Annotated in this window: 55 protein-coding genes; 32 read left to right on the forward strand and 23 right to left on the reverse strand. The window is 71.9% G+C overall.

What is annotated here, in order from left to right; translation table 11 throughout:
- Nucleotides 1-480: 480 nt before the first annotated feature.
- The 7 genes from ABD056_RS08760 (at nucleotide 481) to ABD056_RS08790 (ending at nucleotide 8,118) form a co-directional block, all read left to right on the forward strand.
- Nucleotides 481-975: a (2Fe-2S)-binding protein gene (locus tag ABD056_RS08760; RefSeq protein WP_343866177.1), complete on the forward strand. Its 495-nt coding sequence runs from the start codon at nucleotides 481-483 to the stop codon at nucleotides 973-975.
- Nucleotides 976-988: 13 nt separating this feature from the next.
- Entirely contained in the window at nucleotides 989-3,388 is a 2,400-nt protein-coding gene (locus ABD056_RS08765) for a xanthine dehydrogenase family protein molybdopterin-binding subunit (protein WP_343866178.1), read from the forward strand.
- Between the two features lie 20 nt (nucleotides 3,389-3,408).
- Nucleotides 3,409-4,206, forward strand: a complete 798-nt coding sequence (locus tag ABD056_RS08770) for an FAD binding domain-containing protein (RefSeq protein WP_343866179.1) — start codon at nucleotides 3,409-3,411, stop codon at nucleotides 4,204-4,206.
- An 89-nt stretch (nucleotides 4,207-4,295) separates the two neighbouring features.
- Nucleotides 4,296-5,219, forward strand: a complete 924-nt coding sequence (locus ABD056_RS08775) for an AAA family ATPase (protein WP_343866180.1) — start codon at nucleotides 4,296-4,298, stop codon at nucleotides 5,217-5,219.
- A gap of 6 nt (nucleotides 5,220-5,225) precedes the next feature.
- Nucleotides 5,226-6,404, forward strand: coding sequence for a vWA domain-containing protein (locus tag ABD056_RS08780; protein WP_343866181.1), 1,179 nt, complete (start codon nucleotides 5,226-5,228; stop codon nucleotides 6,402-6,404).
- Nucleotides 6,401-7,105: an XdhC family protein gene (locus tag ABD056_RS08785; protein ID WP_343866182.1), complete on the forward strand. Its 705-nt coding sequence runs from the start codon at nucleotides 6,401-6,403 to the stop codon at nucleotides 7,103-7,105. Before ABD056_RS08780 ends, ABD056_RS08785 begins: the two co-directional genes overlap by 4 nt.
- Before the next feature lie 11 nt (nucleotides 7,106-7,116).
- Nucleotides 7,117-8,118 (forward strand): molybdopterin-binding protein, encoded by a 1,002-nt coding sequence (locus ABD056_RS08790; protein WP_343866183.1) that lies wholly within the window; start codon nucleotides 7,117-7,119, stop codon nucleotides 8,116-8,118.
- A 7-nt stretch (nucleotides 8,119-8,125) separates the two neighbouring features.
- On the opposite strand, the gene ABD056_RS08795 is transcribed toward ABD056_RS08790, so the two are convergent.
- The 6 genes from ABD056_RS08795 to ABD056_RS08820 form a co-directional block, all read right to left on the reverse strand.
- A complete protein-coding gene (locus ABD056_RS08795; RefSeq protein ID WP_343866184.1) occupies nucleotides 8,126-9,052 on the reverse strand; it encodes a DMT family transporter in 927 nt (308 codons plus the stop codon).
- Nucleotides 9,053-9,294: 242 nt separating this feature from the next.
- Nucleotides 9,295-10,197: a phytanoyl-CoA dioxygenase family protein gene (locus ABD056_RS08800; protein WP_343866185.1), complete on the reverse strand. Its 903-nt coding sequence runs from the start codon at nucleotides 10,195-10,197 to the stop codon at nucleotides 9,295-9,297.
- Between the two features lie 308 nt (nucleotides 10,198-10,505).
- Nucleotides 10,506-10,706 carry a hypothetical protein gene (locus ABD056_RS08805; RefSeq protein WP_343866186.1) on the reverse strand — a complete coding sequence of 67 codons (201 nt, stop codon included), beginning with the start codon at nucleotides 10,704-10,706 and terminating at the stop codon, nucleotides 10,506-10,508.
- A complete protein-coding gene (locus ABD056_RS08810) occupies nucleotides 10,703-10,885 on the reverse strand; it encodes a hypothetical protein (RefSeq protein WP_343866187.1) in 183 nt (60 codons plus the stop codon). Before ABD056_RS08810 ends, ABD056_RS08805 begins: the two co-directional genes overlap by 4 nt.
- The gene (locus tag ABD056_RS08815; RefSeq protein ID WP_343866188.1) at nucleotides 10,882-11,514 is read right to left on the reverse strand and encodes an acyl-homoserine-lactone synthase; all 633 of its coding nucleotides are present in this window, start codon (nucleotides 11,512-11,514) and stop codon (nucleotides 10,882-10,884) included. The genes ABD056_RS08810 and ABD056_RS08815 overlap by 4 nt, the downstream gene beginning before the upstream one ends.
- A gap of 426 nt (nucleotides 11,515-11,940) precedes the next feature.
- A complete protein-coding gene (locus ABD056_RS08820) occupies nucleotides 11,941-12,663 on the reverse strand; it encodes a helix-turn-helix transcriptional regulator (RefSeq protein ID WP_343866189.1) in 723 nt (240 codons plus the stop codon).
- 234 nt (nucleotides 12,664-12,897) lie between these two features.
- Between ABD056_RS08820 and ABD056_RS08825 the strand changes: the two genes are divergently transcribed.
- From ABD056_RS08825 to ABD056_RS08845, 5 genes are all read left to right on the forward strand, one after another.
- Nucleotides 12,898-13,302, forward strand: a complete 405-nt coding sequence (locus tag ABD056_RS08825; protein WP_343866190.1) for a helix-turn-helix domain-containing protein — start codon at nucleotides 12,898-12,900, stop codon at nucleotides 13,300-13,302.
- A 422-nt stretch (nucleotides 13,303-13,724) separates the two neighbouring features.
- Entirely contained in the window at nucleotides 13,725-14,012 is a 288-nt protein-coding gene (locus tag ABD056_RS08830) for a hypothetical protein (RefSeq protein WP_343866191.1), read from the forward strand.
- A 5-nt stretch (nucleotides 14,013-14,017) separates the two neighbouring features.
- On the forward strand, nucleotides 14,018-14,464 hold the full coding sequence (locus tag ABD056_RS08835) for a bacteriohemerythrin (RefSeq protein WP_343866192.1): 447 nt from the start codon (nucleotides 14,018-14,020) through the stop codon (nucleotides 14,462-14,464).
- A gap of 252 nt (nucleotides 14,465-14,716) precedes the next feature.
- Nucleotides 14,717-15,256: a putative pterin-binding protein gene (locus tag ABD056_RS08840; RefSeq protein ID WP_343866193.1), complete on the forward strand. Its 540-nt coding sequence runs from the start codon at nucleotides 14,717-14,719 to the stop codon at nucleotides 15,254-15,256.
- Nucleotides 15,257-17,125, forward strand: coding sequence for a hybrid sensor histidine kinase/response regulator (locus ABD056_RS08845; protein WP_343866194.1), 1,869 nt, complete (start codon nucleotides 15,257-15,259; stop codon nucleotides 17,123-17,125).
- A gap of 4 nt (nucleotides 17,126-17,129) precedes the next feature.
- Here the strand turns inward: ABD056_RS08845 and ABD056_RS08850 are convergent, their stop codons facing one another.
- The 4 genes from ABD056_RS08850 to ABD056_RS08865 form a co-directional block, all read right to left on the reverse strand.
- Nucleotides 17,130-17,525: a cupin domain-containing protein gene (locus ABD056_RS08850; RefSeq protein WP_343866195.1), complete on the reverse strand. Its 396-nt coding sequence runs from the start codon at nucleotides 17,523-17,525 to the stop codon at nucleotides 17,130-17,132.
- 130 nt (nucleotides 17,526-17,655) lie between these two features.
- Nucleotides 17,656-18,852: a DUF3618 domain-containing protein gene (locus ABD056_RS08855; RefSeq protein ID WP_343866196.1), complete on the reverse strand. Its 1,197-nt coding sequence runs from the start codon at nucleotides 18,850-18,852 to the stop codon at nucleotides 17,656-17,658.
- Nucleotides 18,849-19,244 carry a phage holin family protein gene (locus ABD056_RS08860; RefSeq protein ID WP_343866197.1) on the reverse strand — a complete coding sequence of 132 codons (396 nt, stop codon included), beginning with the start codon at nucleotides 19,242-19,244 and terminating at the stop codon, nucleotides 18,849-18,851. The genes ABD056_RS08855 and ABD056_RS08860 overlap by 4 nt, the downstream gene beginning before the upstream one ends.
- A 26-nt stretch (nucleotides 19,245-19,270) precedes the next feature.
- Nucleotides 19,271-19,900, reverse strand: coding sequence for a hypothetical protein (locus tag ABD056_RS08865; RefSeq protein WP_343866198.1), 630 nt, complete (start codon nucleotides 19,898-19,900; stop codon nucleotides 19,271-19,273).
- A 299-nt stretch (nucleotides 19,901-20,199) separates the two neighbouring features.
- Between ABD056_RS08865 and ABD056_RS08870 the strand changes: the two genes are divergently transcribed.
- The 4 genes from ABD056_RS08870 to ABD056_RS08885 all read left to right on the forward strand — a co-directional run bounded on the left by ABD056_RS08870 (nucleotide 20,200) and on the right by ABD056_RS08885 (nucleotide 22,632).
- Nucleotides 20,200-20,352, forward strand: coding sequence for a hypothetical protein (locus ABD056_RS08870; RefSeq protein WP_343866199.1), 153 nt, complete (start codon nucleotides 20,200-20,202; stop codon nucleotides 20,350-20,352).
- Between the two features lie 59 nt (nucleotides 20,353-20,411).
- A complete protein-coding gene (locus ABD056_RS08875) occupies nucleotides 20,412-21,098 on the forward strand; it encodes a DUF599 domain-containing protein (RefSeq protein WP_343866200.1) in 687 nt (228 codons plus the stop codon).
- Nucleotides 21,099-21,176: 78 nt separating this feature from the next.
- A complete protein-coding gene (locus tag ABD056_RS08880; protein ID WP_343866201.1) occupies nucleotides 21,177-21,629 on the forward strand; it encodes a hemerythrin domain-containing protein in 453 nt (150 codons plus the stop codon).
- Nucleotides 21,630-21,777: 148 nt separating this feature from the next.
- On the forward strand, nucleotides 21,778-22,632 hold the full coding sequence (locus ABD056_RS08885; RefSeq protein ID WP_343866202.1) for an SDR family oxidoreductase: 855 nt from the start codon (nucleotides 21,778-21,780) through the stop codon (nucleotides 22,630-22,632).
- 55 nt (nucleotides 22,633-22,687) lie between these two features.
- Here the strand turns inward: ABD056_RS08885 and ABD056_RS08890 are convergent, their stop codons facing one another.
- A complete protein-coding gene (locus tag ABD056_RS08890) occupies nucleotides 22,688-24,739 on the reverse strand; it encodes an elongation factor G (RefSeq protein WP_343866203.1) in 2,052 nt (683 codons plus the stop codon).
- A gap of 269 nt (nucleotides 24,740-25,008) precedes the next feature.
- Between ABD056_RS08890 and ABD056_RS08895 the strand changes: the two genes are divergently transcribed.
- Nucleotides 25,009-25,821: an AraC family transcriptional regulator gene (locus ABD056_RS08895; RefSeq protein ID WP_343866204.1), complete on the forward strand. Its 813-nt coding sequence runs from the start codon at nucleotides 25,009-25,011 to the stop codon at nucleotides 25,819-25,821.
- On the opposite strand, the gene ABD056_RS08900 is transcribed toward ABD056_RS08895, so the two are convergent.
- Nucleotides 25,799-26,095, reverse strand: a complete 297-nt coding sequence (locus tag ABD056_RS08900; protein ID WP_343866205.1) for a Dabb family protein — start codon at nucleotides 26,093-26,095, stop codon at nucleotides 25,799-25,801. The genes ABD056_RS08895 and ABD056_RS08900 overlap by 23 nt on opposite strands.
- A 128-nt stretch (nucleotides 26,096-26,223) precedes the next feature.
- On the opposite strand from ABD056_RS08900, the gene ABD056_RS08905 reads away from it, so the two are divergent.
- The gene (locus tag ABD056_RS08905) at nucleotides 26,224-26,850 is read left to right on the forward strand and encodes a LysE family transporter (protein ID WP_343866206.1); all 627 of its coding nucleotides are present in this window, start codon (nucleotides 26,224-26,226) and stop codon (nucleotides 26,848-26,850) included.
- Nucleotides 26,851-26,869: 19 nt separating this feature from the next.
- On the opposite strand, the gene ABD056_RS08910 is transcribed toward ABD056_RS08905, so the two are convergent.
- Nucleotides 26,870-27,736, reverse strand: coding sequence for a transglycosylase SLT domain-containing protein (locus ABD056_RS08910; RefSeq protein WP_343866207.1), 867 nt, complete (start codon nucleotides 27,734-27,736; stop codon nucleotides 26,870-26,872).
- A gap of 365 nt (nucleotides 27,737-28,101) precedes the next feature.
- On the opposite strand from ABD056_RS08910, the gene ABD056_RS08915 reads away from it, so the two are divergent.
- Nucleotides 28,102-29,280 (forward strand): GGDEF domain-containing protein, encoded by a 1,179-nt coding sequence (locus ABD056_RS08915; protein WP_343866208.1) that lies wholly within the window; start codon nucleotides 28,102-28,104, stop codon nucleotides 29,278-29,280.
- Here ABD056_RS08915 and ABD056_RS08920 read toward each other — a convergent pair.
- Entirely contained in the window at nucleotides 29,277-30,455 is a 1,179-nt protein-coding gene (locus ABD056_RS08920; RefSeq protein WP_343866209.1) for a cyclic nucleotide-binding domain-containing protein, read from the reverse strand. The genes ABD056_RS08915 and ABD056_RS08920 overlap by 4 nt on opposite strands.
- A 196-nt stretch (nucleotides 30,456-30,651) precedes the next feature.
- On the opposite strand from ABD056_RS08920, the gene ABD056_RS08925 reads away from it, so the two are divergent.
- Nucleotides 30,652-31,536, forward strand: coding sequence for a class I SAM-dependent methyltransferase (locus tag ABD056_RS08925; RefSeq protein ID WP_343866210.1), 885 nt, complete (start codon nucleotides 30,652-30,654; stop codon nucleotides 31,534-31,536).
- 14 nt (nucleotides 31,537-31,550) lie between these two features.
- Here ABD056_RS08925 and ABD056_RS08930 read toward each other — a convergent pair whose 3' ends face one another.
- Together ABD056_RS08930 and ABD056_RS08935 are read right to left on the reverse strand one after the other, a co-directional pair.
- Complete coding sequence (locus tag ABD056_RS08930) at nucleotides 31,551-32,312, reverse strand: ABC transporter permease (RefSeq protein WP_343866211.1); 762 nt, start codon at nucleotides 32,310-32,312, stop codon at nucleotides 31,551-31,553.
- Nucleotides 32,309-33,307: an ABC transporter ATP-binding protein gene (locus ABD056_RS08935; RefSeq protein ID WP_343866212.1), complete on the reverse strand. Its 999-nt coding sequence runs from the start codon at nucleotides 33,305-33,307 to the stop codon at nucleotides 32,309-32,311. Before ABD056_RS08935 ends, ABD056_RS08930 begins: the two co-directional genes overlap by 4 nt.
- A 189-nt stretch (nucleotides 33,308-33,496) precedes the next feature.
- On the opposite strand from ABD056_RS08935, the gene ABD056_RS08940 reads away from it, so the two are divergent.
- The gene (locus ABD056_RS08940) at nucleotides 33,497-34,366 is read left to right on the forward strand and encodes an isocitrate lyase/PEP mutase family protein (protein WP_343866213.1); all 870 of its coding nucleotides are present in this window, start codon (nucleotides 33,497-33,499) and stop codon (nucleotides 34,364-34,366) included.
- A gap of 72 nt (nucleotides 34,367-34,438) precedes the next feature.
- Nucleotides 34,439-35,188, forward strand: coding sequence for an SDR family oxidoreductase (locus ABD056_RS08945; protein ID WP_343866214.1), 750 nt, complete (start codon nucleotides 34,439-34,441; stop codon nucleotides 35,186-35,188).
- A 638-nt stretch (nucleotides 35,189-35,826) separates the two neighbouring features.
- Here ABD056_RS08945 and ABD056_RS08950 read toward each other — a convergent pair.
- Nucleotides 35,827-36,447, reverse strand: a complete 621-nt coding sequence (locus ABD056_RS08950) for a hypothetical protein (RefSeq protein WP_343866215.1) — start codon at nucleotides 36,445-36,447, stop codon at nucleotides 35,827-35,829.
- 206 nt (nucleotides 36,448-36,653) lie between these two features.
- On the opposite strand from ABD056_RS08950, the gene ABD056_RS08955 reads away from it, so the two are divergent.
- The 5 genes from ABD056_RS08955 to ABD056_RS08975 all read left to right on the forward strand — a co-directional run bounded on the left by ABD056_RS08955 (nucleotide 36,654) and on the right by ABD056_RS08975 (nucleotide 39,611).
- On the forward strand, nucleotides 36,654-37,016 hold the full coding sequence (locus tag ABD056_RS08955) for an ArsR/SmtB family transcription factor (RefSeq protein WP_343866216.1): 363 nt from the start codon (nucleotides 36,654-36,656) through the stop codon (nucleotides 37,014-37,016).
- Nucleotides 37,017-37,109: 93 nt separating this feature from the next.
- A complete protein-coding gene (locus ABD056_RS08960; RefSeq protein ID WP_343866217.1) occupies nucleotides 37,110-37,715 on the forward strand; it encodes a nucleotidyltransferase family protein in 606 nt (201 codons plus the stop codon).
- 79 nt (nucleotides 37,716-37,794) lie between these two features.
- Entirely contained in the window at nucleotides 37,795-38,112 is a 318-nt protein-coding gene (locus ABD056_RS08965; RefSeq protein ID WP_343866218.1) for a DUF1244 domain-containing protein, read from the forward strand.
- Between the two features lie 14 nt (nucleotides 38,113-38,126).
- A complete protein-coding gene (gene moaA, locus ABD056_RS08970; RefSeq protein ID WP_343866219.1) occupies nucleotides 38,127-39,119 on the forward strand; it encodes a GTP 3',8-cyclase MoaA in 993 nt (330 codons plus the stop codon).
- A 39-nt stretch (nucleotides 39,120-39,158) separates the two neighbouring features.
- The gene (locus ABD056_RS08975; RefSeq protein WP_343866220.1) at nucleotides 39,159-39,611 is read left to right on the forward strand and encodes an AraC family transcriptional regulator; all 453 of its coding nucleotides are present in this window, start codon (nucleotides 39,159-39,161) and stop codon (nucleotides 39,609-39,611) included.
- 1 nt (nucleotide 39,612) lies between these two features.
- On the opposite strand, the gene ABD056_RS08980 is transcribed toward ABD056_RS08975, so the two are convergent.
- Complete coding sequence (locus ABD056_RS08980; RefSeq protein WP_343866221.1) at nucleotides 39,613-41,982, reverse strand: ATP-binding protein; 2,370 nt, start codon at nucleotides 41,980-41,982, stop codon at nucleotides 39,613-39,615.
- A gap of 119 nt (nucleotides 41,983-42,101) precedes the next feature.
- Between ABD056_RS08980 and ABD056_RS08985 the strand changes: the two genes are divergently transcribed.
- Nucleotides 42,102-43,163, forward strand: coding sequence for a transporter substrate-binding domain-containing protein (locus ABD056_RS08985; RefSeq protein WP_343866222.1), 1,062 nt, complete (start codon nucleotides 42,102-42,104; stop codon nucleotides 43,161-43,163).
- A 25-nt stretch (nucleotides 43,164-43,188) separates the two neighbouring features.
- Here ABD056_RS08985 and ABD056_RS08990 read toward each other — a convergent pair whose 3' ends face one another.
- Both ABD056_RS08990 and ABD056_RS08995 read right to left on the reverse strand, forming a co-directional pair.
- Nucleotides 43,189-44,124, reverse strand: a complete 936-nt coding sequence (locus tag ABD056_RS08990) for a 2-hydroxyacid dehydrogenase (RefSeq protein ID WP_343866223.1) — start codon at nucleotides 44,122-44,124, stop codon at nucleotides 43,189-43,191.
- On the reverse strand, nucleotides 44,121-44,567 hold the full coding sequence (locus tag ABD056_RS08995; protein WP_343866224.1) for an acyl-CoA thioesterase: 447 nt from the start codon (nucleotides 44,565-44,567) through the stop codon (nucleotides 44,121-44,123). Before ABD056_RS08995 ends, ABD056_RS08990 begins: the two co-directional genes overlap by 4 nt.
- 197 nt (nucleotides 44,568-44,764) lie before the next feature.
- Between ABD056_RS08995 and ABD056_RS09000 the strand changes: the two genes are divergently transcribed.
- The gene (locus ABD056_RS09000; protein WP_343866225.1) at nucleotides 44,765-45,118 is read left to right on the forward strand and encodes a RidA family protein; all 354 of its coding nucleotides are present in this window, start codon (nucleotides 44,765-44,767) and stop codon (nucleotides 45,116-45,118) included.
- 123 nt (nucleotides 45,119-45,241) lie between these two features.
- Here the strand turns inward: ABD056_RS09000 and ABD056_RS09005 are convergent, their stop codons facing one another.
- The gene (locus ABD056_RS09005; RefSeq protein ID WP_343866226.1) at nucleotides 45,242-45,481 is read right to left on the reverse strand and encodes a hypothetical protein; all 240 of its coding nucleotides are present in this window, start codon (nucleotides 45,479-45,481) and stop codon (nucleotides 45,242-45,244) included.
- A 149-nt stretch (nucleotides 45,482-45,630) separates the two neighbouring features.
- The gene (locus ABD056_RS09010) at nucleotides 45,631-45,789 is read right to left on the reverse strand and encodes a hypothetical protein (protein ID WP_343866228.1); all 159 of its coding nucleotides are present in this window, start codon (nucleotides 45,787-45,789) and stop codon (nucleotides 45,631-45,633) included.
- Nucleotides 45,790-45,906: 117 nt separating this feature from the next.
- Here ABD056_RS09010 and gcvA point away from each other — a divergent pair, with 117 nt between their 5' ends.
- Nucleotides 45,907-46,827 carry a transcriptional regulator GcvA gene (gcvA, locus tag ABD056_RS09015; RefSeq protein ID WP_343866229.1) on the forward strand — a complete coding sequence of 307 codons (921 nt, stop codon included), beginning with the start codon at nucleotides 45,907-45,909 and terminating at the stop codon, nucleotides 46,825-46,827.
- Here the strand turns inward: gcvA and ABD056_RS09020 are convergent.
- Nucleotides 46,808-47,350 carry a superoxide dismutase family protein gene (locus ABD056_RS09020; protein ID WP_343866230.1) on the reverse strand — a complete coding sequence of 181 codons (543 nt, stop codon included), beginning with the start codon at nucleotides 47,348-47,350 and terminating at the stop codon, nucleotides 46,808-46,810. The two genes, gcvA and ABD056_RS09020, sit on opposite strands and share 20 nt — an antisense overlap.
- A gap of 101 nt (nucleotides 47,351-47,451) precedes the next feature.
- On the opposite strand from ABD056_RS09020, the gene hrpB reads away from it, so the two are divergent.
- Together hrpB and ABD056_RS09030 are read left to right on the forward strand one after the other, a co-directional pair.
- Complete coding sequence (hrpB, locus tag ABD056_RS09025) at nucleotides 47,452-49,947, forward strand: ATP-dependent helicase HrpB (RefSeq protein ID WP_343866231.1); 2,496 nt, start codon at nucleotides 47,452-47,454, stop codon at nucleotides 49,945-49,947.
- Between the two features lie 68 nt (nucleotides 49,948-50,015).
- A partial coding sequence (locus tag ABD056_RS09030) for an SPFH domain-containing protein (RefSeq protein ID WP_343866232.1) occupies nucleotides 50,016-50,979 on the forward strand: 964 nt, incomplete at its 3' end.

Consider the following 50,979-nt stretch of genomic DNA (forward strand, 5'->3'; position numbering starts at 1 on the left):
CCGGCGCGCGGGTGGTCCCGCCGGCTCCCGGCGCCTCCATGCCGGCCGCCGAACTGGCCGCCGCCACCGGCGCCAGCCCGGCCGACGTCATCCCGGCCGCCGCGGCGGAACGCACCGGCGCCGAGGCCGCCACCGCCCATCCCCAGGAACCGGCGGCCGCCCCCCCCCCCCCCCCCCCCCCCCCCCCCCCCCCCGCCCCGCCCGCCCCCCCCCCCCCCCCCCCCCCCCCCCCCCCCCGCCCCCCCCCCCCCCCCCCCCCCCCCCGCCCGCAGCGCCGGCCCTGCCTCCGCTCCTGCCTCTGCCTCCGGCGGCAGCACCTGGATGTGGTGGGCCGGCGGCGCGGTGGTGGTGATCGTCCTCATCGTCCTGCTGGCAGGAGGCTGACCCGCCGGGATCGTCCGCCTGCCCCAGCCCAGTCCGAGCCGCGAGCAATCACAACAACCAATCGGGCGCCCCGGCGCCACAGGGAGGAAATCACAGATGGCTCTCAGCGTTTCGATGACCGTGAATGGAAAACCCGTGACGGTGGCCGTGGAGGCCAACGCCCTGCTGGCCGACGTGCTGCGCCAGACCCTCGGCCTCACCGGCACCCATGTCGGTTGCGACACCAGCCAGTGCGGCGCCTGCACGGTGCACGTCAACGGCCGGTCGGTGAAAAGCTGCACCCTGCTGGCGGCCCAGGCGGAGGGCGCCGAGATCACCACCATCGAGGGCCTGGCCGCCGCCGACGGCACCCTGCACCCCATGCAGGCGGCCTTCAAGGAACACCACGGCCTGCAGTGCGGCTTCTGTACCCCCGGCATGGTCATGAGCGCCGCCGACCTGGCGCGCGTCAACCCGGCCGCCGACGAGGACGAGATCCGCGAGTGGCTGGAGGGCAACATGTGCCGCTGCACCGGCTACCACAACATCGTCAAGGCGGTGAAGACCGGCCTCGCCACCATGCAGTCCCCCGCCCAGCACGCCGCCGAGTAAGGGAGCCGCCGCCATGACCGTGCTTCAGAACCCCGCCAAGTCCACCGGCATCGGCGCCCCGGTCAAGCGCGTCGAGGATTACCGCTTCCTCACCGGCCGCGGCCGCTATACCGACGACATGAACAAGCAGGGCCAGCTGTACGCCTACATCCTGCGCAGCCCCCACGCCCACGCCCGCATCCTGTCCATCGACACCACCGAGGCCGAGCAGGCGCCGGGCGTCCACGCCGTCATCACCGGCGCCGAGATGAAGGCGGCCGGCATCGGCTCGCTGCCCTGCGGCTGGCTCATCAAGAGCCGCGACGGCATGGCCATGAAGGAACCGCCCCACCTGCCGCTGGCGGTGGACAAGGTGCGCTATGTCGGCGACCAGGTGGCGGTGGTGGTGGCGGAAACGCTCAACCAGGCCAAGGATGCCGCCGAGCTGATCGCCGTCGACTACGACGAACTGCCGGCCACCGTCGCCACCGGCACGGCCGCCGGCGCAACCGGGGCCCCGGTGCATGACGAGGCGCCGGACAACGTCTGCTACGACTGGGAATGGGGGGACAAGGCCAAGACCGACGAAGCCTTCGCCCGCGCCGCCCACGTGGCCCGGCTGGACCTCATCAACAACCGGCTGGTGCCCAACGCCATGGAGCCGCGCGCCGCCATCGGCGAGTACGACCGCGGCAGCGAGGAATACACCCTCACCACCACCAGCCAGAACCCGCAGCTGATCCGCCTGCTGCTGTGCGGCTTCACCATGGGCCTGCCGGAGCACAAGGTACGGGTGGTGGCGCCCGATGTCGGCGGCGGCTTCGGCTCGAAGATCTATCACTACGCCGAGGAAGTGATCGTCGTCTTCGCCGCCCGCAAGCTCGGCCGGCCGGTCAAGTGGACGGCGGAGCGGGGCGAGAGCTTCCAGTCCGACGCCCACGGCCGCGACCATGTGACCCATGTGGAACTGGCGCTGGACGAGCAGGGCATCTTCCTCGGCCTGCGGGTGAACACCATCGCCAACATGGGCGCCTATCTGTCCACCTTCTCGTCGTGCATCCCGACCATCCTCTACGCCACCCTGCTGTCAGGGCAGTACAAGACGCCAGCGATCTATGCCGAGGTGAAGGCGGTGTTCACCAACACCGTGCCGGTGGATGCCTATCGCGGCGCCGGGCGGCCGGAAGCCTGCTACCTGATCGAGCGCATCGTCGACGTGGCGGCGCGCGAGATGGGCATCGACCGGGCGGAGCTGCGCAGCCGCAACTTCATCACCCCGGACATGATGCCCTACGACACCCCCGTCGGCCTGCAGTACGACAGCGGCGACTTCCAGCGCAATCTGGTGGATGCGCTGGAGATGATCGACTACGCCGGCTTCCCCGCCCGCCGCGCCGAATCGGCGGCCCGCGGCAAGCTGCGCGGCATCGGCTTCGCCAGCTACATCGAGGCCTGCGGCATCGCCCCGTCCAACGTCGCCGGCGCCCTGGGCGCCCGTGCCGGCCTCTATGATTCGGCGGAGGTGCGGTTCCACCCCACCGGCTCGGTCTCGGTCATGGTCGGCGTCCACAGCCACGGCCAGGGCCACGAGACCACCTTCGCCCAGATCGTCTCCGAACGCCTGGGCGTGCCCATGGACAAGGTGGAGATCGTCCACGGCGACAGCGCCCGCACGCCCTTCGGCATGGGCACCTACGGCTCGCGGTCGCTGGCGGTGGGCGGCATGGCGATGATGAAGGCCATCGACAAGGTGATCGCCAAGTCGAAGAAGATCGCCGCCCACCTGCTGGAGGCCAGCGCCGACGACATCGAGTTCGCCGACGGCACCTTCCGCGTCGCCGGCACCGACAAGACCATCGGCATCGCGGAAATCGCCGGTGCCGCCTACGTGCCCCACAACTATCCGCTGGACGAGCTGGAGCCGGGCCTGGACGAGCAGGCCTTCTACGACCCCAAGAACTTCACCTTCCCCAACGGCACGCAGATCTGCGAGGTGGAGGTCGACCCCGAAACGGGCGTGACAAAGATCCTGCGCTTCGTGGCGGTGGACGACTTCGGGCGGGTCATCAACCCGATGATCGTCGAAGGCCAGGTCCACGGCGGGCTGGTGCAGGGCATCGGCCAGGCGCTGCTGGAGAACTGCGTCTATGACGAGGACTCCGGCCAGCTGCTGACCGGATCGTTCATGGATTACGCCATGCCGCGCGCCGACGACGTGCCGAGCTTCGAGGTCAAGACCAACGAAGTGCTCTGCACCACCAACGCCCTTGGCGTGAAGGGCTGCGGCGAGGCGGGCACCATCGGCGGCGCCGCCTGCGTCATGAACGCGGTCTGCGACGCCCTCGACATCGCGCACATGGACATGCCGGCCTCGCCCGAACGGGTGTGGCGGACCCTGCGCGACAAACAGGCTGCCCCTCTGGCGGCCGAATAACAAAGGGGAGGACTTGAACCATGTACAGCTTCGAGTACCAGCACCCGACGTCCGTCTCCGCCGTCGCCGCGGCGCTGGCGGCCGACCCCGATGCCAAGGTGGTGGCCGGCGGCATGACGCTGATCCCCACCCTCAAACAGCGCCTGGCCATGCCGAGCACCCTGGTGGACCTGCGCGACATCCCCGAGCTGCAAGGCGTGCGGGCGGAGGGCGACAGCATCGTCGTCGGCGCCATGACGCCCCATGCCGACGTCGCCTATGACACCACGGTGCGCGACCGCATCCCGGCGCTGGCCTACCTCGCCCGCCACATCGGCGATGCCCAGGTGCGCAACCGCGGCACCCTCGGCGGCTCCATCGCCAACGCCGATCCGGCGGCGGACTACCCCGCCGCCGTGGTCGGGCTGAACGCCACCGTCGTCACCAGCAGCCGCGAGATCGCCGCCGACGACTTCTTCACCGGCATGTTCGAAACCGCCCTGGAGCCGGGCGAGATCGTCACCGCCGTGCGCTTCCCGGTGCCGCAGCGGGCCGGCTACGCCAAGTTCCGCCATCCCGCCTCGCGCTATGCGGTGGTGGGGGTGATGGTGGCGCAGACCGCCGCCGGGGTGCGCGTCGCCGTCACCGGCGCCGGGCCGTCGGTGTTCCGGGTGGCGGAGATGGAACAGGCGCTGGCGGGCACCTTCAGCCCCGACGCGCTGGCCGGCATCACCGTCTCGCCGGACGGCCTGAACGCCGACATCCACGCCGGCGCCGACTACCGCGCCCATCTGGTGACGCTGATGGCCAAGCGGGCGGTGGTGATGGCCACCGGCTGAGGGTCCGGCGGCGGGCGCCCCGGCGACGGGCGCCCGCCGCCGCCTCTCCCGTCCCTCGACCGCCTGACCTCCCCTGCCCACGAGGCCCCATGACGCCCCTGCCCGCCTCCGTCGACGCCACCGCCGAGCTGCTGCGCGCCGGCAGCTATGTCGCCGACCGTTCCCTCGCCACCGTGCTGTATCTGGCGCTGAAGCTGGGGCGGCCGCTGTTCCTGGAGGGCGAGGCCGGCGTCGGCAAGACCGAGATCGCCAAGGTGCTGGCCGCCACCCTAGGCCGCCGGCTGGTGCGGCTGCAATGCTATGAAGGGCTGGACGTCGCCGCCGCCGTCTACGAATGGAACTACGCCCGCCAGATGCTCGAAATCCGCCTCGGCGAGGCGGCCGGCGACCGGGACCGGGCGGCGCTGGGGGAAGACCTGTTCTCCGACCGCTTCCTCATCCGCCGCCCCATCCTGCAGGCGCTGGAACCCGACGTCGCCGGCCCGCCGGTGCTGCTCATCGACGAGCTGGACCGCACCGACGAACCCTTCGAGGCCTATCTGCTGGAGGTGCTGTCGGACTTCCAGGTGACCATCCCGGAAATCGGCACCATCCGCGCCGAGCGGCCGCCCATCGTCATCCTGACCAGCAACCGCACCCGCGAAATCCACGATGCCCTGAAGCGCCGCTGCTTCTATCACTGGGTCGACTATCCCGACTTCGAGCGTGAACTGGCCATCCTGTCGGCCCGGCTGCCGCAGGTGCCGGACGACCTCAGCCGGCAGGTGGTGGCCTTCGTGCAGGCCCTGCGCCGGCAGGATCTGTTCAAGGCGCCGGGGGTGGCGGAAAGCCTGGACTGGGCGACCACCCTGGTGGAACTGGACCAGATCGAGCTGACTCAGGCCGGCATCGACGGCACCCTCGGCGTGCTGCTCAAGTACCAGGACGACATCGCCCGCATCCAGGGCGACGAATCCGCCCGCCTGCTCATGCAGGTGCGGGCCGACCTGTCCGCCCGCGCCGCCGGGGAGTGACCGGCCATGACCGGCGCGCTGGCCGCCAACGTGGTGGCGTTCACCCGCACCCTGCGCGCCGCCGGCCTGCCGGTCGGGCCGCAGAAGGCGCTGCGGGCGCTGGAGGCGGTGGCGGCCGTCGGCCTTGAGCGGCGCGAGGATGTCTACTGGGCGCTGCACGCCACCCTCACCGACCGCCACGACCAGCATGAGCTGTTCGACCAGGCCTTCCACCTGTTCTGGCGCAACCCCGACCTGCTGAAGAAGGCCATGGGCCTGCTGCTGCCGGCCATGCGGGCCGACCTCGGCAAGGACGGGACGGAACTGTCGCGCCGCCTGCAGGACACCCTCGCCAAGCCGCCGCCGCCCGACCTCGACGCCCGCGAGGAGAAGAAGCAGGAAATCCGCATCGACGGCCGGCTGGTGTTCTCCGCCGAGGAAATCCTGCGCAGCAAGGATTTCGAGCAGATGACGGCGGCCGAACTGGCGGAGGCGAAGCGGATCATCGCCGGCATGCGCCTCAGCCGCCTCGCCCTGCCCACCCGCCGCTTCCGCCCCGCCGCCCGCGGCCCGCGCATCGACCTGCGGCGGACGCTGCGCGACACCGCCCGCGCCGGCGGCGGCGACGTCATCGAACTGGCCCGCGCCACCCGCCGCGAACGTCCGCCGCCCCTGGTGGTGCTGTGCGACATCTCCGGCAGCATGGGGCAGTACGCGCGGCTGCTGCTGCGCTTCCTGCACGCCCTGACCAACGACCGCGACCGCGTCCACGTCTTCCTGTTCGGCACCCGGCTGACCAACGTCACCCGGTCGCTGAAGCGGCGCGACATCGACGCGGCGGTGGAACGGGTGAGCCGCGAGGTGCCGGACTGGGACGGCGGCACCCGCATCGGCCAGTGCCTGGATACCTTCAACCGCCGCTGGGGCCGGCGGGTGCTCGGCCAGGGGGCGGTGGTGCTGCTGATCACCGACGGGCTCGACCGCGACGCCGGCGCCGGGCTGGAGGACCAGATGGGCCGCCTGCGCCGCAGCTGCCGCCGCCTCATCTGGCTCAACCCGCTGCTGCGGTGGGACGGCTACGAACCGCGCGCCAAGGGGGCGGCGGCCATGGTATCGTTCGTACACGAACACCGTCCGGTGCATAACCTGAACAGCCTGAGCGCCCTGGCCGAGGCGCTGGGCGACAGCGGAGGACCCCGGCGATGAAGCGCGCCCTGCTCGACGCCCTGCTGGCCGCCAAGGCCCTGCGCGTGCCGGCGGCGGTGGTGACCGACACCGCCAGCGGCGCCCAGGCGCTGGTGGAGCCGGAGGGCGAAAGCGGCGACCTCGCGCTGACGGGGGCCGAGCGGCAGGCGGTGCGCGCCCGGCTGCACGACGACACCGGCGGCATGCTCGACGCGGCCGAGGACGTGCGGCCGCTGTTCGTCGATGTCCACGCGCCGCCGCCGCGGCTGGTGATCGTCGGCGCCGTCCACATCGCCCAGAGCCTGATCCCCATGGCGGTGATGACCGGCTACGACGTGGTGGTGGTGGACCCGCGCGAGGCCTTTGCCACGCCGGAGCGCTTCGCCGGCGTCACCCTCACCCACGACTGGCCGGACGAGGCGCTGGAGGCGCTGCGGCCCGATGCCCGCACCGCCATCGTCACCCTCACCCACGATCCCAAGCTGGACGACCCCGCCCTGCGCATCGCCCTGCGGTCGCCGGCCTTCTACGTCGGCGCCCTCGGCAGCCGCAAGACCCACGCGAAACGGGTGGAGCGGCTGGAGGCGGCGGGCCTGTCGGCGGGGGAGATCGGCCGCCTGCATGCGCCGGTCGGGCTCGCCATCGGGGCGCGGTCGCCGGCGGAAATCGCCGTCTCCATCCTGGCGCAGATCACCGCCGTGCGGCGCGGGGCGCAGCCATGAGGTTCGGCGACATGCCCGTGGCCGAGGCGGCCGGCTGCGTGCTCGCCCACTCGATGCTGGTGGCCGGCCGCAAGTGGCCCAAGGGCCGGGTGCTGACCGCCGACGACGTGGCCGCCCTGCGGGCCGAGGGGCTGGCGACGGTGATCGCCGCCCGGCTGGAGGCCGACGACATCGGCGAGGACGCCGCCGCCACCCGCATCGCCGCCGCCGTCGCCGGGCCGGGAGTGGAGGCGAGCGCCGCCGCCACCGGCCGGGTCAACCTGCACGCCACCGCCGCCGGGCTGTTCCGGGTCGACCGCGACGCCGTCGACCGCATCAACGGCGTGACCGAGGCGGTCACCCTCGCCACCCTGCCCGACTGCGATCCGGTGGAGCCGGGCAAGATGGTGGCGACGGTTAAGATCATCCCGTTTGCCGTGCCGGCCGACACCGTGGCCCTGTGCGAACTGGTGGCCGGCCGCGCCGCCGTCACCGTCGCGCCCTGGCGGCCGCTGCGCGCGGCGCTGGTGCAGACACGGGTGGCCGGCACCAAGGAAAGCATGCTCGACAAGACCGCCGTCACCACCGCCGCCCGCCTTGCCGCCTGCGGCGCCGCGCTGGTGCGGGAGGTGCGCTGCCGCCACGACGAGGCCGCCGTCGCCGGAGCCCTGCGCGAGGTGCGGGCGGCCGGTTGCGACCTGCTGCTGCTGATCGGCGCCTCCGCCATCACCGACCGCGCCGACGTGCTGCCGGCGGCGGTGGAGCGGGTGGGCGGCACGGTGGAGCACTTCGGCATGCCGGTGGACCCCGGCAACCTGCTGCTGCTGGCGCAGTGGGAGACGGTGCCGGTGCTCGGCCTGCCCGGCTGCGCCCGCTCCCCCAAGCTCAACGGCGCCGACTGGGTGCTGTGGCGGCTGGCGGCCGGGGTGCCGGTGGGGCCGCGGGAAATCATGGGCCTGGGCGTCGGCGGCCTGGTCATGGACGTGCCGGAACGCCCCCTGCCCCGCGCCCAGGCGGTGCCGCCGCCGGAGTGACCCTTCCCTACCTCACCTTCCGCTTGTGCAGGAAGGGCAGCACCTCGACGGCGATGATGCTGACCAGGATGATGGCGGCGCCGGCGTACTGGTCGGGGGCCAGCCGCTCGCCCAGCACGATGGCGCCGGCCAGGGCGGCGAACACCATTTCGGAGCTGAGGATGATCGCCGCGTCGGCCGGATGGGCGCCGCGCTGGCCGATCACCTGCAGGGTGAAGGCGATGCCGACCGACAGGCAGCCGGCCCAGGCGATTTCGAACCACGCCGCCGAAATGGACTGCCAGCTCGGCTGTTCCAGCAGCAGGGCGGCGATCAGGCCGACGGTGCCGACGGTCACGAACTGGCTGCAGGCCAGCGTCAGCGGCCGGCCGGAACGGGTGACGAAGGTGCCGACGCAGATGACGTGCAGGGCCCAGAACACGGTGCCGGCGGTCACCCACAGGTCGCCTTGCGACATGCCGGTGAGGTCGCCGCCGTTGAGGAACCAGGTGCCGAGGGTGCAGCCCGCCACCCCCGGCCACACCGCCCAATGGGGACGGCGGCGCAGCAGGAACAGACCGAGCAGCGGCACCAGCGGCACATACAGCGCCGTCAGGAAGCCGGCATTGGTGACCGAGGTGCCGATGATGCCCACCTGCTGGGTGATGGAGCCGGTGAACAGCAGCACGCCGCACAGCACGAAGCCCAGGCGGTCCAGCGGCCGCGCCGGCGCCTCCGCCCGCGCCGTCTCGCGCAGGGCCAGCGGCAGCACCACCAGGGCGCCGAGCAGGAAGCGGATGCCGGTGAAGGCCAGCGGCCCGAGGGCGCCATCCTCCGGCACCGCCGCCGTCGCCTCGCCGGCCTCGTCCAGGAAGGCGAGCTTCTGCACGACGAAGGTGGAGCCCCAGATCATGGCGGCCAGAAGCAGGATCAGGTCGGCGCGCAGTCTCGACACCGTGGGGGCTCCGTGCGGAAGGGGGGCAATGGCCGCTGTTTAGCGGTGCCGCACGGGGCCGGAAAGGGCCACTCTGGGCCCGCCGCAACGCCCGTGCGCCCGCACCGGAGGCTCCGGTGCGGGCGGCGGGCGCTGGGGCGGGCCGGTGGCGTCGGTCCGCCGTCGGTGCTTGCGGTGGCGCCTGGATCAGGCGGCGCGTCTGGCAGCGTCGATGTCAGGCAGCGCGCTTGGCAGCGTCGTTGTCAAGCGGCGCGCTTGGCAGCGTCGCGGGCAGCGCAGTACTCGGCCAGCAGGGCGGCGGCCCATTCCGGCATGAAGTCCTGGAAGGCCAGCACGTCCGGCCGCTCGCCCATCTCCAGCAGCACCTTGGGGTCCTGGCCCTCGAAGGCGCCCAGGTTGGGGCTGTGGACGTTGTAGCCGATCAGTTCCTGCAGTTCGCGGCTGTAGGTGCGGGCGATTTCCGGCGGGTTGGCGAGGTAGTGGTTCTCCGCCTGCCGCAGCCAGCCGAGGCAGTAGGCCAGCGACAGGCCGGTGCGCGGGGCGTTGGACTGGTTGGCGCCGCCGCCGTGGATGGTGGAGCCGAGCCACACCGCCACCGCGCCGCGCGGCATCTCGGCATAGACGATCTCCGACTCATCGGGCAGGCGCTCGATGGCGTCGCGGGTGTGGCTGCCGGGCACGATGCGGGTGGCGCCGTTTTCCTTGGTGAAGTCGGTCAGCGCCCAGACGGTGTTGACCTGGTACTGCATGCGGCCACGCTCCGCCGGCCACAGTTCCTCGTCGGCGTGCAGCAGCTGCTCCGGCTCGCCGGGATGGATCTGGATGGCCTGGGTGCCGGACAGCTGGATGCTTTCGCAGAACGGCAGCAGCATGCCCTTCACCACGTCGGTGACATAGGGGTTGGCCGCCATCTGGTGCGAGGCCCGCGACTTCACCAGGATGGAGGCGCAGCGCTTGGTGCGCCAGCCGAAGAAGTTGCCCTGGCTGAACGGCACGCGGTCGAGGTAGGGCGCCAGTTCGGCATCCACCTCGTCGATGACGCCGGCCGGCAGGGCGTCGGTGATGATGATGGCGCCGTCGCGGCGAAGGATTTCCTGGGCCTGCTCCACGCTGGTGGTCAGGGCGCTGATGGTCTGCACGGACATGCTCGGACTCCCTTGGGTCGGACAAGGCGGGGGCGTCACCGGGACGCCTGGATCGCCGGTCGGGTGAATTCACGCAGGTGATGATCGGGGGGAGCCCGCCACGCAGCGGGGGCTCCGTCAGCCGGCGCAGGGGCGCCGTCACGCACCGCATCGGTGCGCGTTACGGGCAGCCGCCACGGGGGCGGTGCCGGGTGCGGTGTGGCCGCCCGCCGCGCGGCGGCAAGCCGGCGGCATCACCGCCGGCCACAGGGCCGGGCGGTCGTCGGGCGGCGGGCCCGCTCAGGTCTGTCGGGGAAGGTCGCGCCGGGTCAGCGCACCGCCACCAGCATGTCGCGATCCAGCGCCTGCAGCGCCGCGGCGATCATGTCGGTGGTGCCGGCCAGGCCGCTCTCCTGCGTTTCGCGCTGGAGGTAGCGGAGCATGGCGCGGATGGCCTGGACCTGGTCCTCGTCCGGCGAGGCGGCGGTGCAGGCGGCGGCGGGCATGGGGAACGGCACGACGATGCTCATGCGTCGCACTCCTTGTCGGGCTCGGCGGTGGTGTAGACGGTGACGGCGGCGCGGATGGCGTGGGCCAGGTCCGGCAGGCCGGCGTCGTGGGCTTCGCGCTCCAGGTAGAGCAGGCCTTCCAGGATGGTCTGCTCCGCCGTCTGGGGCGGCAGGGTTCGGGCGGCGGCGGAGGCGGTCATGCGGCGCGGGTCTCCGGAACGACGTCGGCGGGCAGGCGCAGGACGTTGGCGACGCCGGCGGCGGCGCGCACCATCTCCAGCCGTTCCTCCGTCACGGTGGTCATCCACACCCGGCAGGGGATGCCGTCGATGCGGCACACGGGGCTGATCGGCCGGGTGTCCATGTCGTTGCCCCACAGGAAGGAGCGCACGAAGGTCACCGGCATCAGGTGCAGGTACTGGCGAATGCCGTGCAGCAGGCCGAATTCCATGATGCCGACCACCAGCTCGGCCCGGATCTCGCGGCGCATCTCGGCCGGCAGGGCGGGATCGACCGCCAGGCGGGTGGCTTCCCACACGGTGTCGTCGTGGGGCAGGCCGCCGTCGTCGATCATGTCCGGCCACACGTCCTCGATCATGTAGGGGACGGTGGTGGGGCTGAAGCGCACGACGCCGCGGGCGGTGCCTTCGTCGTCCCGCCACACCAGATAGTGGGCGGCGGGGGTGTCGTACTTGTCCCACTCCATTTCGTGGATGTGGGGGACGTTCCAGCCGGCGCGCTCCACGAAGACGCGGTAGCGCAGCCGGTGCTGTTCGGCCAGCGCGCTGCCGAACAGGTGGGCCGTGGCCCAGGTGAGGCAATCCAGCATGGGTGTTCTCCCGGTCTGCTCGATGCCCCATAGAACCGCGGATCGCCGGGAGAAACAGCCTGAGTGATCACTCAGGGGCAGGTAAACCCCTGGACTTCCAGAGGTTTTCGCCTCAACCGCAAATCAAGAATCTTCGTATTAATGCGCGCATTTGTAAAGGCCGCACCACGATCAGAGCGCGTATCATGACAAAAAGATTCTTTTGAAGGGCACAACTCCCCCTCCCTTCGGATGCCGGACGGGCGGTTTTCCGGCAGCCCAGGACCCCCGCCGGCGCGCAAAGGCGGCGGGGCGGCGGCGCAGGCCGGCGCGACTCGTGACGGGAGGGGCGGATGAACAGGGGCGGCCGCACCGGCGGCCGGACGGCCGGATCGCCGGCGGCGGTGCGGGGCGGTGCCGGACGCGGGCGCCGGGGCGCCCGGTGCCTCAGGGGGCGATGAGGCCGTTGCGCAGGGCCTTCAGCACCGCCATGACGCGGGTGGAGGCATCAAGCTTGCGCATGACGTTGGTGATGTGGAAGTTCACCGAACTGTCGGAGATGTTGAGGATCTCGCCGATCACCGTGTTGCTCTTGCCGCGGGCGACCCAGGTCAGCACCTCGCGCTCGCGCCCGGTCAGCGGCACCAGCGGCGGCAGTTCCGCCCCGCTGGCGCGCAACGTTCCCTTCATCAGGTGGAACTGGGTGGCCATGGCGGCGACGGTGCGGTTGACCGTCAGCTCCTCCAGCCCCGCCTCCCGCCCGGCGGCGGAGATGAGGGCAGTGGAGCCGCTCGGCCCGAACAGCGGCACGGTGATGCCATGGGCCATGCCGACGGCGCGGCTTTCTTCGCGCAGGGCGCGCTGGCGGGGCATCAGGTCGGGCATGTCCCACGCTTCCTGCCAGGCGAAGGGGCGCATGGAGTGGCGGGCGCGGTGGATCATCGGATCGATGGAGCTGTAGTCCGACCGGATATAGTGGGAGACCCATTCGTCCGGCATGGTATTGACCGACAGCAGCGCCGACGGATCGCCGGTCTCCTGGAAGCGGGTGACCTCGCAATACACCACGAACTCAAAGCCCAAGCGGCCCAGTTCCGCCACCAGATGCTCGTCGAGCTGATCCGGCGTCTGCGCGGCCGCAGTGGCTTCTATGAAGTCCGCAATGGACATTGGTCCCCTTCCCCGCCCCCTTCTCACGGATAAGCTACCGCAAGGCTCGCGCATACGAAAGTCGAAAGTTGCGCCGTCCGATTCACCACAAATGATTGCAAGAGCCGCCCGAATGTTTTCTTAGGTAACGAGCCCTATCCCCGATTGCGGCATTAACATAAGTCTTGCCGAAACGGCAAATCAATAGGTAGTATTGGCTCCGGTTAAATAACCCGTCATTGCGAGGTCGATCGAATGCCCCTCCCCACCGCCACCCCTGCCGCCGCGGCACCCGACGAGGAGACGACGCGCGAAGGTCATCCGCTCGACCGCCACGTCGGCCGCCGCGTTCGCCTGCGCCGTACCCTGCTCGGCCTGACGCAGCAGGAACTGGGTGAGCAGATCGGCGTCACCTTCCAGCAGATTCAGAAGTACGAACGCGGCACCAACCGCATCTCGGCCTCCCGCCTGTGGGAAATTTCCCGCGTGCTGAAGGTGCCGGTGTCGTTCTTCTTCGAGGACTTCCGCGAGGATGACGACCAGCCCTCCACCGACGAAAACGCCATCTCCACCGAGGAACTGCGCCTGCTGGTCGCCTTCAACCGGCTGAACAAGAAGCAGCAGGGCGCCATTCTCTCCTTCCTCGAAGGCAGCGGCTGATCGCTGGCGCCGACGGCCCGACGCTGCCTTGGGGGAAGGGGGCAGCGGCGGACCGCATCCGGCACCGGTGCGATGATCCAGGCCCGTCCGGCACACCGCTTCGCGCGGTCCCGCCGGCGGGCCTTTCGCATTCCCGCTGAGGCAGACCCCGCCGACGGCCCGATGGGGGCAAAGCGCCGACAACTGCGCCGGGTGCGACTCTCCGCCGGCCGCAAGTAACGCGAAGACGGCCGAAGGCGGTTGTGCCGCCCCTCTCCCGACATCTTCTTGTCGAATGCCTGAGACGAAGGTCTGAATACAGCGTCAGCGCAACGTTGCGTTATATTAGTTTTACCTTTGGCACCATTGACGCCCCTGTAACTTGAGCCGTACCAAGGAGATCGGAACGGCCCAGGCGAAACCATCACCGAGGGGAAGGATCAATGGGGGAGATACTGACGCGACCGGCCGCCGAGCCCGCGGCGGCCAACGCCGCCCACGCCATCTGCAGCTACTGCCGCCGCCGGGCCCGCTGCCCGATCGACGACCGCCTGATCCTGCTCGGCCGTCACGAGGCCGGCTTCAACTGCGGGGATCGGCTGGAAGCCTATCTGGAGCTGGCGCAGGCCGCCGATGCCTGCGCCCGTGACTGCCCGGCCTGGCCGCCGCTGCATGCCGGGCTGCAGACTGCCGCCATCCTGGCCGCGGCCTCCGCCGGCGCCGGGGAGTGACGGCCATGGCCCTGATCTGGCGCGACCAGATGGCGGTGGGACACCCGGTGATCGACGACGACCACCGCGCCCTCATCGCCATCATCAACGACTTCGAGGCGGAGGCCGAACGGGGCGCCGGGGTGGAGGCGCTGTCCACCACCCTGCGCCGCCTGCACGCCTATGCCCGCGACCACTTCGCGCGGGAGGAGGCGGTGCAGGCGCGCATCGGCTTCCCCTTCCACGACGCCCACGCCCAGGAACACCGCCGTCTGCTGGCGGTGGTGGAGGAAAAGGCCCGCGGCTGGTTCGTCACCCGCACCGAGCCGGTGACGGAGCAGAGCCTGGAGGAAATGGCCGCCATGCTGCGGCGCTGGCTGGTCGACCACATCCTGCGGCAGGACGCCGGCATGCGCCCCTACATCAAGGCTGCCCGCATCGCCCGCAAGACGGCGCCGCCGCCGGCGCCGTAACTCCTCGCCCCTCGCCCGCGCCCGCAGGCGGGCCGCCGCGGCAAACTGCGACGGCCGACCGAAACCGCATTTGCAGAACGCCAGCGCGGCGCCCCGCTGCCTGATGCCTGCCCGCGCGGGACCCCCGGCGGCGCGGGCGGCGGCGTGGCCGGCGGGGCGGTCAGGCGGCGGCACATCTCTTGCTTCATGGCAGGCATCACGTCGGCCGATCGGCGGCCGAACCTTCGCGCGAACAGAAAGATGCCGACCACCATGCCCACTTTCATCCGCCTTTCCTGGCGGCGGCTGCTGCCGGCCGTGCTGGCCGCGGTGCTGCTGCTGACCGCCGCCGCCACCGCCCGCGCCGCCGCCGGCGAGCTGCCGCAGCCGCAGGGTCCGGTGATCCTGACCATTACCGGCGCCATCACCCGCACCAACGGCGACGGCGTCGCCCGCTTCGACCGCGCCATGCTGGAGGCCCTGCCCGGCCGCTCGGCGGCGGTGGAAACCCCGTGGCTGAGCGGCGTCACCACCTACGAAGGCCCCTTCGGTGCCGCCGTGCTGGCGGCCGTCGGCGCCAGCGGCGCCACCCTGAAGGTGCGGGCGCTGAACGACTACGTCGCCGAGGTGCCGGCGGAGGACTTCCAGCGCGACGGGCTCATCCTGGCGCTGCGCGAAAACGGCAAGGTAATGTCGGTGCGCGAACGCGGCCCCGTCTTCATCATCTATCCTTTCGACCTTGATCCGGCGCTGAATTCCGAGAAGTATTACAACCGCTCGGTCTGGCAGATTTCGACCATCGAGGTTGAGTAAATGAACGTGTCGCTGTGGCGCGCACCGGGACTGGTGGTCATTGCCGCCCTGGCGCTCGCCACGGCGGCGGCCATCCTCATGCTGCTGGTGTGGCGGCAGTCGGACCTGAAGGCCGGCATCCGCGAGGACGCGGTATGGGCCACCTACCAGCTCGACCGCGAGACCATGCGCCTTGCGTCGGAGCTTGACCGGCTGGTGGCCGGCATGGAGGGGGCGTCGCTGGAGTCCATGGGGCTGCGGTTCGACATCCTCTACAGCCGCGTCAAGCCCATCGAGGCCGGCTATTACCCGGAATCCTTTGCCGCCTGCCAGCGCTGCCAGGATCTGGCGACCCTGATCGCCGAGGACATCCGCGCCATGGTGCCGTGGTTCGATGCCGTCGCGGCCGGCGAGGTGCCCGACACCGCCGCCGTCACCGCCATGGCCGCATCGGTGGAGGCGCTGGCGGTGCATACCGGCGAACTGGCGGTGCGCGCCAATACCGAACGGCAGGTCACCCTGTCCAACGACCGCACCGACACCATCCGCCTCTACGGCGTGCTGGCGGCGGCGGTGGTGATCCTGGCGGCGGCGCTGGTCGCCAACATCGTCATCCTGTTCCGGCAGGTGCGGGCCATCCGCGAGAGCGAGCTGTCGCTGCGCGCCGCCACCCAGGACGCCACCCGCGCCGCGGCGGAGGCGGAAAAGGCCAACCGCGCCAAGTCGGAATTCCTGTCGTCCATGAGCCACGAGCTGCGCACGCCGCTCAACGCCATCCTCGGCTTCGCCCAGCTGCTGGAAGGCAACCGGCGGGAGCCCCCCACCGACCGCCAGCGCACCGCCCTGCGTCACATCATCAAGGCCGGCGAGCACCTGCTCAGCCTCATCGGCGACGTGCTCGACCTGGCGAAGATCGAAAGCGGCCGCGTGGTGCTGACCCTGGATGCGGTGGAGGTACGGCCGCTGGTGACCGATGCCGTCGCCTTCGCCCGCTCCATCCCCGCTGCCACCAGCCTGCAGATCGTCGACGCCACCGCCGGCCTGCCGCTGGCGGAGGTGACCGCCGATGCCACCCGCGCCCGTCAGGCGCTGCTCAACCTGCTGTCCAACGCCGTGAAGTACAACCGCCCCGGCGGCGTCGTCCGCATCAGCGCCGAACGCTGCGGTGACCAGTTGCGGCTGTCGGTCACCGATACCGGCCCCGGCATCCCGGCGGAGGTCGCCGACCAGCTGTTCCAGCCCTTCGCCCGCCTGGGGCAGGAGAACGGCACCATCGAAGGAACCGGCATCGGCCTCGCCATCACCCGCAAGCTGGTGGAGCAGATGGGCGGCGCCATCGGCTACGTCAGTTCCGACGGCGAGGGCAGCACCTTCTGGATCGACCTGCCGGTGGCGGCCGAGGCGCCGGTCACCAGCCTCGCCGCCCGCACCACCGCCGCTGCGGCCACCGCCGCCGCGCCGTCGGCGGACGGCGATCCCGCCGGTGCCGCCGCCGCCACCCGCGACGGCCATGTGCTGTATGTGGAGGACAACCGCTCCAACATCGCCCTCATGAAGGCGATCATCGAGGAAGTGGCCGGCCTGCGCCTGTCCAGCGCCGAAACGCCGGAAAACGGCCTGGCGCTCGCCCGCAGCCTGCTGCCCGACCTCATCATCCTCGACATCAACCTGCCGGGCATGAGCGGCTTCGACGTGCTCGCCGCCCTGAAGGCCGAACCGGCCACGGCCGCCATTCCGGTGGTCGCCCTGTCGGCCGATGCCACCGCCCTGAGCATCGAACGCGGCCTGGAGGCCGGCTTCGTCACCTACATGACCAAGCCGGTGCGCATCGGCGACGTCAAGCGCATGCTGGCGACGGTGGGCCTCGGCCGGCTGGCGCGAGCATCCTGACGTTTCAGCCGGCGGCGGCGGCGGCGGCCGGCTCGAAGATGGCGTAGATCTTGCGGCAGGCTTCCAGCGTCGTCCAGGTGCCGGTGAAGCCGGCCGGGATGACGAAGGCGTCGCCGGGGCCGTAGGTGCGGCTGCCGCCCGCCGCATCGGCCAGCACCACCCGGCCGCTGAGGATGACGCACAGCTCGTTCTCGGTATAGGCGACGTTCAGGGTGCCGACCGCCCCTTCCCACAGCCCGCAATGGAACTGGCCGCTGGCGTCGCTGAACACGTTCCACACCGCCTGATCGCCGCTGCCGGCCGCCAGTTTCTCCGGCGCCGCGGTGAAGCGTTCGGCCGGCACCGCGGCGGGATCGACGGCGCGCACGGCGGCGATGGTGACGGCGGCGACGGCGGACATGGCATGCTCCTGCGCTAGGGGACGATGCCCGCCAGCCTAACCCGCCGCCCCGCCGCAGCGAAAGCCCCGCCGGGCGACCCGGGCGGGGCCTGCGCAGGACGATGTAGCGTCGTCCAGGAGGACGCCGACCTCAGCGGTCGACGCCGTGCTGCGAGCCGCTGAGGCCCGGGCGCGGGTTGGAGCGGCCATCGGCCGACGGCGGCCGCACCCAGCCGCCGTCGCCGGCACCCCTGTCGCGGCCGGCGCGGCCCTTGTCCTCCGGCAGCGGTTCCGGCCGGGCGGCGTGGCCGGCAACGCCGAGGGCGCGGGCGGCGCGTTCCTCGTCGCTCATGCCGCCGGTGCCGGTGGCGGCGCCCGCTGTGCTGCCGGAGGCGGCCGTGCCGGTGCTGCCGGAGGCGGCCGTACCAGTGGAGCCGCTGCCGGCCGCCGCCGCCGCCGCCGGCGGACTGGCGCCGGGGGTGCCGGAGCGCCCGGCAGCGGTGGCGGCAGCGGACCCGGCACTGCTGCCCTGGGTGCGGTCGCGGTTCTGGTCGTCGTCGCGGGAGGCGGCGGAGCGGCTCTTGTCCTCTGCCTTGTCCTCGGCCTTGTGCAGCTGCTGCTCGGCCTGGTCGAGGGCGCGGTGGCCGACGTCGTGGGCGGCATCGCGGACCCGTTCGCGCAAGGGTTCGTAGGCCTCTTCCTCGACGCGGGTGCGGGGCATCATCGCCGCCGCCAGCACGCCGAAGGCCGCCGCCGCCACGCCCAGCATCAGCGGGTTCTGCTGCGCGAACTGGCCGGCGGCGCGGAAGGACTCGCTCGCCCGCTCGCCAGCCATGGAGGCGGTGGCCGCCATGCGGTCACGGGCCTCGGCCATGGTGTCGCCGGCCCGGTGGAGGCCGTCGCGGGCGCTGTCGGCAGCGCGATGCATGCCGTCGCGGGCGCTGTCGGAGGCGCGGTGCATGCCGTCGCCGGCCCGGTGCAGCCCGTCGCGGGCGCTGCTGCCGGACCTGTCGAGGCCTTCGCCGGCGCGGCTGGCGGTGCCGCTCATGTGGTCGCGGAAGGCGGCGGCGCCGGCCGCCATGCGGTCGGCGGAGGGGCCGCTGTCGCGGGCGGTCATCAGCCACGTCAGGCCGACGCCGGCCAGGATGGCGGGCAGCGGGTTGTCGCGCACCTGGGCCATCAGGTTGCGGCCGAAGATGCCGCCGTTCTCGCGGGCATAGCTGATGGCCTGATCCATGGCCGCCTGAGGGTTGAGGCGGGCCTGCAGGGCATCGAGCGTGGCATCAAGCTCGGCGCGGGTGGCTTCCAGATCGCGTTCGATCTCGTCGGGGGTGCGATGGTCGGTCATCGGACGTGCTCCCTCAGCATCTCGCGATCCTGCTGCAGGTTGTCGCGGGTTCGGCGCGGCGCCAGGCGGGTGCTGCGCAGGGCGGCACGGCCGGACATGGCAAGGACGATGGCGACCACCAGCGCGGTGCCGCCGACCACCAGCGACGCCACCCACGGCTGCCACACGGTGGACAGGCCCTGCACGGCGGCCAGCAGAAGGATCACCAGCGCCGCCATGGCGATGGCGAGGCCGACGCCGATGGTGATGAGGGCGCCGAGCGCCTTGTGGACGCTTTCGTCCATCTCGGCGCGGGCAAGCTGGACTTCCTGGCGCACCAGCTGGACGACATCGCGCCCAAGGGTACCCACCAGCTCGCCCAGACTGCGGTCATGCATGCTGATATGGCTCATGTTGTCGGTCTCCTGTTGCCCCGGACTCAGTGCGGGCGGCCGCCGGGGTCGGCGCCGGTGCCGGCGGTGCCGCCGCGCGGCGGCATCATCTCGCCGCCGGTGGGCGAGGCAGCGGTGGCGGTGGGACGGCTGCGGCCGGGCTCGCTGCCGGTGCCGGTGCCGCTCAAGGTGCCGGCGACGGCCGAGGCCGCGGCCGGGCCGGCGGCCAGGCGGTCAGAACGCATGTCGCTGCCGGACCGGCGATGGTCGTCGCGCAGGCCGGAGGCCATGTCGGCGCCGCTGCCGGCAGCAGCAAAGCGGCCGAGGGCGAAGCCGAGCGCCATCATGCCGCCGACGAACAGCACCGGCTGCCGCTGGGCGAAGCTCTGCACCTGGTCGAGCATGCCGCGCAGGTCCTGCTGGCGCAGCGCCTGCGACAGGTCGTCCAGGCGGTCGGCGGCCATCTGCATGGCGCTGCCGATGGGGTCGCCTTCCAGCCGGTCAGCGGCATCGCGCAGCGCTTCGCCGGTGCGGCGGGCGCGGCCGGCGGCGCTGTCGCGCACGCCTTCGAAGCCCTGCTCTACGGCATTCATGCCGCTGTCGCGGGCTTCGCGGCCGAGGGCCCGCAAGCGCTCGGCGTCGCTGTCGCTGCCGTTGCCGCGGTAGGTGTCAGCCATGGTCGTCTCCTTGGTCTGGAGGGACAGACGAACCCGCAGGGGCGGGCACGGTTGACGACTCAACGCCCCGCAGCCGCCGCAGTTCTGCCGAATCCCACCAATAACGTGTTGATTTTCCTTAAAGCGCGAACTGCAAACGGTATGAGCCTACCGCGGCGTGCAGCAGCGGCAGGAGAACGCGGGCAAAGAGGATCGGGGGGCCGGCTGACCCGCCCGGCCGGCCTTGTCCGCAGTCAAGGCGGCGGCGACGGCGATGGGGTGAGGTGGGCGCCAGTCCCGGACCGGAGGGAGGCCCCGCCATGACCGACAAGCAGCTCGCCATGCTCATCGTCGCGCCGATGATCGTCGGCATGATCGTCCTGATGTGGCGCCAGGGGGCGGTCAGCCCAATCGTCGCCGGCGTGATGGCCAGCCTGACCACCCTGACCGCCGTCTTCGTCGCCCTCACCTGACGGCCGCCGCCGCTGCCGCTATACTGGCGGCCGGCAGAGGCAGCTGGGAAGAACCGGGCATGACGGCATGGATGGATGCCAGCGACGCGGCGGCGCTGGCGTGGTTCCTGGTGGTGTGGCTGGGCTACACGCTGTTCGCCGACCACGGCCCGGCGCGGCGGCGCAGCATCGGCTATGCCATGAACGCCCGCCGGCGGGCGTGGATGACCGAGGCCTGCCGACGCGAGGTGCGCATCGTCGACACCCAGATCCTCGGCAACCTGCTGACCGGCATCGGCTTCTTCGCCTCCACCACCATCTTCGTCATCGGCGGCCTGATCGCCATGCTGGGCGTGGCGGAGGAAGGCGCCCGCGCCCTGGCCCGCCTGCCGGTGCAGGTGGATACCGACCCGGCCGCCTGGGAGGGGAAGGTGATCCTCCTGCTGGTGATCTTCATCTACGCCTTCTTCAAGTTCGCCTGGGCCTTCCGATTGGCCAACTACTGCTCCATCACCGTCGGCAGCCTGCCCGCCGAGGCCGGCAGCGACCCCGCCGCCGAAGCCCGCATCTCCGAGGCGGCGGCGGCGCTCAGCCGCATTTCCGGCCACCATTTCAACCGCGGTCTGAGGGCGTACTTCTTCGCCCTGGCGGCGCTGGGCTGGATGCTGGGACCGGAAGCCTTTGCAGCCATGACGGCAGGGGTTCTGGCCGTTCTCTACCGGCGGGAGTTCCATTCGGAGGCGCTGGCGGCTGTGCGCAATCTGTGACGGCGCATCGTCTGCCAACCTGAGCCCACGCTACTCCGTTGGAGGGGAGAAACCGCAACACGGAGAGGAGACTCCCCCATGGCTCAGCAGATCTACGAGCTGCTTCAGAAAGACCACGAGGCCGTCAAGAAGGCCCTGACCCGCCTGCTGGAAACCTCAAACGGGGCAGAAAAGACCCGCGAAGACCTGTTCCAGAAGGTGAAGCAGGAACTGGAGGTCCATACCAAGTTCGAGGAAGAGGTCTTCTATCCCACCTTCCGCGAAGACAAGGGCGACAAGGAAGCCCGCGAGGAGGTGAAGGACGCCCTGGACGAGCACAAGGAAGCCAAGCAGATGCTGGCCAAGCTCGAAAAGATGGACAAGACCTCCGACGAGTTCATCGAGACCATCCGCGAACTGCAGCAGGCGCTGGAGCACCACATCTCCGACGAGGAAGACGAGATCTTCCCGCAGGCGCGCGAAACCGTCGATGACGACGCCGCCGTGGAAATGGCCGAGCGCTATCGCGAGATGAAGAAGCGCGCCCACTGACCGACCGACTGACCGGCGGCGGCGGTCGCCGGACATTGCAGGGGGGCGGCACCAGCCGGTGCCGCCCTTGCCGCGCCCCGGCCCCGCCGCCGGCCCCGTCCGCCACGACGCCCGTCCCATCCCCACCCCCACGCCAGAGGAGCCATCCATGGCCGAGGACACGCCCTTCCCGCCCCAGCGCCAGAGCCAGCCGGGCGACGAACACCGCATGGCCCCGGCGCCGGAGCCCATCCGGCGCGATTACAAGGGCAGCGACAAGCTGACCGGCAAGGTCGCCATCATCACCGGCGGCGACAGCGGCATCGGTCGCGCCGTCGCCGTCCACTACGCCCGCGAAGGCTGCGACAGCGCCATCGTCTATCTGGAGGAAGACAAGGACGCCGAGGAAACCCGCCGGCTGGTGGAGGCCGAGGGCCGCCGCTGCCACCTCATCCGCGGCGACCTGGGCGACCCCGCGTTCTGCCCGCGGGTGGTGGACGAAACGGTGCGCGAGCTGGGGCGCCTCGACATCCTGGTCAACAATGCGGCGGAACAGCACAAGGTCGACGACCTGCTGGAGATCACGCCGGAGCTGTGGGATCAGGTGTTCCGCACCAACATCCACGCCTACTTCTACCTGACGCGCGCCGCCCTGCCCCACCTGCAGCCGGGCAGCAGCATCATCAACACCACCAGCGTGAACGCCTACAAGGGCAACCCGCAGCTGATCGCCTACAGCTCGACCAAGGGCGCCATCGTCGCCTTCACCCGCTCCATCGCGCTGATGCTGATCGACAAGGGCATCCGGGTGAACGGGGTGGCGCCGGGGCCGATCTGGACGCCGCTCATTCCCGCCACTTTCCCCGAAGACAAGGTGGCGGAGTTCGGCAAGCAGGCGCCCATGGGTCGCGCCGGCCAGCCCGACGAGGTGGCGCCGAGCTACGTCTTCCTGGCCAGCGACGACGGCAGCTACTTCACCGGTCAGGTGCTGCACCCCAACGGCGGCTACATCGTCAACGCCTGAACGCGCACGGCCCCCGCCGGCCGCAAGGCGGGCGGGGGCCGTGGCGGGACGAGCCTCAGGCGGTCGCCAGCTCCTGCTTGCGCTTTTCCACCACCTGGTCGGCGGTGCGGCCCTGCACTTCCTGCAGGCGCTCGAACCGCCAGGCGAAGGTGCCGACGCCCATGGTCACCGAGCGCAGCTCGACGATCAGGTCGTGCATTTCAGCCTGCGGCACGCAGGCCGTCACCGTGTCCCAGGTCTCCCACCCCGGACGGCGGTCGAAGCCGAGGATCTGGCCGCGGCGGCTGGACAGCGCCCGCTGCGCCTTGGAGGTGTACTCGGTCGGCACGCTGACCTCGACCATCAGCAACGGCTCCAGCAGCAGCGGCTCGCACTGGGGCATGCCGTCGCGCATGGCGATCTGCGCCGCCGTCTTGAAGGCCATTTCCGAGCTGTCGACGGTGTGATAGCTGCCGTCGAACAGTTCCACCGCCACATCCACCACCGGGAAGCCGAGCGGGCCGCGCGCCAGATACTCGCGCACCCCCTGCTCCACCGCCGGGATGTACTGCCGCGGCACCACGCCGCCGGTGATGTGGTCGGTGAAGGCGAAGCCCTCGCCGCGGCCGAGCGGCTTGATGCGCACATGCACGTCGCCGAACTGGCCATGGCCGCCGGTCTGCCGCTTGTGGCGGCCCTGCACCTGGGTGCCCTTGCGGATGGTCTCCTTGTACGGCACCTGCGGCGGCGCCGTGGTGACCTCCACATGGTAGACCCGCGCCAGCTTGGCCACCGCCACCTGCAGGTGGGTGTCGCCCTGGCCCCACAGCAGCATCTCGCCGGTGCCGGCGTTCTGCTCGACGGAGAGGCTCGGGTCTTCCTCGCACAGTTTCTGCAGCGCGCCCGACAGCTTCACGTCGTCGCCCTGCTTGGCCGGGCGCACCGCCAGCGCGAACAGCGGTGTCAGCGGGTCGAGCCATTCCACGTCGGCCGGCGGCTTCACGCCCACCACGGCGCCGGTCGGCACCTCTTCCAGGCGGCCGAGCGCCACCACCGATCCGGCCGGCGCCTGATCGGTCTTGCGGGTCTCGCCGCCGAACAGGGTGAACACGCCGGTCACCTTGCCGCCGCCGCCGGCGGAGGACTCCACGGTCATGCCGTCCTTCACCGCGCCGTTCCATACGCGCACGTAGGACAGCTTGCCGGCATGGGGGGCGTGGACGGTCTTGAACACCTGCGCCAGCGGCGCATCGCCGGCGGCATCCAGATCGAGGCCGGCGCGCAGCGCGGCCGTTTCGTGACCCGGCACCTCGTGGCGCAGGGCCTTCAGCAGCCGGCGCACGCCCTCGCACTTGTCGGCGGAGCCGAAGAACACCGGCACGATCTTGTCGTCTTCCAGATCCTTGGCGAGGTCGGCATAGACCTCTTCCTTCGGCGGCACCACCTCTTCCAGCAGTTCTTCCATCAAGTGGTCGTCGAAGTCAGCCAGCGCCTCCAGCATTTCCTGGCGGGCGGCCTGTTCGCCGTCGCGCACGCTGTCGGGGATGCGGATGAGGTCCGACGGCTCGCCCGGCTTGTAGCGGTAGGCGCGTTCCGAGACCAGGTCGACATAGCCGACGATCTCGTCGCCTTCCTTGATGGGCACTTCGCGCAGCACCAGCGGCCGCTGCGAATGGACCTGCAGCGCCTCCAGCGCCGCGCGGACGTCGACGTTGTGGTGGTCGACCTTGTTGATGAACAGCACGTGCGGGATCTGGCGGTCGTCCAGGAACTTGAGGATGGGCGCCACCATCACCGCCCGTTCGGGCTCGGGGTCGCACACCACCACCGCCACGTCGGCCACCAGGGCGGCGGCCAGGGCATCCTGCAGGAATTCGGTGGAGCCGGGGGCGTCGAGGAAGGTCCAGGGCTCGTCCAGCCAGGCGCAGGCGGCCACGTTGACCTCGACGCTCATCTGGCGGTCGCGCGCCTCGGGCGAGGAGTCGCCGACGGAGGACTTGTCGCTTACGGTACCGCGGCGGTGCGTGGCGCCTGCCGCATGGAGAATGCTCTCAAGGAGCGTCGTCTTGCCGCCCATGTATGGCCCCACCAGGGCCGCCACGCGGGGCGTTGATGCCTTGCCGACCATGGACCGTCTCCTTCTCCCTCGTTGACCCAAGGGCTGTCCGACGCTGTTGCGGCGCCGGCCGGGGCGACGGTGCGGGTGGCGCATCGGCTCCGGCAAGCCCCACCCGTATGCTCCACCCGGGCCAGGGGCAGGCGCAACCGAAATCGATTTCGGCGTTTTTCGGTCCTTTTCTTGCTGCCATGCAACATCAGCATTGCTGCGCCGCCCATTGACCGTGCGGTGGAACTGCCGCGATAGTGGCCTCTATTGCCGGTGGCGGGAGCGACGACATGGCAGCGGTCAGCCGCCTGTGGCGGCACGACGGCATCGAGGTGGTGCGGGTGCGGGCGCCGGGCGGCAGCCTCGCCTACGACCGCCATTTCCACGACGACTGGGTGATCGGCGTCAACCTGACCGGGCGCGAACACCTGTGGCTGGACCACCGCCACCACGACGTCGCCGCCGGCGCCATCACCGCCTATGCCCCCGGCGCCGTGCAGGCGGGACGGTTCGAGGGGCCGGCGGCGGATTTCGTGTCGCTGTACGTCAGCCCGCAGGCCTTCGCGGACCTTGCCGCCGAGGCTACCGGCCGCGACGGCGCCACGGTCGCCCTCGCCCGGCCGGTCATCGACGATGCCGCCGTGGCCGCCGCCCTGGTGCGGCTGGCGGCACCGGGGGCGGGCGAGTCGGGATTGGACGCAGTGGTGCTGGCGCTGGGCGATCTGATCCGCCGCCATGCCGACCGCCCGGCGGCCGCCCCGCCGCCGGCGGCGCCCGACCGGCTGGCGCGGGCGGCGGAGTACCTGCGGGCGACGCTCGACCGGCCGGTGGACCTGGCGGAACTGGCGGCGGTCTGCGGCCTCAGCCGCTATCACCTGGCCCGCAGCTTCCATGCCCGCCACGGCCTGCCGCCGCGCCTGTGGCACCAGCAGCTGCGGGTGGCGGCAGCGCGGCGGATGCTGGATGCCGGCACCCCCATCGCCGAAACGGCGGCCGCCAGCGGCTTCGCCGACCAGAGCCACCTGACCACCGCGTTCCGGCGGGTGATGGGCACCACGCCGGCGCGGTGGCGGAAGGGGCTCAGCCCCGCGCCGGAGAGGTGAAGTCAACGGCGATGCGGGTTTCCCGCAGCGGCCGCACCCGGCGGATGCTCTCTTCATACAGCGGGTGGGCCTTGTAGGCGGCCAGCGCCGCCTCGTCGTCGAACTCGCCGTAGACCACCACGTCGATCTCGTCCGACCAGGCATCGTGCTTTTCGTTGAGCACGACCTCCAGCGTCCGGGCGTGGGGGATGTCGCGCAGGATGGACAGGCCCTGATGGATGGTGTGCAGGTCCTGCTTATCCTTGGCGCTGAACAGTACGATATGGCGGATCATGCGCTTTCTCGCAAAATTTCAAGTCGGGGCGCATCCTGCCCGCCACCGCAATCGGCTTCAAGACGCGGATGCGGCGACGCAGCACATTGGCGCGACATCGTCATCCCGCGCCGGAGGCCCTGCCCGCCATGCTCACCCTGTTCATCGCCGCCTTCTGGGTCGGCCTCGCCTTCAATGCGCCGCCGGGGGCGGTGGCGGCGGAGACCCTGCGGCGCGGCCTCGCCCACGGCTTCCGCCCGGCCTTCGCCGTGCAGGTGGGATCGCTGATCGGGGATGCCGCCTGGGCGATTGTCGGCCTGACCGGAGCCGGCGTGCTGATGGAGGTGGCGGCGGCGCGCGGCCTGCTGGCGGCGGCCGGGGTGGCGCTGCTGGCCTGGCTCGGCCTGCAGGCCCTGCGCGATGCGGCGCGCGGCGACAGGCCGGCGGCGGCGGCCGAGGCGGCGGCGGGGGCGCCCGACGGCGCCTTCCTGGCCGGCGCCCTGCTGCCGCTGACCAACCCCTTCGCCGTCGCCTACTGGATGGCGCTGGGTGGGGCGCTGGTGGCGCTCGGCATCGAGCGGCCGGAGCCGGCGCACTATGCCGTGTTCTTCGCCGGCTTCATGACGTCGTCGGTGCTGTGGTGCTTCATCGCCGCCGGGGTGACGGCGTGGTTCCGCCGCATCCTCACCCCCGTCCTCTACCGCACCGTCAACGCCGCCTGCGGTCTGGCGCTGGTCGCCATGGCCGGGGCGCTGGGAGTGCAGGCGTGGAGCTGAGGCGCCGCGCCTGCCGCCCCTACGGCGCCTGGGTCGCCGCCGCCGCCACCTGCACCACCGCGGCGGGCGGGGTGGCGAGGCCGGGGACGTAGGGGTGATGTTCCGCCTCATAGTAGCGGCGGATCTTCACGACGTAGGTCTGGGTTTCCTCATAGGGCGGGATGCCGCCGTAGCGCAGCACCGCGTTCTCGCCGGCGTTGTAGGCGGCCAGGGTGCGGGTGACGTCGCCCTCGAACAGCGACAGCAGCCAGCGCAGGTACCTGGCGCCGCCGCGGATGTTCTGGGCCGGGTCGAAGGGGTCGCTGACGCCGAAGCGGGCGGCGGTCTCGGGGATCAGCTGCATCAGCCCCTGGGCGTTGGCGTGGCTGACCACATCCGGGCGGTAGGCCGATTCCACCGCCATCACCGCCAGCACCAGGTTGGGGTCGAGGGCGTATTCCGCCGCCACCTGCTCGACGATCTCGCGGTAGGCGGCCGGCGGGTTGAGCGGCAGGCGACCGCCGGCGGCGGGCATGGGCGGCTGCATGCCGGGGCAGCGCGGCGCCCCTTCGGCGGCGATGCCGCCAAGCCGGGCCAGCAGCTTCGGCGCCGTGGCGGGGGCGGCCTCGGCGGCGGCCTTCAGCCAAGTGACGCCGCGGCCGTCGCTCTGGTCGACGCCGCGGCCGTTGAGGTGCATCCACGCCAGCGCGAACATGGCGTCGGAGTTGCCGGCGGCGGCGGCGCGGCAGTAGTGGCCGAGTGCCTTTTCGTAGTCGCGGGCCACCCCCTCGGCATGTTCATAGCGCACACCCTCGCGGAAGGCGGCCTCCCCCGGCGCCGTCGCCGGGCCCGCCTGGGCCGCCGGAACGGCGGCGATGGCGGAGAGAAGGGCAGAGGCAAGGCTCATCCGAAGGGCGGTCATCCGCATTGCAGGGCAGCTCCGGTCCGGTTGACAGGCCGGCCCATAGCAGCAAGCGGCGGGCCAGACAGGCCGGGCGCGGCGGCGCGACGCTCGACACGGCGCCGGTGTAAAGCCGGCCGACACCGCCGCACCACCACCGCCGCCGAAGCATCGTCCGGCGTAGGGACGGCGGGCGCCGGGCGCCCCGGCGGCGGCCCCTGCCGGAGCCGCTGCGGCTGCGCCCTCCGGCGGATGTCGGCGGACTTTACGGCCACCGCCGACCCGGCAGACGGTCGCAGGTGGTTCTTGTTAATCCTTTCCGTGTAGTCTCTCGCACCCGTCAGATGTCGCCCTGCCCCGAGGAGCCGGCCGTGGAGCTGGACGTTCCGACCCTGATCTTCACCATGACGCTGACCACCCTGGCCGGCGGCATCGCCCTGGCGGCGGCCAGCCGGCTGCATCTGCCGGTGCGGGGGATCGGGCTGTGGTCGGCGTCGCAGTTCCTCAGCAGCCTCGGCCTGGCGCTGGCCCTGACGCGGACGGTGGCGGGGCCGACCGTCGGCATCGTCGTCGCCAATACCGCCATCCTGGCCGGCTACCTGCTGCTGTGGCTGGGGGCGCGGCGGCTGGCCGGGCGGCGCCTGCGTCCGATGCAGGTGGCGCTGCCGCTGGGGCTGACGGCGGTCGGCCTGTGGCTGTTCATGGGCGACGACGGCATGGCGGCGCGGGTGATGATCATGTCGTTCATGACCTCCGCCCTGCTGGTGCTGACGGCGCGGGAATTCGTGCGCCACGAGGCGCCGGCCACCAACAGCCGCCACGTGCTGGCCGTGCTGTGCGCCGGCCACGCCATCTTCTATGCCGCCCGCGGCGCCATCGCCGCCGTGGCACCGCCGTCGAACAGCCTGTTCCCGGCCGGCGTCATGGGCACGGTGACCTTCCTGGAGGCCTTCGTGTGGGTCATCCTGGTCACCCTCGGGCTGGTGGTGCTGACCAGCGAGGTGCTGCACGCGGAGTTGAACCGCCAGGCCACCCGCGACCCGCTCACCGACGCCTACAACCGCCGCGCCTTCACCGACATGGCCGAGCGCGAGCTGGCCCGGGCGCGGCGCGGGCGGCGGGCGCCGGCCTTCCTGGTGCTCGACCTCGACCACTTCAAGCAGTTGAACGACCGCCACGGCCATGCCGCCGGCGATCAGGTGCTGCAGGATTTCGTGCGCGCCGTCTCCGCCTGCCTGCGGCGGGAGGACGTGCTGGCCCGCTTCGGCGGCGAGGAATTCGTGCTCATGCTGCCCGACAGCACGGCGGCGGAAGCCCTGACGGCGGCGGAGCGCATCCGCCTGGCGGCGACGGCGCTGGCGGCGTGCGACGACGACGGCCAGCCCATCGCCGTCACCGTCAGCATCGGTATCGCGCCGCCGCCGCTGCACCCCGGCGACGATCTGGCGGGGGTGCTGCGGCGGGCCGATGCCGCCCTCTACCGCGCCAAGGCGGCCGGGCGCAACCGGGTCATGGTGGCCGATCCGCTGCCGGCCGCCGCGAGCGCCTAGAAAATGGCCGTCAGGGCGGCGATATCCAGCACGCCCGTCACCCACAGGCCGATCACCACATGGCTGACGCTGACCCCGATCAGCGAGCCGTGGCGCAGGTACATCCAGCCCCAGAACAGGCCCGGCAGGAACACCGCCAGGGCATAGCCGAGGCCCAGGTGCTGGTGGCTGATGGAGAAGATGGCGCTGGCCAGCACCACCGCCTTCCAGCCGCCGCCTTCCGGCCCGGTCAGCATCTGCTGCAGCGAGCCCTGGATGGCGCCACGGGCGACGAACTCCTGCACCGGCGACAGCACGGCATAGAGAAGATAGGCGCTCACCGTCGCCCCCACCCCGGCCGGCGACACCCACGGCGCGATCACCGCCATGCCCTGGTAGGCCGGCACCACGGTCACCAGCACCGCCTTCAGCGCCGTCAGGGCGGCGCAGAACACCACGCTCCACCCCAGGCCGTCGATCAGGCTGTGGCGCCAGTTGCGCAGGGTGAGCCCGAAGGCCTCGCGCGGGAAGCCGCTGTAGCGCACGATCAGCCACGATGCCGCCGCCATGCCCAGCAGCAGGCCGGAACTGACGAGGGTGGTCGACGCCCCATGGGCCGCCAGCCGGCGCAGCACGTCCAGCGACGAGATGTAGACGAACATCACCAGGATGATGTTGGCGAACACCCGGCCGAAGGCCAGCCGCTCCTGCTGCGCCCTGATCAGGCTGCGCAGGCCGTCGGCGGCGCGGGCATTGGAGTCGCGCAGGCGCATGTCGAGCGTGTCGGCCTGCAGGCGCATGGCATGGGCCAGGATGTCGACGCCGTCCTCCTGCCGCAGGGACTCGAGCGCCGCCCGGTCGAGGGCGACCACCCGGCACGGACCGGCGGCGCGGATGGTGGCGGCGCGCGGGGCGGCGGACAGCAGCCCCATCTCGCCGAAATGCTCGCCCGGCTCCAGCTGCGCCACCGGCATCAGGTCGGCGCCGATCAGCACCTCCAGCTGCCCCGACAGCACCACATACAGCCGGTCCGCCGCCTCGCCCTCGCGGAACAGGATGGCGCCGGCGGCGTGATCGTGGCTGCTCAGCCGCCGCCCCACCGCCGCCAGCGCCGCCGGCGGCAGGTCGTGGAACAGCCGGCATTGCTGCCAGGGAACATCCTGCGGTATATGCTCAAGCCCGCCGACCGCATTCATTTGGTTGCAGACACCCGATCCGCCCGAGGCTTCTACACGGACCACCCATGCGCCAGAGGATCACACCCGCACCGGACCTGCGGCCAAAGGGCACGAAAGTGGTAACTATCTCCTACCCCAGGGGCGGGTTCTGCTTCAAGACATCATCCCTTTCGGCCAGCACCCATCCCCATCCTCCCCGGGAAGCCCTGTCCACATGCGCCACCTCCTGACCACCCGGCCGCACCCCTCCCGTCCGGCCGCCCGCGGCACCGGCGGAACCGGCGGCAGCCGGCGGGTGCACGACCTTGTCGCCCAGAGCTACCGCGCCGAGGAAGGCATCATCGGCAGCAAGACGGCGGCGGCGCTGGACACCCTGGAGCCGCACTGGCACCACTGGCCGCAGCCGGCCCGCGTGGTCGACCTGGGAATCGGCGACGGCGACCTGCTGGCCTCGCTGATGGCCCGCTGCCCGGTGCCGGTGGAGCCGGCCGGCGTCGACATCTCGCCGGAGATGCTGCGGCGTGCCACCGCCCGCCTGCCCGGCCTCACCGCCATCGAAGGCTCGGCCGCCGATGCGTCGCGGCTGCTGCCGGCGGGGGAGTTCACCGCCGTCTTCGCCCACTTCATCCTGGCCTATGTGCCGCTGACGGCGGTGCTGCGCGAGGCGGCGGCGCTGCTGCGTTCGGGCGGCGTGCTGTCGCTTGCCACCTCCACCAACGAAATGGCCCGGCCGCTGCAGGCCCAGCTGGCCGAGCTTGGCCGCCACCGCAGCATCCGCAGCCGGCTGGTGCGGGCGGCGGCGCGGCGCGGCCTGGCCCGCTCCAACACGCCGGAAAGCTTCGAGCACATGCTGCCGGCCTTCGCCGAGGCCGGCTTCACGGTGGTGGAGCGGCGCACCCTCACCTTCCCGGTGGTGTTCCGCAGCGCCCGCGAGGCCTATACCTTCATGGTGGAGGACGGCTGGGGGGTGAATGCCCTCATCCACCCCCTGGTGCCGCCGTCGGTCATGGCGCGGCTGGCGCCGTGGGGGCTGAAGGCCTTCCGCTACCCCTACGAAGCCACCCATCACGTCGAAGTGCTGCTGCTGCGGCGGGACTGACTCCGCCGCAGCCCTTAGGTCTTCAGGCGGTAGCCGGTGCGGAAGATGACGTAGATCACCGCCAGGCACAGCCCCAGGAAGGCGAAGGTCATGGCCAGGCTGACGCCGATGTGGACGTCGGCGACGCCATAGAAGCTCCAGCGGAAGCCGCTGACCAGGTAGACCACCGGGTTGAACAGCGCCACCGTGCGCCAGAACGGCGGCAGCATGTCGATGGAATAGAACGTGCCGCCGAGGAAGGTGAGCGGCATGATGATCATCATCGGCACGATCTGCAGCTTCTCCCACCCGTCGGCCCAGATGCCGATGACGAAGCCGAACAGGCTGAAGGTCAGCGCCGTCAGCACCAGGAAACCGGCCATGGCCAGCGGGTGGACGATCTCGAACGGCACGAACAGCCGCGCCGTCGCCAGGATCACCAGCGCCAGGATGAGCGACTTGGTGGTCGCCGCCCCGACATAGCCGAGCACGATCTCCCCCGGCGACACCGGCGCCGACAGCACCTCGTAGATCGTCCCGGAGAATCGCGGCATGTAGATGCCGAAGGCGGCGTTGGAAATGCTCTCGGTCAGGATCGACAGCATCATCAGCCCCGGCACGATGAAGGCGCCATAGGGCACGCCGCCGATCTCCTCCATGCGCGACCCGATGGCGGCGCCGAAGACGATGAAGTAGAGCGAGGTGGAGATGGCCGGCGTGGCGATGCTCTGCATCAGCGTGCGCCACATGCGGGCCATTTCGAACATGTAGATGGCCTTCACGGCGTAAATGTTCACGACGCCCCCCTCACCAGCGTGACGAAGATCTCCTCCAGCGAGCTTTGCCGGGTCTGCAGATCCTTGAAGTCGATGCCCTGTTCCCCCAGCCGCCGCAGCAGGGCGGCGATGCCGGTGCGGTCGGCCTGGGAATCGAAGGTGTAGACCAGTTCCATGCCGTCCGCCGACAGGGTCAGCGGCAGCCCGGCCAGGTCGGCCGGCACCGCCGCCAGCGGCGCCTGCAGGTGCAGGATCAGCTGCGACTGGCCCAGCTTGCGCATCAGTTCGGCCTTCTCGTCGACGACGATGATCTCGCCCTTGCGGATCACGCCGATGCGGTCGGCCATCTCCTCCGCTTCCTCGATGTAGTGGGTGGTGAGCACGATGGTGACGCCGCTGTCGCGCAGGCCCCGCACCATCTCCCACATGTCGCGGCGCAGCTCCACGTCGACGCCGGCGGTGGGTTCGTCGAGGAACAGGATGGACGGTTCGTGCGACAGCGCCTTGGCGATCATCACCCGCCGCTTCATGCCGCCGGACAGGGCCATGATCTTGGCGTCGCGCTTTTCCCACAGCGACAGGTCGCGCAGCACCTTCTCCAAGTGGGCATCGTTGCGCGGCTTGCCGAACAGGCCGCGGCTGAAGCGCACGGTGTCGAGCACCGTCTCGAACATGTCGGTGGCGATTTCCTGCGGCACCAGCCCGATGGCGGAGCGGGCGGCGCGATAGTTGCGCAGGATGTCGTGGCCGTCGGCCAGCACCGTGCCGCTGCTCGGCTGCACGATGCCGCAGATGATGCTGATGAGGGTGGTCTTGCCCGCCCCGTTGGGGCCGAGCAGGGCGAAGATCTCGCCGCGACGGATGTCTAGGTCGATGCCCTTCAGGGCATGATGGCCGCCGGCATAGACCTTCTCCAGCCCCCGCACGGCAATCACCGAGGGGGCTGGCGGGGCGGCGGCGGGCACGGGTCGGTCGGTCGGCGGCGGGTCTGCCGTCAGCGTCTGGCTGCTGGTCATCGGCGCCTTGCTCCTTGCAGACGGGGTCGAAAGAGCCCCCGACATAGGGCCTCAACCACGGTTGAGGTCAAGGGCCATTGGCGACGGGCCGGCACCGTGGCCCCGCCCGCCGCGGAAGCGATGGCCCTTGCCGCCGGACGCCGGGCGGCGCCTGCTGGACCCTCGCCCCACCGCGCGCAGGAGCCCGCCATGACCGCAGCCGACGACGATACCCTCTCCGCCCGGCGCCTGCGCGGCGCCGCGTTGCGCCGCCTGACCGCCGCCGGGCCGCTGTTCGTCATGCCCAATGCCTGGGATGCCGGCTCCGCCCGCCTGCTGGCGGCGCAGGGCTTCCCCGCCATCGGCACCACCAGCGCCGGCATCGCCTATGCCCTCGGCCGCCCCGACCAGAGCCTGGCGGTGCCGCGCGACACCATGCTCGCCCACTGCGCCGCCATCGCCGCCGCCGTGCCGCTGCCGGTGAGCGGCGACCTGGAGGACGGCTACGGCGCCTCCCCCGCCGAGGTGGCGGCCACCGTCACCGCCGCCCTCGCCGCCGGGCTGGTGGGCGGCAACATCGAGGACGTGGCCGGCGACCCCGACGCCGACCTCTACGACCGCGACCTCGCCTGCGACCGCATCCGCGCCGCCCGCGCCGCCGCCGATGCCGATGCCGGCGGCGTTCCCTTCACCCTCACCGCCCGCACCGACGCCCTGCTGCGCCACGGCCCGCAGGCGCTGGACGAGGCCATCGAGCGCTCCATCGCCTATCGCGACGCCGGCGCCGACTGCCTGTTCGCGCCCGGCCTCGCCGATGCCGACAGCATCGGCCGCTTCGTCCGCGCCGTCGATGCGCCGGTAACGGTGGTGATGGGCTTCACCGGCCCGACGCTGGATACCGCCACCCTGGCGGCGCTGGGCGTCACCCGGGTCACCACCGGCGGCAGCCTCGCCCGCGCCTGCTTCGGCCTGCTGCGGCGGGCGGCGGAGGAACTGGCCGGGCCGGGCACCTTCGGCTACGCGGCGCAGCAGATCCCCGATGCCGAACTGACCGCCTTCTTCCGCCGCAGCGACGACTGAGGGGGTGCCGCCCGGCGCCGGGGCTGTGGCATGCTCGGCGCCGGTCAAGCAGACAGAGGAAGAGCATCAGCCATGGACAAGACCGCCCTGGTCACCGGCGCCGGCAGCGGCATCGGCCGCGCCGTCGCCATCGCCCTTGCCGAGGCCGGCCACGCCGCCGCCCTGGTCGGCCGCCGCGCCGAACCCCTGGAGGACACCGCCGCCGCGATCACCGCCGGCGGCAGCCGCTGCCTGGTGCTGCCGGCCGATGTGGGCGATCCGGCGGCGGTGGCGTCGGTGTTCGACCATACGGTGGCGGCCTTCGGGCGGCTCGACGTGCTGTTCAACAACGCCGGCCGCGGCGCCCCGCCGGTGCCGGTGGACGAGCTGGCGGTGGAAGACTGGCTGGCGGTGGTCTCCGTCAACCTGACCGGCGCCTTCCTGTGCGCCCGCCAGGCCTTCGGCGTCATGCGGGCGCAGCAGCCGCAGGGCGGGCGGATCATCAACAACGGCTCCATCTCGGCCCATGTGCCGCGGCCGTTCTCCGCCCCCTATACGGCGACCAAGCACGCCATCACCGGCCTTACCCGGTCGCTGTCGCTGGACGGCCGCGCCTTCAACATCGCCTGCGGCCAGATCGACATCGGCAACGCCGCCACCGACATGACCGCCCCCATGGCCGCCGGCATCCTGCAGGCCGACGGCTCCATCCGCCCCGAGCCGCGCATGGACGTGGCGGAGGTGGCGCGGGCGGTCGTCCACATGGCGAGCCTGCCGCTGTCCGCCAACATCCAGTTCATGACCATCATGGCCACCACCATGCCCTACATCGGACGCGGCTGAGGACGGGGCGGTTTTCACGGTGACGGCACCGTCTGGACGGACTCCTGCACCACCGTCATCCCCAGAGGCTGGGCGGTAGCCCTGGCGGGCGTCAGCGCCACACCCCGCACCGCCCGCCGGTGCGGGGGTTTTGCGTTGGCCATGCCGCACGGCAGACAAAAAGAACCCCGGAAACGCAGGGTTTCCGGGGCAAGTAGAACAGGGAGGCTTCACGTCTGGGAGACGTAGGATCCGAGGACCCTTGCATCGGGCTCTCGCCCGATCCGTGGTGGCGGCCCGAGGGACCGCCGAAACTCTTGTCAGTTCGGTGCGGCGCTGTGCGCTGCAACAACCGACGAGTGGAGATATAGGCCATGGCATCGCCGGTCGGAACCCGAAAAACTGTAAATCACCCATGCTCCAGCCGCATGACTCAGCGGCGGAAATCCGCAGTTTGCCCAAAAGAACGGCAAAGGCTCCATGCGCACAGGTCATGGCTGAAGAAGAGGCACTTTTTTGTGCAGCGCGAAAGGCTGCGGGCGCCTCTACCCCCTTCGGCGGAGGTTTCCACACCTGGCGCAGTCCCACCCGCACGCCCTTCCGGCGGCGCGGCGGGCGGGAGGGGTTGACCGATCCCCTTGACGGCGGAAACGACTCGCCTACGGGTGCCGCAGCGGCAGTTCGGCCAGCAGGTCGCCGCCTTCCTCCACCACCCGCAGCAGGCGATGGCCGCCGCCGCCGACGGCGACGCGGAACTCGGGGCTGACCGGCACGCCGTCGGCGTCGCGCGGCCCCACCATGCGGAACACCTGGTCCGGCGTGCCGAGCACGGTCAGCGCCGTGGTCGCCGCCCGCGCCGCCACCGCCGCATAGCGCAGGTCCGCCCCCGGCCCCGACACCGCCAGCACCTGCCGGAAGCGGCCGGGATGATGCTGGAGGGCGAGGTAGGTGAGCGCGAAGGCGGGATGAAAGGCGTCGCCGTCATAGGGCAGCACCGCCTCCCCCATCAGCACGCCGAGGCGGCCGTCGTCGTCCCGCTGCAGCATGCCGAGCTGGCCGGCGGCGACTCCGTCGGCCATGCGGGTGCGGGCCGCCGCCACCGGCGTTCCCTCGCCCGGCGGGGCGCCGGCCAACAGGTGGTTGAGGCGGTCGGCATCCAGCCCGGCCGGCACCGCCACCACATCCACGCCCGGCAGGAAGCCGCCGCGGCGCGCCAGCGCCAGGGCGGCGTCGAGCGGCCAGTCGGTGACCAGGATGCGCAGGGTCAGGCTGTCGGTCATGGCGGATCGTCCCCGGTAAGCCCTTACCCCCGCCATATGGGCGACGGGCGGCGCGGACGGTAGGGGCCGGCGGTTGCCACACCCCCCTGTGACAACCTGTGACACATCCACATGGCCAGGAACCCCAAAGCGGGGCGGGAGCGTTTCGATCCGCAGTCAGCCCGCCCCGGCGGCAGACCCAGTCACCCTTTACAGACGGAAACGCCATGAACGCTCGCTTCGCGCCTGACCTGGCGGTCGACACCGATGCCGCCGCCGCCGTCCTTGCCGAGCTTGGCAACGGGACGCGCCTCACCATCTTCCGGCTGCTGGTCAATGCCGGCCCGGAAGGTCTGTCGGTCGGCGACATCCAGGGGCGCCTCGGCATTCCCTGGTCGACGTTGTCGCACCACATCTCGCGGCTGGTGCGGGTGGGCCTGGTGGAGCAGATCCGCGACGGCCGCACCCTGCTGTGCCGGCCGCGCCACGCCACCCTCAACACCGTGCTCGGCTGGCTGACCGAAGAGTGCAACCTGCCCTTCGTGCATGACGGCCGTGCCGGCGTCCATGCCTGGGGCGCCGCCGAGTAAAGCCGCTGCCGGGCGGCGGCGGGATGGCTTGCCCGCCGCGCCGCCGGCGCGCCATGATGACGGCTCACCCGCCCGCCGCCGCGGAGGCCGCCGATGCCCGACCCCACCCGTCCCCCCCGCTCCGTCGCCGGGTTGATCCCGGCGGCCGGGCGGTCGTCGCGCATGGGCCGCGACAAGCTGCTGGCCGAGGTCGGCGGCCGCCCCATGCTGCGACGGGTGGCGGAGGCGCTGCTGGCGGGGGGCTGCCGGCCGCTGGTCGCCGTCTGCCGCGGCGGCGATGATCCGCGCCGGGCGGTGCTGGCCGGGCTGCCGGTGACGCTGGTTACCGCCGCCGCATCCGGCGACGCGAGCGGGGCCGGCATGGGCACCTCCATCGCCGCCGGCGCCGCCGGCCTGGAAGCGGCCACGGTGGAGGGGGTGGCGGTCTGCGCCGCCGACCTGCCGCTGCCGGCGGCGGCGGACGTGGCGGCGCTGCTGGCGGCCTTCGACGGCGCCACGGTCACGGCCCTTGCCCACGACGGCGCCCGCGGCCATCCGGTGCTGTTCCCGGCCCGCCTGCTGCCGGCGCTGGCCGCCCTCACCGGCGACGATGGCGCCCGCGCGGTGCTGCGGGGGGAGGCGGTGCGGCTGGTGGCGGCCGGTCCGGGCTGCCGGGTGGACGTCGATACCCCCGCCGACCTCGCCGCGCTGGAGTCATAGCAGACAACTCGGCCTTTGCCCTGGCGGCGCGCCGCGCCATATAGTGTCGAGAAAACCCGTCACCGGCCGGAGGGACGCCATGGACGACCGCACCCGCACCGAAATCGAGGCCGCCGCCTTCCGCGGCCTGGTCGCCCACCTGCAGAAGCGCACCGACGTGCAGAACATCGACCTGATGAACCTGGCCGGGTTCTGCCGCAACTGCCTTGCCAAGTGGTACCGCGCCGCCGCCGAGGCGCGCGGGGTGGAGATGTCCTACGACGAGGCGCGCGAGGTGGTCTACGGCATGCCCTACGACACCTGGAAGGACCGCCACCAGCACGAGGCCAGCGACGACCAGAAGCGCCGCTTCGAGGAAACCAAGCCGCTGCACGCCGACATCAGCGGCCACGTCTAACCCGGGGACAGCCCATGCTCGTCGATCCCTTCGGCCGTCACGTCACCTATCTGCGGGTCTCGGTCACCGACCGCTGCGACCTGCGCTGCACCTACTGCATGGCGGAGGACATGACGTTCCTGCCCAAGCGCGACCTGCTGACGCTGGAGGAACTGGACCGCCTGTGCACCGCCTTCGTGCAGCGGGGGGTGAAGAAGCTGCGCATCACCGGCGGCGAGCCGTTGGTCCGGCGCAACGTCATGCAGTTGTTCCGCGCCCTCGGCCGGCACCTCGACAGCGGCGCGCTGGAGGAACTGACCCTCACCACCAACGCCAACCGCCTCGCCCTGTTCGCCGACGAGCTGGCCGACATCGGCGTGCGGCGGGTGAACGTGTCGCTGGACAGCCTGCGCCCCGACCGCTTCCGCACCATCACCCGCACCGGCGACCTGGACAAGGTGCTGGGCGGCATCATGGCGGCCAAGCGGGCCGGCCTGCACGTCAAGATCAACACCGTCGCCCTGGCCGGCCAGAACGAGGACGAACTGGCGGACATCGTCCGCTGGGCCCATGGCGAGGGCTTCGACGTCACCTTCATCGAAACCATGCCCATGGGCGAGGTGGAGGAAGACCGCACCGCCCATTACCTGCCGCTGTCGGTCCTGCGCGAGCGGCTGGACGCGGTGTGGACGCTGTCCGACCTGCCGCTGCGCACCGGCGGCCCCGCCCGCTATGTGCGGGCGGAGGAAACCGGCGGCCGCATCGGCTTCATCACCCCGCTCACCCATAACTTCTGCGAAGGCTGCAACCGGGTGCGGCTGACCTGCACCGGCACCCTCTACATGTGCCTGGGGCAGGAGGATGCGGCCGACCTGCGGGCGGTGATCCGCGCCACCGAGTCCGACGATGCCCTGCATGCGGCGCTCGACGATGCCATCGCCCGCAAGCCCAAGGGCCACGACTTCATCATCGACCGGGGCGCGCCGCGCTTCTCCGTCGCCCGCCACATGAGCGTCACCGGCGGCTGAGACCGCCGCCGGCCATCCCGCCCCCCGGAGCCTGATTCCATGCAGATCCTCACCGTCCCGGCCCTGTCGGTCGTTCGCCAGCGCCACCACCTGACCCTGCCGCAGGTGGGCCTGACGGGCCTGGACGCCTGCCCGGCGGTCAGCGCCGCCGCAGCGGCGGCCGGGCTGCAGCCGGCCGGGCCGTGGATCTTCGCCGCCCACGGGATGCCGCGCGACGCCCACACCGCCTTCGACCTCGACTATTGCCTGCCGGTGGCGGGCGGCGAGGACTGCCTGCCCGCCTTCCATTGCGCCAGCGCGATCTACGAAGGGCCGCTGACCGGCCTGTTCCCGCAGGGCTATGCGCCGCTGCTGGCCGCCGTGGCCGCCGCCGGACTGGCCACCACCGGCGACACCCGCGAGGTCTACCACATCTGGGACGGCCCCGAGGCCGCCACCAACCGGGTGGAAATCCAGATCGGTCTGGCTGACGGCGCCGGCGCCGGCGCCTGACCTAAGCCCGCCGCTCGCCGGTGCCGGGCCCGCTGCGGGTGAGGCCGTCGCCCTCCGCCCGTGCCTCGATCGCTTCGCCCCCGGCGGCAGGCCCCGCCGGCTCCACCGCTTCGGCCGGCAGGTCGATGTGGAAGGTGGTGCCGATGCCTTCGGCACTGTCGAGGCGGATGGACCCGCCCAGGCGCTCCACCACCTTGCGGCAGATGGCGAGGCCGATGCCGGTGCCTTCATAGGCGTTGCGGCCGTGCAGGCGCTGGAAGATCAGGAAGATGCGCTCGAAGTGGGCGGGGGCGATGCCGATGCCGTTGTCGGCCACCGAAATGGTCAGCCCGCCCTCCGGCCGCGGCAAGCAGCCGATGCGGATGTCCGGCGCGCGCTCCGGGTGGCGGTACTTGAGGGCATTGCCGATCAGGTTCTGGAACAGCCGCAGCAGGTCGCTGCGGTCGCCGCGCACCGCCGGCAGCGCCGCCTCGATGCGGATGGTGCCTTCCGACCGCCGCACGGCGGCATCCAGGTTCACCAGCGCCTCGTTCACCACCGCATCCAGCGGCACCGGATCGGTGGCGGGAATGCCGCGGCCGGCGCGGGAATACTCCAGCAGATCCTGGATCAGGTGCTCCATGCGCTCCACCCCGCTGCGGGCGAAGGCGATGAACTCGCGCGCCTGCGGGTTCAGCTGGTCGGTATAGCGGCGCTCCAGCAGGTTGACGTAGCTCGCCACCGTGCGCAGCGGCTCGCGCAGGTCGTGGCTGGCGACATAGGCGAACTGCTCCAGGTCGGCGTTGGACCGCACCAGCTCGCGCGCCGTCGCCTCCGCTTGGTTCTTGGCGGTGCGCAGGGATTCCTCGGTGCGCAGGCGCTGGGTGATGTCCACCAGCGCCACCAGCCACGCCAGCTGGCCTTCGTGCACGCTCTTGGTCGCCGACAGCATGGCGGTGAAGCGGCGGCCGTTGTAGGTCTGCATGCGCACCACGAAATCGCGCGCCACGCCGTCGCGGTACAGGGCCTGCTGCCAGGCATGGCGGTCGCCGGGCACGGCGTAGAAGGGATCGGCCGTCTGGGCCAGCGCCTCCTCGCGGCTGATCTCGAACATCTCGCAGGCGCGCTGGTTGATGGACAGGATGCGGCGGTCGGGAATGCGGGTGACCACCAGCGCCACCGGCGCCGTCTCCGCGATCTGGCGGGCCTGCTCGCGGCTGGCCTGCAAGGCCTCCTCGCGGCCGTGGATGGCGTCGCGCAGGCGGGCGAGGCTGCGGGCCATGGTGGCGATCTCGTCGTGACCCTCCACCGGCAGCGGCGCCGGCCGACCCTCCGCCTCCGCCGCCATGGCATCACGCAGCTGGTGCAGGCGGCGCAGCACGCTGCGGTTCAGGTAGACCAGCAGACCGCCGGCGGTGGCCCCGGCGGCGAGCGTCAGCAGCGCCACCAGCAGCAGGTCGCCGCCCTGGGCGGCGCGGGTCTGGCGGGAGGCGCTGGCGGCTTCGTCCTGCAGGTACTGCACCAGCCCCCACACGGCGGCCAGAAACTGGTTGGAGACGTCGCCGGTCTGGGTCAGGCGGGCGCGGACCTGCCGCTGGGCGGTGAGGGAAGCCTCCCGCGCGCCGAAGATGTCGGCGGCGGCCACACCCTCCGGCGGCGCGGCGGTGCCCTGGTCGACCCCGCCGCCGATGGCGTGCAACTGTTCCTGCACCGGCTGCACCTGGGCCGCCAGGGCGGGCGGCAGGCGGGCGAAGGCGGCGTCGGCCTCGCGCAGGCGGGTGCGGTAATCGCCCCGCCGCGCCCGCACCCGCGCCTCGTGCGGCTCGCCGGCGGCGGCGGCCAGGGTGTTGAGGGTGGCGGAAGCGGCCAGCGCCCAGTCCGCCGCCCCCCGCTCGCCCATCAGCGCCGGCCGCAGCAGCCGCACCTGGGCATCGGCCTGCTGCACCTGCAGGGCGAAGCGGGACACCAGATAATCCGCCTCGATGCGGGCGGCCACCAGGCCGTCCAGCCCGCGCATGCTTTCAAGCACCGCCCGGTAGGGCGTCACCACCGTCGCCAGCCGCCGGTCGGGCACGCCGGCGGAGCGCAGGTTGGCCAGTTCGTCGTCGAGCCACGCCGCCGTGTCGTCGAGTCTCAGCGCCACCGTGCGGCGGTCGGACTGGGTGGTGGAGAACACCAGGAACGGGATGGTATCGGCCAGGGCCTGGCTCTGGCGGCCGATCAGGCCGGCCTGGGCGGTGGCCGGCAGGCGCGTCAGGGCGACCTCGTCCAGCCGCTCGCTGGCGGTGCTGAGGGCTCGCGCGGCGATCAGGGCGATGCCGCCGGCGATCAGCGCCATCGCGGCGAGGCCGGCGAACAACCGCGCCGCCACGCCGAAGCGAACCGGAGCCATTCTTACCCTTCTTCCCCGTATGGGCGCCTTTCCCGTGGCCCCAACTATACTGTCACGTCCCCCGCCGATGCAGTAAAAACATCGCGGGAAGGCCGGTTGGCAGGATTGCAGGAGGCGGAATGGTGGCGAAGACGGCGGGATGGGGGCGTGCGGCGGCGCTGGGGGCGCTGGCCATGGCGGCGGCGGCGGTGATGGCGGGCCTCCTGGCGCCGCCGGCCCGCGCCGGCACCCTGGACGCGGTGAAGGAGCGCGGCTACCTGCGCTGCGGCGTGTTCGAAAGCGCCCCCGGATTCTCCACCGCCGCCGCCGACGGCCGCAGCCGCGACGGCTTCATGGTGCGGCTGTGCAAGGCGGTGGCGGGCGCCGTCACCGGCGATGCCGGCAACGTCGAGTACGTCTTCCTCAACGGCAGCACCCGGTTCGAGGCCCTGCGCGACGGCACCGTCGACGCCCTGTTCGACAGCACCACCTGGACCGTCGGCCGCGATGCTGGCACCGGCGTCGCCTTCACCCTGCCGGTGTTCCACGACGGCCAGGGCTTCGTCGCCCACCGCCGCCATGGCTGGACCACGCTGGCCGACGTGCCGGCGGCGACGGTCTGCGTCTCCAGCAACTCCACCTCGCAGGCGAGCCTGGCCGACCACACCCGCCGCACCGGGCAGGCGCTGACGCCGCTGGTGTTCGATTCGTGGACGGTGCGCTGGGATGCCTTCCTCACCGGCCGCTGCGAGCTGATGACCACCGACCGCGCGGTGCTGGTCACCCATGTGCCGGAGCGGGTGGAAGACCCGCAGAACTACGTGGTGTTCCCCGACGTCATCTCGAAGGAACCGCTGTCGGTCGCCGTGCGCGACGACGACCGGGCCTGGTTCGACGCCGTGCAGTGGACCCTGTTCGCCCTGATCGCCGCCGAGGAGCTGGAGGTCACCGCCGCCACCGCCGCCGCCCTGCGCGAGACGGCGACGCACCCGGAAGTGCGCCGCCTGCTGGGGGCGGAAGGGGATGTCGGCACCGCCCTCGGCCTGGATGCCGAGTGGGCGCTGCGGGCCATCACCGCCGGCGGCAACTACGGCGAGATCTTCGCCGCCACCCTCGGCGACGACAGCCGCTTCGGCCTCGGCCGTGGCGCCAATGCCCTGTGGAACCAGGGCGGCCTGATCTTCGCGCCGCCCTTCCGCTGACCGGCTGCCGCCCGGCGCCGGCCGGTCAGTAGCCGGTGGCGCGGTCGACCAGATTGAGCGGCGGCCGCCCGTCCTCCAGCCGCTTGATGTTGGCGACGATCTGCTTGCAGGCCTCCATGGGGATGGTCTGCGCCGCAATGTGAGGCGTCACCGTCACCGCCGGGTGGTGGCGGTAGGGATGATCGGCCGGCAGCGGCTCGTGCTCGAAGGCATCCAGCAGGGCGCCGCGGATGTGGCCGCTGTCCAGCGCCGCCAGCAGGTCGGCCTCGACGATGTGGGCGCCGCGGGCGGCATTGACCAGGCAGGCGCCGGCCGGCAGGGCGGCCAGGGTGTCGGCGTTGATCAGCCCGCGGGTCTCCGGCGTCAGCGGCAGCAGGTTGACCAGGATCTCCGTGCGGCCGAGGAAGCGCGGCAGGATGTCGCGCCCGGCGACCGTGCTCACCCCCTCCACCTGACGCGGCGAACGGCTCCAGCCCATCACCTTGAAGCCCAGGCCGGCGATGCCCTGCGCCACCGCCGACCCCAGCGCCCCCAGGCCGAGCACGCCGACGCGGCGGTCGGCGGCGGACTTGAAGGGGCGCGGCGTCCAGGCGCCGGCGGTCTGGTCGCGGCGGTAAAGGTCCATGGCGCGGTGGAAGTGCAGCACGCCGTAGAGGCAGTATTCCACCATCTGCGGCCCCATGCCGGCATCGGCCAGCCGCATGAGCGGCACCTCGGCCGGCAGGGTCGGGTCGCGCAGGATGGCATCCACCCCGGCGCCCAGGTTGAAGATGCCGCGCAGGTTGGGGAAGCGGCCCAGCTCGCCCGGCGGCGGCTGCCAGACGACGGCGTAGAGCACCTGATCGCGCGGCCCGGTCTCCGGCCAGACGTGCACGTCGAGGTCGGGCAGCGCGGCGGCCAGGATGGTGGCGTAGTCGGCGGCGGCCTCGGGGCCTTCCTGGGTGAGGATGACGATGCTCATGCCGTCATCTCCCCGGCCGCCAGCGACGCCAGCCGGCGGCGCAGGTCATCGGGCAGCGGCACCGCCTTGCCGGCCTTCAGGTCGGACAGCACCACCGTGCTGGTGGCGGTGGCGATGCAGGTTTCGCCGACGAACAGCCCCTGCCCCACCGTCACCGACTTGTTGCCCACCCGCAGCACCGCCGTGCCGACGTCGACCACGCCCGGATAATGGGCCTGAGCACGGAAGTCGATGGACAGGTTGACGATCACCCAGTTGATCTCCGCCCCGGCGTGCAGGGCGTTGGCGTGCAGCGCCTCCAGGAACTCCACCCGGCCGCTCTCGCAGTAGACGCAGAAGGCGCAGTTGTTCAGGTGGCCCAGGCTGTCCAGGTCGGCGAAACGGATCTTCTCGCGGCTCCAGTGGTGATAGAGGCGGCGGTCGGTGAGGTCGGCGGCGGTCATCGGCTTTCCTGACGCTGGCTGTCGGTCTCTTGCCGCCGACAGTGCCATGCCCCGCCCGCCGCTGACAACGGCCGCTCTGGCCGCCGCCGGCCGGACGGTGGAGCGGAACGGCGAAAGGAGGGCTTGCGAAAGGCCGCCGCCTCGGCGCAGACTCCCCGCCCGCCCAAAGGTTCAAGCGGAAAAGAAAGGAAACACCCGTGTCCATCAAGCGTATCTCGCCGGGCAAGCGCCTCAGCGAAGCCGTCGTCCACGGCAACACCGTCTACCTCGCCGGCCAGGTCGCCGACGATGCCTCGCTGCCGGCGGAAGGCCAGATGGAGCAGGTGGTCGCCAACATCGACCGGCTGCTGAAGGAAGTGGGCTCCGACAAGTCGAAGCTGCTGTCGGCCACCGTCTACGTCGCCGACATGGCCGCCGACTTCGAGGCCGTCAACCGCGTGTGGGACGCCTGGATCGACCGCACCAACCCGCCGGCCCGCGCCGCCGTGCAGGCGCCGCTGGCGCGCAAGGAATGGCTGGTCGAAGTGGTGGCCATCGCCGCCCTGGACTGACGGCCGCTGCCGCAGCCCCGGTTGCGGGTGCGGACGCCTGGGCGCGTCGGCACCCGCCCGCCGGCGCCATGCTGGCACCGCCGGTCCTGCCCGGCCCTCGGCGACCGGCTCAGCCGGGCACCCTCAGATGCTGCCCCAGCTGCGCAGGGCCGCTTCCACCGCCGCCCCGTCGGCGCCGCGCGCCATGGCCGCCGGCTGCACCTTCGCTCGTTCCGCCATGTAGGCCAGGGCGTTGAGGTCGTCGTAGGTGATTTCCGTCACCATGCCGTCGGCCCACAGCACCCGGCCGGGCTGGTTGGGCGCGGGCTGCTGGATGATTTCCACCTGGTCGCGGTGCTGGCCCAGGGTGATGGTCTTTCGCATGGTCGGTACCCCGTTTTCCCGTCATCCACCGTTCGATCATAGCAGAAGCGTGCCGCTTCCGTACCTGACTAAAGGGTTGAGAAAGCCCCAGGGTTCCCGGGAAGACGAAGGTTCCGACGGCGCAGACCAACGTCGAATGGGGTAGCGGGTCAGGGTGGATCGAGTCCCATGTCGCGGCGGGCCCGGTCGGACAGACGCGCCACCTCCGCCCCCTCCGGCACGCCCACCAGCCACCGCACCAGTCCCCGCAGCAACAGCCGCGCCGCGGCGCCGCGCGACGGTTGCGTGGGCGAGAAATTCTTGTTCATGACCGGTCTCCCGCTTGGTGTCTCTCCTGCCATGGAAAGCCTTCCGGCGGCGGGAGACAAACGGGATTGCCTGCGCTATGCTTCAGCAAAACTAAGCCATGGAGGGAGGCCGTCGCCGTGGCCCGCCAGTTGCCGCCGCTCAACGCCCTGCGCGCCTTCGAGGCGGCGGCGCGTCACCTGTCGTTCGTGAAGGCGGCGGAGGAGCTGGCCGTCACCCCGGCCGCCGTCAGCCAGCAGGTGAAGGGGCTGGAGGACCGCCTCGGCCAGCCCCTGTTCCGCCGCGTCACCCGCGGCCTGCACCTCACCGCCGCCGGCCAGACCCTGCTGCCGGGCCTGAGCGAGGGCTTCGACCGGCTGGCGGAGGCGGTGGCGGAGGTGGGCGGCGGTACCGACGACGACCTGCTCACCGTCTCGGTCCTGCCGAGCTTCGCGGCCCATTGGCTGGTGCCGCGCCTGCCGCGCTTTTCCGAGGCGCATCCCGAGGTGCGGGTGGTGCTGCTGGCGACGCAGCACCGGTCGGACTTTCGCGGCGACGGGGTGGATGCGGCGCTGCGCTACGCCGTGGCGCCGCCGCCGGACGTGGAATGGGCCCAGCTGCTGCAGGAAACCCTGTTCCCGGTCTGCGCCCCCTGGGTCGCCGAGCGCCACGGCCTGCGCGAGCCGGCGGACCTGATGCGGGCGCCCATCCTGCACGACCTGCTGGCCGACGGCACCGTCGACACCAAGTGGGACGGCTGGCTGGCCGCCGCCGGCCTGCCCGACCTCGATCCGCGCCGCGGCTCCGGCCATTCCGACACCACCGTCGCCATGCAGGCGGCCATCGCCGGCCAGGGCGTGCTGCTCGGGCGCGAGCTGCTGGTGGCCGACGCCATCGCACGCGGCCTGCTGGTGGCGCCCTTCGCCCTGCGGGTGCCGGCGCCCTTCAGCTACTGGCTGCTGTGGCCGCAACGCACGGCGCGGCGGAAGGCATGGCGCGCCTTCCGCCGCTGGCTGGATGGAGAGGTCGACGCCTGCCGCGTCAGCCCGCCGCCGGAATGATGCCGCAGGCCACCCGGCCGCCGCCGCCGCCCAGATGCGGGTCGTCGGAATAGGTGTCGCCGCCTTCGTGGATGATGAGGGCGCGGCCGCGCAGGGCGCCCATGTCGGTGATGCGCGGCGCCGTCACCGTGTCGTCGATCAGCCCTTCGGCATCGGCGGTGAGGAACGGCAGGTCGCCCATGTGGCCGTCACCCTCCGGCCCCTGGTGGGTGCCGGTGTTCTGCGGGTCCCAGTGACCGCCGGCGGCACCGCCCGGCGTGCCGTCCGCCGGATCGCACGACGGGTTTTCGTGGACGTGGAAGCCGTGCTCGCCCTCCTTCACGCCCGACACCTGCACCTGGAAGCTGGTGCCGCCGTCGCCGGGCAGGATGGTGACGGTGCCGACGCGGTCGCCGGTGCCCTCGGCGGTGAGGGCGTGCATCTCCACCGCCAGGGGCTGGTCCTGGGCGGCGGCCGGCAGCGCGGCGGCGGCAGCGGCGGCCAGGGCGGCGGCGGTGACGGTAAGGCCGAGGCGGTGCAGCATGGCGGGTCTCTCTCCTTAAGTGTATCGGTCCACCGCTTCAACGCCCCGCCGGCGCATGGCGGAGATTGACGGCGGCGGCGCATCCGGCGTAAAGCCCGACCATGCGACCGCCCGCTCACGCCCTGCCCATCGACCCCGTGCTGCCCGCGCTTGCCGCCGCCCTGGCGGCCGGGCTCAACGCCGTGCTGCAGGCGCCGCCGGGGGCCGGCAAGACGACGCGGGTGCCGCTGGCGCTGCTGGATGCCCCCTGGCTCGCCGGCCGCCGCATCGTCATGCTGGAGCCGCGCCGGCTGGCTGCCCGCGCCGCCGCCGCCCGCATGGCCGCCACCCTCGGCGAAGCGGTGGGGGAGACGGTCGGCTACCGCATCCGCCTGGACACCAGGGTCGGGCCGCGCACGCGCATCGAGGTGGTGACGGAAGGCATCCTCACCCGCATGCTGCAATCGGACCCGGAACTGACCGGCACCGGCTGCCTGATCTTCGACGAGTTCCACGAACGCAGCCTCAACGCCGACCTCGGCCTCGCCCTGGCGCTGGAGGCGCAAGGCGCCCTGCGCGACGACCTGCGCATCGTGGTCATGTCGGCGACGCTGGATGCGGCGCCGGTCGCCGACCTGATGGGCGGCTGCCCGCTGATCACCAGCGAGGGCCGCGCCTTCCCGGTCGACACCCGCTACGTCCCGCCGCCCAGGCCCGACACCCGGCTGGAGGATCACGTCGCCGCCGTGGTGCGGCAGGCGCTGGCGGAAGAAGCGGGCTCGGCCCTGGTCTTCCTGCCCGGACAGGCGGAGATCCGCCGGGTGGAACAGCGGCTGGCGGGATCGCTACCGGCCGGCGTCGCCATCCACGCCCTGTTCGGCGACCTGCCGCAGGCGAAGCAGGATGCCGCCATCGCCCCCGCCCCGCCCGGCAGCCGCAAGGTGGTGCTGGCGACCACCATCGCCGAGACCAGCCTGACCATCGAGGGCATCCGCATCGTGGTCGACGGCGGCCTCGCCCGCGTGCCCCGGTTCGAACCGCGCAGCGGCATGTCGCGGCTGGAAACGGTGAAGGTATCCCAGGCCGCCGCCGAGCAGCGCCGCGGCCGCGCCGGCCGTCTGGAGCCCGGCGTCTGCTACCGTTGCTGGGCGGAGGCCGGTCACAAGGCCCTGCCCGCCTTCGGCCGGCCGGAAATCCTCGACGCCGATCTGGCGCCGCTGGCGCTCGACCTTGCCCAGTGGGGCGCCGCCGATCCGGCCGCCCTGCCGTGGCTGGACGCACCGCCGCCCGCCCACTACGCCCAGGCCCGCGACCTGCTGCGCCGCCTCGACGCCCTGGATGCCGACGGCCGCATCACGCCGCACGGTCAGGCGCTGGCGCCGCTGCCGCTGCATCCGCGTCTGGCCCACATGGTGGTGAGCGGCGATGCCCTCGGCCACGGGCCGCTCGCCTGCCTGCTGGCCGCCCTGTTGTCGGAACGCGACGTGCTGCGCGGCGGCCGCTCGGACTGCGACCTGCGCACCCGCGTCGCCGTGCTGCTGCGCGACGACGCCGCCCCGGCCGGCGCCGATCCCGGCGCCGTGCGGCGGGTGCGCGAGGCAGCGCGGCAGGTGATGCGGGCGGCCGGCATCAAGGGCCAACCCCGCGACGCCGCCGCCACCGGCCTGCTGCTGGCGCTCGGCTACCCGGATCGCGTCGGCCAGCGGCGCGGCGGACAGGTGCGGCTGGCCAACGGACGCGGCGCCGTGCTGCCCGAGGGTGACGGCCTCGCCGCCGCCGACTGGCTGGCGGTGGCCGACGTCGGTGCCGGCAAGGCGGCGCAGGCCCGCATCTGGCTCGCCGCGCCGCTGTCGGTGGCGGAGATCGAGGACGCCTTCGGGCCGGAGATCGTCGAGGGCGCCTTTGTCGTCTGGGACCCGCGCGAGGACGCCGTCGCCGCCCGCCGCCAGCGCCGCCTGGGCGCCCTGGTGCTGAAGGACGAGCCGCTGTCCGCCCTGCCTGCCGACCGCACCGCCGAGGCGGTGTGCGAGGGCATCCGCCAGATCGGCCTGCACGCCCTGCCGTGGACGCCGGAGACCGAGGGCTACCGCGCCCGCCTGCGCTTCCTCCACCGGGTGGAAGGGGCGGCGGAAGGCTGGCCCGACGTCTCCGACGACGCCCTGCTGGCGGGGCTGGAGACGTGGCTCGCGCCCTATCTCGCCGGCATCACCCGCCGCGCCCACTTCCGCCGCATCGACCTGATGGCGGCGCTGGAAAACCTGCTGCCGTGGGAAATGCGCCGCCGCCTGGAGGTCGAGGCGCCGACCCACCTGCAGGTGCCGTCGGGCCATCGCCACCGGCTCGATTACTCCGGCGACGACCCGGTGCTGCCGGTGAAGCTGCAGGAGATGTTCGGCGCCCGCGAGACGCCGCGCATCGCCGGCGGCCGGGTGGCCGTCGTCATCCACCTGCTGTCGCCGGCGCAGCGGCCGCTGGCGGTCACCCGCGACCTGCCGTTCTTCTGGCGCGAGGCCTACCCCTCGGTGAAGGCGGAAATGCGTGGCCGCTACCCAAAGCATCCGTGGCCCGACGACCCGCTCGCCGCCGCCCCCACCGCCCGCACCAAACCGCGCGGCTGACGCCGACCCTTCTATCAGGCGTTGTTCTGTGGTGTTGTGAACGGATCAGGGCAGGAGGGAGAGCCGCCGTGTTCGAATACGTCATCATCGGCTTCGTGGTGCTGGTCGCCGTCACCCTGTGGAGCGGCGTGCACATCGTGCCGCAGAGCCAGACCTATGTGGTGGAGCGGTTCGGCCGCTATCAGCGGGTGCTGCACGCCGGCCTCAACCTCATCGTGCCCTTCCTCGACCGGGTGGCGCACAAGGTGGACATCCTGGAACGCCGCCTGCCGGAGCGGCCGTCGGACGTCATCACCCGCGACAACGTGACCATCTCCGTCACCATGTCCATCTTCTTCCGGGTGACGTCGCCGGAATACACCGTCTACCGCATCCGCGACGTGGAAGGCGCCATCGCCACCGCCGTCACCGGCGTCGTGCGCTCCAACATCGGTACGGTGGAGTTCGACGAGGTGCAGAGCAACCGCGACTCGCTCAACGTCACCCTGCGCAAGGAACTGGAGGAGATCGCCCAGGGCTGGGGCGTGGAGATCACCCGCTGCGAGATCATCGACGTCAACGTCGACGAATCCACCCGCCGCGCCATGCAGCTGCAGATCAATGCCGAGCGCGAGCGCCGCGCCGCCGTCACCCGCGCCGAGGGCGACAAGCGGGCCGCCGAGCTGCGCGCCGATGCAGAACTCTACACCGCCCAGCGCCAGGCCGAGGCCCGCCGGGTCACCGCCGAGGCGGAAGCCTTCGCCACCGAGACCATCGCCGGCGCCATCAGCCGCGGCGGCATGGATGCCATCCGCTTCGAGGTCGCCAAGCGGCAGATCGAGGCACTGGGGCAGGTCTCCGCCTCGCCCAACGCCAAGTTCATCCTGCTGCCGACCGACATGGGGCAATCCTTCTCCGGCCTCGCCGCCTTTGCCGCCCTGCTGGAAGGCGGCCGCGGCGGCGACGGGGCGCCGCTCGCCCCGCAGACGCCGCCCCCCGCCACCGTCGCCGCCGCCCTGCCAAAGGTGGGGGCATTCTTCCAGCAGCGGGACG

Origin of the sequence: Caenispirillum bisanense (assembly GCF_039523075.1) — a bacterium.
GTDB lineage: Bacteria > Pseudomonadota > Alphaproteobacteria > Rhodospirillales > Rhodospirillaceae > Caenispirillum > Caenispirillum bisanense.

What these genes read in the sequence shown, in the direction of transcription:
- ABD056_RS08825 (WP_343866190.1), top strand. Translation starts at nt 12,898, where the DNA reads ATGCCCCTCCCCACCGCCACCCCTGCCGCCGCGGCACCCGACGAGGAG.
- ABD056_RS08815 (WP_343866188.1), bottom strand. Translation starts at nt 11,514, where the DNA reads ATGCTGGATTGCCTCACCTGGGCCACGGCCCACCTGTTCGGCAGCGCG.
- ABD056_RS08925 (WP_343866210.1), top strand. Translation starts at nt 30,652, where the DNA reads ATGCGCCACCTCCTGACCACCCGGCCGCACCCCTCCCGTCCGGCCGCC.
- ABD056_RS08990 (WP_343866223.1), bottom strand. Translation starts at nt 44,124, where the DNA reads ATGAGCATCGTCATCCTCACCCAGGAAGGCCCCGAGGCCGCCGCCGAC.
- ABD056_RS08885 (WP_343866202.1), top strand. Translation starts at nt 21,778, where the DNA reads ATGGCCGAGGACACGCCCTTCCCGCCCCAGCGCCAGAGCCAGCCGGGC.
- ABD056_RS09005 (WP_343866226.1), bottom strand. Translation starts at nt 45,481, where the DNA reads ATGCGAAAGACCATCACCCTGGGCCAGCACCGCGACCAGGTGGAAATC.
- ABD056_RS08840 (WP_343866193.1), top strand. Translation starts at nt 14,717, where the DNA reads ATGCCCACTTTCATCCGCCTTTCCTGGCGGCGGCTGCTGCCGGCCGTG.
- ABD056_RS08975 (WP_343866220.1), top strand. Translation starts at nt 39,159, where the DNA reads ATGCAGATCCTCACCGTCCCGGCCCTGTCGGTCGTTCGCCAGCGCCAC.
- ABD056_RS08870 (WP_343866199.1), top strand. Translation starts at nt 20,200, where the DNA reads ATGACCGACAAGCAGCTCGCCATGCTCATCGTCGCGCCGATGATCGTC.
- ABD056_RS08935 (WP_343866212.1), bottom strand. Translation starts at nt 33,307, where the DNA reads ATGACCAGCAGCCAGACGCTGACGGCAGACCCGCCGCCGACCGACCGA.
- moaA (WP_343866219.1), top strand. Translation starts at nt 38,127, where the DNA reads ATGCTCGTCGATCCCTTCGGCCGTCACGTCACCTATCTGCGGGTCTCG.
- ABD056_RS08830 (WP_343866191.1), top strand. Translation starts at nt 13,725, where the DNA reads ATGGGGGAGATACTGACGCGACCGGCCGCCGAGCCCGCGGCGGCCAAC.
- ABD056_RS08790 (WP_343866183.1), top strand. Translation starts at nt 7,117, where the DNA reads ATGCCCGTGGCCGAGGCGGCCGGCTGCGTGCTCGCCCACTCGATGCTG.
- ABD056_RS08950 (WP_343866215.1), bottom strand. Translation starts at nt 36,447, where the DNA reads ATGACCGACAGCCTGACCCTGCGCATCCTGGTCACCGACTGGCCGCTC.
- ABD056_RS09020 (WP_343866230.1), bottom strand. Translation starts at nt 47,350, where the DNA reads ATGCTGCACCGCCTCGGCCTTACCGTCACCGCCGCCGCCCTGGCCGCC.
- ABD056_RS08875 (WP_343866200.1), top strand. Translation starts at nt 20,412, where the DNA reads ATGACGGCATGGATGGATGCCAGCGACGCGGCGGCGCTGGCGTGGTTC.
- ABD056_RS08900 (WP_343866205.1), bottom strand. Translation starts at nt 26,095, where the DNA reads ATGATCCGCCATATCGTACTGTTCAGCGCCAAGGATAAGCAGGACCTG.
- ABD056_RS08855 (WP_343866196.1), bottom strand. Translation starts at nt 18,852, where the DNA reads ATGACCGACCATCGCACCCCCGACGAGATCGAACGCGATCTGGAAGCC.
- ABD056_RS08845 (WP_343866194.1), top strand. Translation starts at nt 15,257, where the DNA reads ATGAACGTGTCGCTGTGGCGCGCACCGGGACTGGTGGTCATTGCCGCC.
- ABD056_RS08960 (WP_343866217.1), top strand. Translation starts at nt 37,110, where the DNA reads ATGCCCGACCCCACCCGTCCCCCCCGCTCCGTCGCCGGGTTGATCCCG.
- ABD056_RS08800 (WP_343866185.1), bottom strand. Translation starts at nt 10,197, where the DNA reads ATGTCCGTGCAGACCATCAGCGCCCTGACCACCAGCGTGGAGCAGGCC.
- ABD056_RS08760 (WP_343866177.1), top strand. Translation starts at nt 481, where the DNA reads ATGGCTCTCAGCGTTTCGATGACCGTGAATGGAAAACCCGTGACGGTG.
- ABD056_RS08850 (WP_343866195.1), bottom strand. Translation starts at nt 17,525, where the DNA reads ATGTCCGCCGTCGCCGCCGTCACCATCGCCGCCGTGCGCGCCGTCGAT.
- ABD056_RS08780 (WP_343866181.1), top strand. Translation starts at nt 5,226, where the DNA reads ATGACCGGCGCGCTGGCCGCCAACGTGGTGGCGTTCACCCGCACCCTG.
- ABD056_RS08835 (WP_343866192.1), top strand. Translation starts at nt 14,018, where the DNA reads ATGGCCCTGATCTGGCGCGACCAGATGGCGGTGGGACACCCGGTGATC.
- ABD056_RS08955 (WP_343866216.1), top strand. Translation starts at nt 36,654, where the DNA reads ATGAACGCTCGCTTCGCGCCTGACCTGGCGGTCGACACCGATGCCGCC.
- ABD056_RS08920 (WP_343866209.1), bottom strand. Translation starts at nt 30,455, where the DNA reads ATGAATGCGGTCGGCGGGCTTGAGCATATACCGCAGGATGTTCCCTGG.
- ABD056_RS08785 (WP_343866182.1), top strand. Translation starts at nt 6,401, where the DNA reads ATGAAGCGCGCCCTGCTCGACGCCCTGCTGGCCGCCAAGGCCCTGCGC.
- ABD056_RS08880 (WP_343866201.1), top strand. Translation starts at nt 21,177, where the DNA reads ATGGCTCAGCAGATCTACGAGCTGCTTCAGAAAGACCACGAGGCCGTC.
- ABD056_RS08765 (WP_343866178.1), top strand. Translation starts at nt 989, where the DNA reads ATGACCGTGCTTCAGAACCCCGCCAAGTCCACCGGCATCGGCGCCCCG.
- ABD056_RS08805 (WP_343866186.1), bottom strand. Translation starts at nt 10,706, where the DNA reads ATGAGCATCGTCGTGCCGTTCCCCATGCCCGCCGCCGCCTGCACCGCC.
- ABD056_RS08895 (WP_343866204.1), top strand. Translation starts at nt 25,009, where the DNA reads ATGGCAGCGGTCAGCCGCCTGTGGCGGCACGACGGCATCGAGGTGGTG.
- hrpB (WP_343866231.1), top strand. Translation starts at nt 47,452, where the DNA reads ATGCGACCGCCCGCTCACGCCCTGCCCATCGACCCCGTGCTGCCCGCG.
- ABD056_RS08945 (WP_343866214.1), top strand. Translation starts at nt 34,439, where the DNA reads ATGGACAAGACCGCCCTGGTCACCGGCGCCGGCAGCGGCATCGGCCGC.
- ABD056_RS08980 (WP_343866221.1), bottom strand. Translation starts at nt 41,982, where the DNA reads ATGGCTCCGGTTCGCTTCGGCGTGGCGGCGCGGTTGTTCGCCGGCCTC.
- ABD056_RS08965 (WP_343866218.1), top strand. Translation starts at nt 37,795, where the DNA reads ATGGACGACCGCACCCGCACCGAAATCGAGGCCGCCGCCTTCCGCGGC.
- ABD056_RS08775 (WP_343866180.1), top strand. Translation starts at nt 4,296, where the DNA reads ATGACGCCCCTGCCCGCCTCCGTCGACGCCACCGCCGAGCTGCTGCGC.
- ABD056_RS08865 (WP_343866198.1), bottom strand. Translation starts at nt 19,900, where the DNA reads ATGGCTGACACCTACCGCGGCAACGGCAGCGACAGCGACGCCGAGCGC.
- ABD056_RS08860 (WP_343866197.1), bottom strand. Translation starts at nt 19,244, where the DNA reads ATGAGCCATATCAGCATGCATGACCGCAGTCTGGGCGAGCTGGTGGGT.
- ABD056_RS08820 (WP_343866189.1), bottom strand. Translation starts at nt 12,663, where the DNA reads ATGTCCATTGCGGACTTCATAGAAGCCACTGCGGCCGCGCAGACGCCG.
- ABD056_RS08890 (WP_343866203.1), bottom strand. Translation starts at nt 24,739, where the DNA reads ATGGTCGGCAAGGCATCAACGCCCCGCGTGGCGGCCCTGGTGGGGCCA.
- ABD056_RS08770 (WP_343866179.1), top strand. Translation starts at nt 3,409, where the DNA reads ATGTACAGCTTCGAGTACCAGCACCCGACGTCCGTCTCCGCCGTCGCC.
- ABD056_RS08985 (WP_343866222.1), top strand. Translation starts at nt 42,102, where the DNA reads ATGGTGGCGAAGACGGCGGGATGGGGGCGTGCGGCGGCGCTGGGGGCG.
- ABD056_RS08940 (WP_343866213.1), top strand. Translation starts at nt 33,497, where the DNA reads ATGACCGCAGCCGACGACGATACCCTCTCCGCCCGGCGCCTGCGCGGC.
- ABD056_RS08995 (WP_343866224.1), bottom strand. Translation starts at nt 44,567, where the DNA reads ATGACCGCCGCCGACCTCACCGACCGCCGCCTCTATCACCACTGGAGC.
- ABD056_RS08905 (WP_343866206.1), top strand. Translation starts at nt 26,224, where the DNA reads ATGCTCACCCTGTTCATCGCCGCCTTCTGGGTCGGCCTCGCCTTCAAT.
- ABD056_RS08810 (WP_343866187.1), bottom strand. Translation starts at nt 10,885, where the DNA reads ATGACCGCCTCCGCCGCCGCCCGAACCCTGCCGCCCCAGACGGCGGAG.
- ABD056_RS08910 (WP_343866207.1), bottom strand. Translation starts at nt 27,736, where the DNA reads ATGAGCCTTGCCTCTGCCCTTCTCTCCGCCATCGCCGCCGTTCCGGCG.
- ABD056_RS09010 (WP_343866228.1), bottom strand. Translation starts at nt 45,789, where the DNA reads ATGAACAAGAATTTCTCGCCCACGCAACCGTCGCGCGGCGCCGCGGCG.